This is a genomic window from Shewanella sp. AC91-MNA-CIBAN-0169 (assembly GCF_040310165.1).
In the GTDB taxonomy this organism is placed as follows: domain Bacteria; phylum Pseudomonadota; class Gammaproteobacteria; order Enterobacterales; family Shewanellaceae; genus Shewanella.
The window spans coordinates 57672-115342 of the sequence record NZ_JBEOPM010000017.1; the positions used below are offsets into that span (position 1 = coordinate 57672).

At 41.5% G+C, this 57671-nt stretch carries 45 protein-coding genes, 1 tRNA gene and 1 pseudogene (2 of these 47 cut by a window edge); 27 read left to right on the forward strand and 20 right to left on the reverse strand.

The window, feature by feature from the left end:
• Positions 1-611, forward strand: partial view of a nitroreductase family protein gene (locus AAEY98_RS14915; protein ID WP_350979453.1) — the 3' portion only. 46 nt of this gene lie to the left of the window's left edge; the window shows 611 of its 657 coding nt (coding positions 47-657); the start codon falls outside the window, past its left edge; it ends in the stop codon at positions 609-611.
• Positions 612-724: 113 nt separating this feature from the next.
• On the opposite strand, the gene AAEY98_RS14920 is transcribed toward AAEY98_RS14915, so the two are convergent.
• Positions 725-2014, reverse strand: a complete 1290-nt coding sequence (locus tag AAEY98_RS14920) for an alpha/beta fold hydrolase (RefSeq protein ID WP_101086737.1) — start codon at positions 2012-2014, stop codon at positions 725-727.
• A 276-nt stretch (positions 2015-2290) separates the two neighbouring features.
• Between AAEY98_RS14920 and AAEY98_RS14925 the strand changes: the two genes are divergently transcribed.
• From AAEY98_RS14925 to AAEY98_RS14965, 9 genes are all read left to right on the forward strand, one after another.
• Complete coding sequence (locus AAEY98_RS14925) at positions 2291-2935, forward strand: MBL fold metallo-hydrolase (protein WP_101086738.1); 645 nt, start codon at positions 2291-2293, stop codon at positions 2933-2935.
• Between the two features lie 123 nt (positions 2936-3058).
• Positions 3059-4081, forward strand: a complete 1023-nt coding sequence (locus AAEY98_RS14930; RefSeq protein WP_351017896.1) for an XdhC family protein — start codon at positions 3059-3061, stop codon at positions 4079-4081.
• A 21-nt stretch (positions 4082-4102) separates the two neighbouring features.
• Positions 4103-4711 carry a nucleotidyltransferase family protein gene (locus tag AAEY98_RS14935; RefSeq protein WP_182744982.1) on the forward strand — a complete coding sequence of 203 codons (609 nt, stop codon included), beginning with the start codon at positions 4103-4105 and terminating at the stop codon, positions 4709-4711.
• 2 nt (positions 4712-4713) lie between these two features.
• Complete coding sequence (locus tag AAEY98_RS14940; RefSeq protein WP_101086741.1) at positions 4714-5166, forward strand: (2Fe-2S)-binding protein; 453 nt, start codon at positions 4714-4716, stop codon at positions 5164-5166.
• A gap of 2 nt (positions 5167-5168) precedes the next feature.
• Positions 5169-7412, forward strand: a complete 2244-nt coding sequence (locus tag AAEY98_RS14945; protein ID WP_351017899.1) for a xanthine dehydrogenase family protein molybdopterin-binding subunit — start codon at positions 5169-5171, stop codon at positions 7410-7412.
• A 259-nt stretch (positions 7413-7671) separates the two neighbouring features.
• Positions 7672-9117, forward strand: a complete 1446-nt coding sequence (locus tag AAEY98_RS14950; protein WP_101086743.1) for a methyl-accepting chemotaxis protein — start codon at positions 7672-7674, stop codon at positions 9115-9117.
• A 257-nt stretch (positions 9118-9374) separates the two neighbouring features.
• Complete coding sequence (locus AAEY98_RS14955; RefSeq protein ID WP_351000048.1) at positions 9375-10049, forward strand: cupredoxin domain-containing protein; 675 nt, start codon at positions 9375-9377, stop codon at positions 10047-10049.
• Positions 10050-10051: 2 nt separating this feature from the next.
• Entirely contained in the window at positions 10052-12385 is a 2334-nt protein-coding gene (locus tag AAEY98_RS14960; RefSeq protein WP_351000045.1) for an EAL domain-containing protein, read from the forward strand.
• A 53-nt stretch (positions 12386-12438) separates the two neighbouring features.
• Positions 12439-13674: a hypothetical protein gene (locus AAEY98_RS14965; RefSeq protein WP_351000042.1), complete on the forward strand. Its 1236-nt coding sequence runs from the start codon at positions 12439-12441 to the stop codon at positions 13672-13674.
• A gap of 246 nt (positions 13675-13920) precedes the next feature.
• Here AAEY98_RS14965 and xthA read toward each other — a convergent pair whose 3' ends face one another.
• The 10 genes from xthA to AAEY98_RS15015 all read right to left on the reverse strand — a co-directional run bounded on the left by xthA (position 13921) and on the right by AAEY98_RS15015 (position 23432).
• Positions 13921-14727 carry an exodeoxyribonuclease III gene (gene xthA, locus AAEY98_RS14970; RefSeq protein WP_101086746.1) on the reverse strand — a complete coding sequence of 269 codons (807 nt, stop codon included), beginning with the start codon at positions 14725-14727 and terminating at the stop codon, positions 13921-13923.
• Positions 14727-15026: a YciI family protein gene (locus tag AAEY98_RS14975; RefSeq protein WP_101086747.1), complete on the reverse strand. Its 300-nt coding sequence runs from the start codon at positions 15024-15026 to the stop codon at positions 14727-14729. The genes xthA and AAEY98_RS14975 overlap by 1 nt, the downstream gene beginning before the upstream one ends.
• A gap of 35 nt (positions 15027-15061) precedes the next feature.
• Complete coding sequence (locus AAEY98_RS14980; RefSeq protein WP_162023420.1) at positions 15062-15613, reverse strand: septation protein A; 552 nt, start codon at positions 15611-15613, stop codon at positions 15062-15064.
• 120 nt (positions 15614-15733) lie between these two features.
• A complete protein-coding gene (locus AAEY98_RS14985) occupies positions 15734-16627 on the reverse strand; it encodes a substrate-binding periplasmic protein (RefSeq protein ID WP_162023419.1) in 894 nt (297 codons plus the stop codon).
• A 91-nt stretch (positions 16628-16718) separates the two neighbouring features.
• Complete coding sequence (gene trpA / locus AAEY98_RS14990) at positions 16719-17522, reverse strand: tryptophan synthase subunit alpha (protein ID WP_162023418.1); 804 nt, start codon at positions 17520-17522, stop codon at positions 16719-16721.
• Positions 17515-18726, reverse strand: coding sequence for a tryptophan synthase subunit beta (gene trpB / locus AAEY98_RS14995; protein ID WP_101086751.1), 1212 nt, complete (start codon positions 18724-18726; stop codon positions 17515-17517). The genes trpA and trpB overlap by 8 nt, the downstream gene beginning before the upstream one ends.
• Before the next feature lie 57 nt (positions 18727-18783).
• Entirely contained in the window at positions 18784-20187 is a 1404-nt protein-coding gene (trpCF, locus tag AAEY98_RS15000) for a bifunctional indole-3-glycerol-phosphate synthase TrpC/phosphoribosylanthranilate isomerase TrpF (RefSeq protein WP_351017903.1), read from the reverse strand.
• Positions 20180-21223, reverse strand: a complete 1044-nt coding sequence (gene trpD, locus AAEY98_RS15005) for an anthranilate phosphoribosyltransferase (protein ID WP_351017906.1) — start codon at positions 21221-21223, stop codon at positions 20180-20182. The genes trpCF and trpD overlap by 8 nt, the downstream gene beginning before the upstream one ends.
• A complete protein-coding gene (locus AAEY98_RS15010) occupies positions 21223-21825 on the reverse strand; it encodes an aminodeoxychorismate/anthranilate synthase component II (RefSeq protein ID WP_101087210.1) in 603 nt (200 codons plus the stop codon). Before AAEY98_RS15010 ends, trpD begins: the two co-directional genes overlap by 1 nt.
• A 29-nt stretch (positions 21826-21854) precedes the next feature.
• The gene (locus tag AAEY98_RS15015) at positions 21855-23432 is read right to left on the reverse strand and encodes an anthranilate synthase component 1 (protein WP_351017944.1); all 1578 of its coding nucleotides are present in this window, start codon (positions 23430-23432) and stop codon (positions 21855-21857) included.
• 455 nt (positions 23433-23887) lie between these two features.
• Here AAEY98_RS15015 and rnm point away from each other — a divergent pair, with 455 nt between their 5' ends.
• The 4 genes and pseudogenes from rnm to scpB all read left to right on the forward strand — a co-directional run.
• On the forward strand, positions 23888-24748 hold the full coding sequence (gene rnm / locus AAEY98_RS15020; protein WP_351010982.1) for an RNase RNM: 861 nt from the start codon (positions 23888-23890) through the stop codon (positions 24746-24748).
• Entirely contained in the window at positions 24745-25365 is a 621-nt protein-coding gene (locus AAEY98_RS15025; protein WP_101086756.1) for an L-threonylcarbamoyladenylate synthase, read from the forward strand. The genes rnm and AAEY98_RS15025 overlap by 4 nt, the downstream gene beginning before the upstream one ends.
• Before the next feature lie 39 nt (positions 25366-25404).
• The gene (locus AAEY98_RS15030; protein WP_162023413.1) at positions 25405-26193 is read left to right on the forward strand and encodes a segregation and condensation protein A; all 789 of its coding nucleotides are present in this window, start codon (positions 25405-25407) and stop codon (positions 26191-26193) included.
• Positions 26194-26215: 22 nt separating this feature from the next.
• Positions 26216-26809 (forward strand): annotated as a pseudogene (gene scpB / locus AAEY98_RS15035) (SMC-Scp complex subunit ScpB); the annotation flags it as partial.
• Between the two features lie 155 nt (positions 26810-26964).
• Here the strand turns inward: scpB and AAEY98_RS15040 are convergent.
• Positions 26965-27891, reverse strand: a complete 927-nt coding sequence (locus tag AAEY98_RS15040; RefSeq protein ID WP_351017909.1) for a LysR family transcriptional regulator — start codon at positions 27889-27891, stop codon at positions 26965-26967.
• Positions 27892-28082: 191 nt separating this feature from the next.
• Between AAEY98_RS15040 and AAEY98_RS15045 the strand changes: the two genes are divergently transcribed.
• The 5 genes from AAEY98_RS15045 to AAEY98_RS15065 all read left to right on the forward strand — a co-directional run bounded on the left by AAEY98_RS15045 (position 28083) and on the right by AAEY98_RS15065 (position 34368).
• A complete protein-coding gene (locus AAEY98_RS15045) occupies positions 28083-29162 on the forward strand; it encodes an efflux RND transporter periplasmic adaptor subunit (RefSeq protein WP_351017912.1) in 1080 nt (359 codons plus the stop codon).
• A gap of 3 nt (positions 29163-29165) precedes the next feature.
• Entirely contained in the window at positions 29166-32231 is a 3066-nt protein-coding gene (locus AAEY98_RS15050) for an efflux RND transporter permease subunit (RefSeq protein ID WP_351017947.1), read from the forward strand.
• Positions 32232-32671: 440 nt separating this feature from the next.
• Positions 32672-33544 carry a 23S rRNA pseudouridine(2605) synthase RluB gene (rluB, locus tag AAEY98_RS15055; protein ID WP_101086762.1) on the forward strand — a complete coding sequence of 291 codons (873 nt, stop codon included), beginning with the start codon at positions 32672-32674 and terminating at the stop codon, positions 33542-33544.
• A 194-nt stretch (positions 33545-33738) separates the two neighbouring features.
• Positions 33739-34068, forward strand: coding sequence for a hypothetical protein (locus tag AAEY98_RS15060; protein ID WP_101086763.1), 330 nt, complete (start codon positions 33739-33741; stop codon positions 34066-34068).
• Between the two features lie 214 nt (positions 34069-34282).
• Positions 34283-34368 (forward strand) — tRNA-Leu (locus tag AAEY98_RS15065).
• 286 nt (positions 34369-34654) lie between these two features.
• Here AAEY98_RS15065 and AAEY98_RS15070 read toward each other — a convergent pair.
• Positions 34655-34930: an HU family DNA-binding protein gene (locus AAEY98_RS15070; protein WP_101086764.1), complete on the reverse strand. Its 276-nt coding sequence runs from the start codon at positions 34928-34930 to the stop codon at positions 34655-34657.
• Positions 34931-35223: 293 nt separating this feature from the next.
• Here AAEY98_RS15070 and AAEY98_RS15075 point away from each other — a divergent pair, with 293 nt between their 5' ends.
• The 3 genes from AAEY98_RS15075 (at position 35224) to rplY (ending at position 38228) form a co-directional block, all read left to right on the forward strand.
• Entirely contained in the window at positions 35224-36645 is a 1422-nt protein-coding gene (locus AAEY98_RS15075; protein WP_351017915.1) for a L,D-transpeptidase family protein, read from the forward strand.
• Positions 36646-36898: 253 nt separating this feature from the next.
• Positions 36899-37450, forward strand: a complete 552-nt coding sequence (gene mepK, locus AAEY98_RS15080) for a peptidoglycan L,D-endopeptidase MepK (RefSeq protein ID WP_101086766.1) — start codon at positions 36899-36901, stop codon at positions 37448-37450.
• A 490-nt stretch (positions 37451-37940) separates the two neighbouring features.
• Entirely contained in the window at positions 37941-38228 is a 288-nt protein-coding gene (rplY, locus tag AAEY98_RS15085) for a 50S ribosomal protein L25 (RefSeq protein WP_011636915.1), read from the forward strand.
• Between the two features lie 127 nt (positions 38229-38355).
• Here rplY and tamB read toward each other — a convergent pair whose 3' ends face one another.
• Together tamB and AAEY98_RS15095 are read right to left on the reverse strand one after the other, a co-directional pair.
• The gene (gene tamB / locus AAEY98_RS15090; RefSeq protein WP_351017918.1) at positions 38356-42270 is read right to left on the reverse strand and encodes an autotransporter assembly complex protein TamB; all 3915 of its coding nucleotides are present in this window, start codon (positions 42268-42270) and stop codon (positions 38356-38358) included.
• Complete coding sequence (locus AAEY98_RS15095; protein WP_351017950.1) at positions 42267-44057, reverse strand: autotransporter assembly complex protein TamA; 1791 nt, start codon at positions 44055-44057, stop codon at positions 42267-42269. The genes tamB and AAEY98_RS15095 overlap by 4 nt, the downstream gene beginning before the upstream one ends.
• 188 nt (positions 44058-44245) lie before the next feature.
• On the opposite strand from AAEY98_RS15095, the gene AAEY98_RS15100 reads away from it, so the two are divergent.
• The 3 genes from AAEY98_RS15100 (at position 44246) to hrpA (ending at position 49821) form a co-directional block, all read left to right on the forward strand.
• Positions 44246-45280, forward strand: coding sequence for an isoaspartyl peptidase/L-asparaginase family protein (locus AAEY98_RS15100; RefSeq protein ID WP_351017921.1), 1035 nt, complete (start codon positions 44246-44248; stop codon positions 45278-45280).
• 171 nt (positions 45281-45451) lie between these two features.
• The gene (locus AAEY98_RS15105) at positions 45452-45868 is read left to right on the forward strand and encodes a CBS domain-containing protein (protein WP_182744032.1); all 417 of its coding nucleotides are present in this window, start codon (positions 45452-45454) and stop codon (positions 45866-45868) included.
• Between the two features lie 77 nt (positions 45869-45945).
• On the forward strand, positions 45946-49821 hold the full coding sequence (gene hrpA, locus AAEY98_RS15110; protein WP_351017924.1) for an ATP-dependent RNA helicase HrpA: 3876 nt from the start codon (positions 45946-45948) through the stop codon (positions 49819-49821).
• Positions 49822-50864: 1043 nt separating this feature from the next.
• Here the strand turns inward: hrpA and AAEY98_RS15115 are convergent.
• Together AAEY98_RS15115 and AAEY98_RS15120 are read right to left on the reverse strand one after the other, a co-directional pair.
• The gene (locus AAEY98_RS15115; RefSeq protein WP_101086772.1) at positions 50865-51317 is read right to left on the reverse strand and encodes a nuclear transport factor 2 family protein; all 453 of its coding nucleotides are present in this window, start codon (positions 51315-51317) and stop codon (positions 50865-50867) included.
• Positions 51318-51870: 553 nt separating this feature from the next.
• The gene (locus AAEY98_RS15120) at positions 51871-52650 is read right to left on the reverse strand and encodes a hypothetical protein (RefSeq protein ID WP_101086773.1); all 780 of its coding nucleotides are present in this window, start codon (positions 52648-52650) and stop codon (positions 51871-51873) included.
• Positions 52651-53039: 389 nt separating this feature from the next.
• Between AAEY98_RS15120 and cysB the strand changes: the two genes are divergently transcribed.
• A complete protein-coding gene (cysB, locus tag AAEY98_RS15125) occupies positions 53040-54017 on the forward strand; it encodes an HTH-type transcriptional regulator CysB (RefSeq protein WP_351017927.1) in 978 nt (325 codons plus the stop codon).
• A 123-nt stretch (positions 54018-54140) separates the two neighbouring features.
• Here the strand turns inward: cysB and purN are convergent, their stop codons facing one another.
• The gene (purN, locus tag AAEY98_RS15130) at positions 54141-54785 is read right to left on the reverse strand and encodes a phosphoribosylglycinamide formyltransferase (RefSeq protein ID WP_101086775.1); all 645 of its coding nucleotides are present in this window, start codon (positions 54783-54785) and stop codon (positions 54141-54143) included.
• Positions 54785-55822 (reverse strand): phosphoribosylformylglycinamidine cyclo-ligase, encoded by a 1038-nt coding sequence (gene purM / locus AAEY98_RS15135; RefSeq protein ID WP_101086776.1) that lies wholly within the window; start codon positions 55820-55822, stop codon positions 54785-54787. The genes purN and purM overlap by 1 nt, the downstream gene beginning before the upstream one ends.
• A 241-nt stretch (positions 55823-56063) precedes the next feature.
• On the opposite strand from purM, the gene upp reads away from it, so the two are divergent.
• Positions 56064-56690: a uracil phosphoribosyltransferase gene (gene upp / locus AAEY98_RS15140; RefSeq protein WP_101086777.1), complete on the forward strand. Its 627-nt coding sequence runs from the start codon at positions 56064-56066 to the stop codon at positions 56688-56690.
• Between the two features lie 132 nt (positions 56691-56822).
• Here upp and AAEY98_RS15145 read toward each other — a convergent pair whose 3' ends face one another.
• Positions 56823-57671: the 3' portion of a Na+/H+ antiporter family protein gene (locus AAEY98_RS15145; protein WP_101086778.1), read on the reverse strand. The gene runs 474 nt beyond the window's last position; 849 of the gene's 1323 nt are visible here — the last part of the coding sequence; the start codon falls outside the window, past its right edge — the gene reads right to left on this strand; it ends in the stop codon at positions 56823-56825.

Sequence of the window (57671 nt, forward strand, 5' to 3'; positions counted from 1 at the left end):
AACGCTACGATGCGACTAAACGCGTGCCAAAAGAAGATTTAGCCGTGATTTATGACGCTATGGTGTTATCGCCGTCATCAATTAACTCTCAACCATGGAAGTTTATCGTGATTGAAAGTGACGAGGCCAAGCAACGTTTACATGACTCTTATGCTAATAAGTTTCAGTTTAATCAACCGCATGCTAAAACGGCTTCACATACTATATTGTTTGCATATAACCCTAAGTATACCCGTGAAGATTATGCCAAAGTGGTAGATCAAGGCATTATTGATGGCCGTACTAAGCCTGAAGATCGCGAAGCTGCATTTGGTGGATACGCATTTGTTGACTTAAACACTGATGAAGCGGGTAACAATGCGGCTTGGACTAAGTCACAGACCTATTTAGCACTAGGTAACACTATGCATACGCTAGCGCGTCTTGGTATCGACTCTACGCCCATGGAAGGTGTTGATAGTGAAATGCTAGGCCAAATATTTGCTAAAGAGTTGGACGGTTATGTGTGTGAAGTTGCATTAGCATTTGGTTATCATCATTCAGATGAAGACTACAACGCCAAGTTACCAAAATCTCGTTTAAACATTGAGCAAGTATTACAGGTTTTATAATTGATCCGTCGCTATTTACGCGACTGATATTAATGAAAAAGGGGGCATAAGATTACTCTTATGCCCCCTTTTTTAAGTTACTGAAGCTGAACACGTTGACCAGTATTGAGTCACTAGCGCAAACAGTGGCCACGATTGAGGCTGATCAATTTATCGAGTACGCGTTCGCCGTCCATACGAATACCATTGTGCTCATATTCTGATGTGAGCCAATACTTAAGGTTCGCCACTTTTTTTGTGGTTTCTAAACTGTATTGCATTTCGACAAACATATCTTCGCTGTATATCGCGGCTGCAACCGGGACTTTATTATTCGCCAGTTTCTCTAGGTCATATAACGCAGGCCAGTCTTTTTTCGCTGCGATAAGTTCAGCTGCTTGTTGCAGTGGAATGAGTTGTTCAAATTGGGCAAACATCCACGGATAGACCATTTCGCCAGTGAACAATAATGGTTTATCAGGACGATAGTTAAATTGGCTGTATTGTGCTCGTACTCTGTGTGCGGCCCAAGTTGATGCTTGTTGCTGACAATAAATAGACTCATGCATTAATGCAAAAATAGGGTTGGTGTTATAGTCGAGAAATTGACTGAACTGATGTAAAAACAGTGGATTAATGTCGATACCATGCGGCGTTTCAATTAAGGCTTGCTCAAGCAGATAGTAAACCGCTTCAGGGCCTTGTTCCATACCGATATTAATGCCTAGCAACTGCAACATTTCAACTGTGAGTTGCTCGCCAGTGGCTAAGTAGACTTTGTTTTCGTAAAGGTATTTTGCTAAGTCATCGACTAAGGTGCGTGCATCACTAAAGCGCTTGAAAAAGTCATTGTTTTTAGCGATGACACGTTGATAAGTGGCTTGATAAACCTCTTCGGCAGGGCGGTCTAGTGAAGGAATACCACCAGTAATGTATGCCTCTTTTAGGCCTTCTGGCGCAGCAGACAAATAATGCAATACACAAAACCCACCAAAACTTTGGCCTAAAATACTCCAAGGTTGGTCTGGCGATAATTTTGCGCGAATATACTCCGCATCTCGAACAATATTGTCTGCACGAAAAAAGCTTAGGTAGTCCGCTTGGTCTGTTGAACTCATGTAGCTTAAGCTGGTGGCATTAACTGGGCTTGATAGTCCGGTGCCTCGTTGGTCGAGTAATAACACTCTATATTCAGTTAACGCACGTTTTATCCAACCGTTATTGCTGATCGGTCTGACGGCACCAAATCCTGGCCCACCTTGAAAAAACACTAAATAAGGCAACTTTTTATGTTGGTTCTCAACGCTGACAATTTCCCGAGCGAAAACTGTAATCTGTTTACTTGGACTTTGTTGATAGTCTAACGGCACAGAGAAAAAGTGCTTACGAGCAACAATGTCTGCTAAGGTGAGTTCTGTGTGCATATAATGCCTATTCAGTGTTGATTAATGGTACAGCAAATTTTTTCAAACTCTGATGTACCGGTGCTATTTTTTGGTGTTAGAGGCGCATCTATATGGTTTGACTCATACGGTGTTTGGGCACTTATTTAGGCGCGAATGGTACTATTTTATGAGCCATCTTAACGATTAACAATCGGTAACTCGATGGAAATCACATTAAATAGGTATCTAGATCAAATCTGCCTAGGTAAAATTAACTGATAATTAACCGAATGATCATAAAGAACGAGGTTGTCGATGAAGTATCAAATCATCCCCGTAACGCCTTTTCAGCAAAATTGTAGTGTTATATGGTGCGAAAAGACCTTAAAGGCTGCGGTTGTTGATCCTGGTGGCAATATTGACCGAATTTTAGCTGAGGTGGCTAAGTTAGGGTTAAGTGTTGAACAAATATTATTAACCCATGGTCATATAGATCATGTTGGTGGAGCAGCTGAATTAGCCAAAAAATTAGCTATTCCGATTATAGGCCCGCACATAGCGGATAAATTTTGGTTAGAAAATTTAGTTAAACAAAGTCAAAACTTTGGTTTTCCACGCGCTGAAGCTTTTGAGCCGAATCAGTACCTTAATGAAGGTGATGAAGTGAGTGTGGGAGAACAACATTTACAGGTGTTGCATTGTCCAGGGCATACACCCGGACACATTGTTTTTTATGATAAAATGGCTGATTTAGCTTGGGTTGGCGATGTGCTTTTTAGAGGCTCAATTGGTCGAACTGATTTTCCGCAATCTAATCATCAAGATTTACTTCACTCCATTACCACCAAATTATGGCCATTAGGGCTCAATGTCAGTTTTATTCCCGGTCATGGGCCTATGTCGACGTTCGCTGATGAGCGACAACATAACCCTTTTGTTGCCGATCAGTTATTTGATTAACAAATTGTTATGTGATCAGGTCATTGAGGTTATTTATTAATAAGTTGAAACCATTGATTCTTTGCATTGTAAACGCAGTCTGTTAGCTTAAGATAATGCGTTTACAAATGATGGACAGCCAACATGGTTCAACACCTCGTTGATTTACTCGATACCTGGTTACCTTCTTATCAAGAAGACTGGGTACTCGCCGTTCTTACCCAAGTACAAGGGTCTTCTTACCGCAAACCTGGCGCCATAATGCTATTTCATCCAATGGGTAAAAGCCTAGGGATGTTAAGTGGTGGTTGTCTTGAGGCGGATTTACGTCGTCACGCCCAACGTGCGATTCAAACTCAGCAAGTTATTCAGTTAACCTATGACGCAACCGATGAGTCTGATACCAGTTATCAGTTGGGTTGTGGTGGTATTGTTAATATCATGATGGTGTCGTTAAATAAATCGAACAATTATCTTGGTTTGGTGAGTGTCCATGACGCCTTAATGCGTGGTCATGCAGGTGTGTATCAAATTGATGTTGTTGCAGATGGCACGCCGGTCAATAAACTAAGTGGTCACTTTGTCGAACAAGGCGCCGAGCTATCAACATCTGTCACTCTCAAGAGTAAAACTCGCGCAGTAGTCGATCAAGATAATACTGTGTTGCATATTCCAGTTAGACCACCAGTACACATTGGTATTTTTGGTGGTGGCTTAGATGCACAACCTATTGCACAAATGGCGCAAACACTTGGTTGGAAAGTCAGTGTGTTTGATGAACGTACTGCTTATGCGCGTACTTATGATTTTCCTGGATGTCAGATCATCAAGAAACCAACAGCAGAAGTGTCTACAACACTTTTGGCTAGTTTAGATGCCGCCTTTGTGATGAGCCATAATTTACAAATTGATGCTAAAACATTACAGGTACTCCAAACCATACCTTTGGCTTATATTTCGTTATTGGGCCCTACCCATCGTCGTGACAAGGTGTTGAGCATGGCTGAACTCAGTGTCGATGATTTTAGTGGCTATTTTTCGGCACCTGCAGGGTTAGCATTAGGCGGCGAGCTGCCTGGTTCGGTTGGGCTCAGTATATTATCCCAATGCCATGGAGTGCTGTATCAAAGTCAGTTAACCAGCCTTGACACGGTGATGTTGTCATAAACTCTCAGAGTACATGCATTCATGAAGCCTAAAATTGTTACTGTAATCTTAGCCGCTGGCGCTAGCAGCCGTTTTAACGGTGCTAAAATTGTCGCCAAAGTGCAAGGCGAACTAAGCTTACTTGAGCATTGCCTGCAGACTCTCGATCGCGTCACCACCGCAGTGGGTATCGCCCCAGCGGTGGTAATGTTAGGTGCACATCAAACGGATGAAGTATTGGCGATCACTGCGGATCATCATCGGCTCATCAATGATAATTGGCAGTTAGGCTTATCAAGCTCGGTAAAACTTGCAGGGCGTTATGCTCAAAGCCAACAAGCAGATGCAATGTTAATCGTATTAGCCGACCAAGTGGCTTTGCAAGAGACGGAGTATTTGCAATTGATAGAAGCCTATATTCGTAATAACTTAACTACTTGCGCTTTTTACCTGCAAAATGTGGGTGTTCCAGCTATTTTTTTAGCTGAAGATATTAATGTTTTGATGTCGATTGATGGCGATAAAGGTGCTAAAAGCATTTTAAAACAACATGATAAAAATAATAGCTTGAACGTTGTTCAGATGGAACAAGCGCAATTTGATATTGATACACCAGCTGACTTAGCTCGTTGGTTAGATAATAAGGATTAATTATGACAACCCCAACACAAAAACTGATGGTAAATGGAAAGGATTTCACCCTCGATGCTGACCCTAATATGCCCGTTCTTTGGGCATTGCGTGACATATTAGGCCTAACTGGCACCAAATTTGGTTGTGGCGCAGGGCTTTGTGGGGCATGCACTATTCATGTTGACGGTAGTCCTATGCGCGGGTGTTTAACCAGTTTAAAACAAGTACAAGGCAAGCAAGTTACCACTATTGAAGGTCTTGAGGCTGAAAAGTTAAAGCAAGCTTGGTTAGAGCATAATGTACCGCAATGTGGTTATTGTCAGGCGGGGCAGTTAATGTCTGCTGCTGCGTTATTAACCTCGACGCCCAAACCTACTGAAACACAAATAGCCGATGCCATGTCAGGTAATATTTGTCGTTGTGGGACTTATCCACGGATAAAAGCCGCTATTCAATCGGCTTCGGAGGCGTGATCATGACCACATTCACAGCAGTTGAAAATATTAGTCGTCGTAACGTATTAAAGATATTTGGTGCAGTCGGTGGTGGATTAGCGTTAGGCGCAACAGGCTTAAGTTGGAGCCCAATGGCGTTAGCTCAAGACAAGCAAGCAATGATGAACTTGTTTGTGGCCATTGGTGAAGACAATAAGGTGTATTTGACTTGTCATCGCTCTGAGATGGGACAAGGGATCCGAACGGGCATACCACAAATTTTAGCTGATGAATTGGAAGCTGATTGGGATAAGGTTGTCGTGGTTCAAGGTTTAGCAGATAAACGTTACGGCAGCCAAAATACCGATGGTAGCCGCAGTATCCGTAAGCATTATCAACGTATGCGCCAAATGGGCGCAACCGCCAGAACCATGCTTGAACAAGCCGCAGCACAAATATGGCAAGTTCCAGTGACTGAAGTGTACGCTAAAGCTCATAAAGTCCATCACAAAGGCAGTAAAAAGAGTCTTACTTACGGTGAGTTAGCACTAGTTGCAGCGACATTAGCGATGCCAGAGTTAGATTCGGTTGTGCTCAAGCCCGAAAGTGAATTCACTCATATCGGTCAATCCCACACCATTGTCGACATGGATGCGATGCTAACGGGTAAAGCAATATACGGATATGATATTAAACTCGATGGAATGTTGTATGCCAGTATCACTCGTCCGCCAGTGTTAGGCAGTGATGTGGTTAGTGTTGATGATGCAAAAGCCCGTAAGATTGCTGGGGTGGTTGATATTATTACTTTGCCAGTGCCTAAAGGTGCGCCATTATTCCAAGCTCTAGGTGGGGTTGCCGTGATTGCAACAAACAGCTGGAGTGCAATTGAAGCACGTAAAGCGTTAACCATTACCTGGTCTAAATCGATTAATGATAGTCATGACTCAGAGACGTATTTGCAAGGCTTGGTTGAGCGAGTTAACCAACCGGGTAAAGTGATGCGTCAATTAGGTGAGTCTGTTACTGATTGGCCACAAGCTTCTTCGGTTAAGGCCGTTTATACCGTTCCGTATTTAACTCATGCAATGATGGAGCCGCCAGTAGCAACGGCGAATGTGACGGCTGAAGGTTGCGAGTTGTGGGCTTCGAGCCAAACACCACAAAGTACCCAGCAAAATGTGGCAGGTGCGTTAGGGCTTAAAGAAGAGCAAGTTACGGTTAATGTGACTTTGTTGGGCGGTGGTTTTGGACGTAAATCTAAGCCGGACTTTAGTGTTGAAGCCGCTATTTTATCGCAAAAACTCAATAAGCCGATCAAAGTCTGCTGGAGTCGAGAAGACGAAATTCAAAACGGTTATTACCATGCGATCAGTGCACAGATGTATCAAGTTGCATTAGACAGCAATAAGATGCCGACAGCATTGTTAGCGCGTACTGGTTTCCCTTCAATTAGTTCAACATTTGCCGAAGGTGTTGAATATCCTTCAGCTGGCGAACTTGATTTAGGTTTTAGCGATGTACCGCTAGCCCTTAAAAATATCCAACTTGAAGCCGTTAAAGCTCCTGCACACACTCGTATAGGTTGGATGCGATCAGTATGTAATATTCAACATGCTTTTGGTATTGGCAGTTTTGTCGACGAAATAGCGGTAAATGCTAACAAACCCTGTGTGCAAATGTGGCGTGATTTATTAGGTCCGTCTCGAATTGAGCCGTTTGAAAATCAAGCTTTTACTTATGGTAATTACGGTGAGGAGTTAGCGGATCATCCCGTTGATGTGGGCCGTTATCATAAGGTGTTAGATAAGTTAGAAGCGGTAATGGCAGATGCGCCTAAAGCGGCTGAAAACCAAGGTTGGGGTATGGCTGTTCATCGCAGTTTTGTTAGCTATGTTGCGGTAGCAACATTAGTTGAAGTGGTGGATAAACAGCTTAAAGTATTGAAATCCATAGCGGTGATTGACGCCGGTAGAGTGGTTAATCCTGATCGGGTTAAATCACAACTAGAAGGCGCAATCATTTTTGGGTTAAGTTTAGCCATGATGGGCGAAATCAGCTTTAAAGATGGCAAGGTTGAACAATCTAACTTCCATGATTATCCGTTATTGCGTTTACCGCAATGCCCAGATATTGAGACCTATATTATTGAGTCTACGGCAAAACCTGCCGGTGTTGGTGAGCCAGGCGTACCGCCTGTTGCACCGAGTTTAACCAATGCAATTTTTGCGGCCACGGGGATCAGATATCGCGATTTACCGCTTAATAAGTTTTTATCGATCTAGCCATTTTCGTGAGCTATAGCACTTAAGTTTTATTATCTTAAGCCGATAATAAATAAGCCAAATGCCTAAGTGTATGCGCACTTAGGCATTATTATTGTGTGCAAACAAAAAAATTTAAAAATGTTGGTTATTGAATAGTAATTGAATCTGAATAATCAGACTCTTCTATAATATTAATTGGCGTTTGTGTGGGTGTTATTCGTTTATGTCGTTTTGTTCTCACTGTTGAGATAATGGCCAATTGCCTTAGGAAGCTTATATGAAGCAAATCCAGTTTAGAAAAATTGATGCAATCTTGATTAAATTCAGCCTAAATGGAAAATTTTGGGTGGTGTGTTCACTTGTGGCATTGATCACCAGTGTTGTAGCGCTAATGAATTACCAACAAACAAACGACTTAATTGAACAAACATCGTTACAACGTGTTAAAGCAAGTATTGAAAGTTATGCTTCGGTTGCTAATAATCAAGGTTTAGCAAATGATGCCCTCAAGCAATTTGCCCAAGAAAATCAATTGCAGCTATCTGGGCGCGACAATACGTTACGCAGCGGCGATGTAGTGACGGCATCGGCGAGTGTGGGCAACCAATTTTTAACGATGAGTCAAAATGTACAACCGTCGGAACAAGAGCCGTTAAGCCAAACTAGTTTTATGTTAATAATCGCATTGGTGGGTTTATTACCCTTATTTCAGTTGAGTTACTGGATCTCAACCTCATTAGGGGGAGGTTTATGGGAAATGTACATGGCAATCAAGCGTCTAGCTGACGGTGATTTAACCATGAGGTTAAATTTTTTTGGTACAGACGACTTCAGTTTAATCGCCAAAGATATTGATCGTTGCGCCGATAATATGAGTGAAATGGTCAGTGCTATCCGCAGTAATGCTGAAACCTTGGCTGTTGCCGCTAACGAGTTTAATCATCAAGCCAGTACCAACGACGAGCTGATTGATCAGCAACATCACTTTTTAGACTCAGTGGCACACGCCATGGATCAAATGACGGCCGCCATAGCCGATGTGTCACATCACGCGAGTGATACATCATTAAATACTAAGCAAAATGCAACGCAAATGGATCAAAGCCAAAGTAAGATTAACGATGCCGTCAAACGTATTAGCTATTTGTCTGAGCGTATCGCTGAAGCGTTTTCATCTGTCGAGCAGCTCTCCCGCGATGCCACCCAAATTAATGATGCTGTTACTACCATTGATAGTATTTCTGAACAAACCAATTTATTGGCATTAAATGCTGCCATTGAAGCGGCGCGTGCCGGGGAGCAAGGTCGTGGTTTTGCTGTGGTGGCGGACGAAGTGCGAACCCTTGCGGGGCGTACCCAAAAAGCCACCGTAGAAATTCAAAACATGATTGAAGGGTTGCAACAAGGTTCTAAAAAACTGACCAGTATTACCAATGTGATTGTTGCTGAAGCAGACCAAGGGAGTGCGAGCATTAAGGCGGTCGGTGATGATATTACTCATATGGCTGAGTCTATTAATGCGGTGTTCGATATGAGCAGCCAAATAGCCGCATCCGCGGAACAACAAAGCATGTCTGCGAGGGATATCGCCTCACAACTTAATCAAATTCGTCATCAATCGGAAACGATTCGCAGTACTTCCAAACAAGCTGGTGTATTAGCTAAAGATTTGAATCAATCGTCTAAAGGTTTAGCTGCGATTTTAAGTCAATATAAAATCTAGCGCTTACAGCCTTATCATTAAAGAGGAGATCGTTGATATATTTTTGATTAGCTTGAAATAAAGTACTAAGGTATCTGGTCTGTTACTAAGTTGTTAAGTGGTGGTTTAAGTGTATTGACTCTAATTTAGTCGTCGAACACCACTTGAGTTAGTCGCATTATACTATTAGATATCTGTGAATAGCATGGTGTATGTGTCATCGCCACCTTATTGCGGCGCTTTATTGTGTTATTCGGCAAACATCATTAGGAGTATCAATGATTATTATCTCTACGCGCGTTGTTATCGCGCTGACCTTAAGCTGTGTATTATTGAGTACCTCTGCCGCGATCGCAGCACCGCAGAGTATTGCGGTGTTAAATGCCCAAGGCCAACCAGCACAAAACATGGTGGTGTATTTACTCCCCAGCGACCCTGCCAATATTGTTACCACCGTTGCTCCGCCAAAAGCTGAAGTTCATCAAAAAGATAAGCAGTTTTCTCCCTATATTACTGTTGTACAAAAAGGCAATGATGTGGCTTTTGTCAATGAAGATGATATTACTCATCATATTTTTTCTGCATTAGGGCCGAAGCGTTTTTCATTCAAACTTCGTCATCAGCAACAACAGCAAATATTGAGATTTGAGCAAACAGGGCATGTGTCTATGGGCTGCAATGTTCATGACTGGATGTCTGGACATTTATTGGTGGTCGACACCCCGTATTATGCTGTGACCAATTTAGAAGGGATAGTAACATTTGCGGATTTACCTGCTGATGACTTCAAGCTGGTTGTGTGGCATCCACAGCTAAAAATGCCTGATAATCAGCAAGTGAAAACTGTTCATTTCCCTAGAGATAACGCTTTGACTATCACCTTACAGGCAGAATTTGATAATATTCCCAGCCAGCAAAGTTTAGATGAATTTGAATTTTTAGAAGGATACTAGTATTGCTATTTTTTAATCGGTTGCAAACTCGGATTTTTGCTTTTTTTGTATTGCTAATCATTGCCGTACTGAGTTTGTCTTTTTGGTTAACGTATCAATCTAATCAAAGGTTAGAGCAACAGTATGTGGCCAATCAACTTGAAGTAGCGAGTTTAGTTTTCGAGTCGCAATATGATAACCGAAATTATTATTTGGCTGCATTTGCCGCGACGGCCGCAAAGGATTTTGGTTTAAAAGATATCTTTATTGATGGCGATAATCGTAGTTTTCTAGTGGCGTTAAATAATCATCGCAGTCGGATTAATGCATCTTTAGCAATGGCGGTGTCTGCTGAAGGTAAAGTTATTGGCCAGCTGGTGGCTTCACAAGGTGAATTAGGTCGTGAAGCCGTTGCTCTGGGCTCGGAGCAGAACGAGGTGTTTCGATACAAGTTAGGTTCTGAATTTGAAACACTAAGTCCATTCTATTTATTAGATAATAAACTGTATCAAATTAAGTTTTCACCACTCACTAGTGGCGGTAATAGCGTTATCGGTTGGGTGGGTTTTGGGTTTCTTATCGATGATACCTTAGCTAATTCGTTGCAGAAGCTCACCGGCTTAAACAGCGGTTTTATGTTAACAACTGAAAGTAAAGTCATTGAAATTGGTCATTCAGGTCTGTCGTTGCCTGAAGATGAAAGCTCATTATTATCGCGTTATATCATTGAAGAGAAAACCAACCACGATTATATTCTCTGGAAGCAATCTTTAGGTGAAGTCGATGGTCAGTCTCTACATGCCTATATGTATAAATCCCGCTCTGATTTATTGGCATCAATAGAGTCTCAGTGGTTACAACAAGTTGCGGTGTTAGTCATGATGTTACCGGTGTCCTTACTGTTGGCGTTTTGGATATCGGGCAGTATCACTCGACCTATTACACAGTTAATTGCCCAGGCACGTTTTATCGCACAAGGTAATTATGATTCTAATGTGAGTGTCGATTCCAGTATTGAGCTACAGCAATTAGCCAATGAATTTACCTCGATGCAGCAAGCTATTCTACAACGAGAAAAAGCCATTGCTCATCAAGCCTATCATGACCCATTAACCAATTTAGGCAATCGTAATGAATTACAGCGCATGATTGAACCTTGGTTAGTATCGGGGTCAACCATGGGGCTGTGTTTAATTAATATTCGCCGTATGACTGAAATTAATGTCACCTTAGGTCACGCTGTAGGTGATGAAGTAATTAAAGAAGTGGCTAAACGTTTATGTGAGGTTAATCCCGATGCCTTAGCTTATCGATTGTCGGGTGATGAGTTTGTTTTAGCATTTAAGCATTGTGAACATCAATCGTTTGATGTGCTTCTCAAAAAGCTCCAAGATCAGATTGGCCAAGATTATCACTATCAAGATGTAATGTTACATTTGCAGTTTACTGCTGGTGTCAGTTTTTATCAGCCAAACGTAGATATTGTTACCCTGCTAAGACAAGCTGACACGGCTTTGCAGCACGCTAAAATAAATAAGCGTGATTATCAAATCTACGATGCCAATATCGATAAAAATAGCATTGAACGTTTTCAACTCATTAACGAGCTTAAAGTGGCGATTGAGCAAAATCAGTTAGTGCTTTATTACCAACCAAAATTAAACTTAGCCAAACAAAAAATTACCCATGTTGAAGCGTTAGTTCGTTGGGATCATCCCGCTAGAGGCATTATTCCACCGGATACGTTTATTCCTATCGCTGAAAAAACCATGCAAATGGATGCATTGACCCGCTGGGTGATTACCGAAGCGATGGCTCAATATCATCGTTGGCAATTACTGGGCCTTGATATGTGTATAGCAGTAAATATTTCGGCTGAAAATTTAAAAGACGAGCAGTTTTGCCACTGGGTCATTAATGCCCTCGCTGAGCATAATGTACCTGTTACCGCGATGACGTTAGAAATAACTGAAGATGCGGTGGTATCTGATCCCGAGCTGGCAATAAAACAGCTCACGTTATTGCGTCAAAATGGACTCACGTTATCAATAGATGACTATGGCACTGGCTATTCTTCATTGGCACAATTGAAACAGCTGCCGGTCGATGAACTTAAAATTGATAAGTCGTTTGTGCAAAAGTTACTTGAAAATGAAGCAGACCAAATCATTGTGCAATCGACGTTACAATTAGCTCATAATTTAGGCCTTAAAGTGGTTGCCGAAGGCATTGAAGATAAGGCTACTTTAGAATGGTTAACCAATCTAAACTGCGAAATGGGCCAAGGCTTTTATTTGTCGCGACCATTGCCTGAACAGCAGTTTAATGACTGGTTAGGGCAATCTGATTACCTGTAGGAGAATTGATTATTTGCGGCTTACGTACAAGGATAGTGTGTTGCTTACTGTGTGTGAGTAGCAGTATTTATGCCGAACCATTGGATAATGACGTGATTGGTCATGCAGATGTTGAGCATGATTTCAGTGGCGTGATAGATGTCCGTGTTGGTTATGCCGATAGCATCGATTCTTATTTGGATGGTGGATTGGGCAAGTTTGGCGTTAATAATGGCGCGCACTTAGCCTTATCACAACTGGGGTTAAGTTATCACAGCCAATGGGGCGATGCCTGGTCGAGTCGTATTGTGGCGAATGGATATGTTGATGGTATCAATAATGGGTTAGGTATCACTGAAGCCATTTTACGTTATCGGGATATTCCGAGTGAGCAAGGTATTCGGTTTGATGTTCAGTTTGGCTTGATGTATCCGCAAATATCGTTAGAAAATGTTGCTACCGCATGGGCATCACCTTTCACCTTAAACTATTCAACCATGAATAGTTGGCTGGCCGAAGAGGTTAGGCATATTGGCCTGTCGACAACGGTTGAATCATTAGGGAAATATCGGCAATCAGAGCATGATTTTTCGTTAACTGCAGAAGCCTTTATGTTTAACGATACCACCGGCGCGATGCTGGCTTGGCACGGTTGGACTCAAACCTCAAGACAAACATTAGTGCAAGAAACCATTCCCATCGCTGCCATTCCTGCAATGGAAGAGGGGGGTATGTTAGAGGCCCAAGCCGCTAACTCAGACCCTTTTACTGAACTTGACGACCGTATCGGTGGGCATGTACTCGCAAAGTGGACTTGGCGTAATAAAGGCAGTATTCAAGCGGGTTACTATGATAATAACGCCAATACGCATATTGTTAAGCAAGGTCAATATGTGTGGTTGACCCAGTTTGGTCATGTTGGCGCAAAATGGCGTTTGCCTTTTGGTGTCAGTTTAATCAGTCAATTTATGCAAGGAACCACCTTAATGACCAACACTGATGGTTATCCTGTGGTCGATAATGATTTTCAATCGGGTTACGTGTTATTGAGTAAACGTTGGGACAAGCACAGATTAAGTTTAAGAGTTGAAGACTTTTCTGTTACCGATAATGATCTTACTCCTGAAGATAATAATAATGAAGATGGCCAATCATTGACCCTTGCGTATCAATATCAACTCGATAGACCGTGGTTTATCCAATTTGAATACAATGCTGTTGATTCAACTCGTCCTGCTAGAGCGTATCTTAATGAATCGGTCGAACTGCTTGAGCAACAATGGCAAGTGTCTAGCCGTTACTTTTTTTAGTTAAGCCTACTGCAAGTTAATTCAATAAAGTTAGCAAGACAAAGTTAGCAAGATAGGGAGCAGTTTGAAAGGTGTTTATTATTCCAAGTTTAGGTTAGTTAACGGCTAATATGGGTTAACTACAAGCATGGGCTAATGGCTAATGCAGAGTCAACAATCATAAAAAAACGCTATGCTGTTAGGCATAGCGTTTTTTGTTCAAGCATCATGTCGTTTAATCTAAGGGTCAGTTAACATCCACTTAGATTAACTAAATGTGCTCCAAATTGGCGCATGGTCTGATGGTTTATCAATACCACGTAATTCGTAATCTACATCTGACTCAACTAAACGTGGCAACATTGACTCTGTGACCAGAATGACGTCAATTCGAAGTCCACGGTTATCATCAAAACCTTTACTACGATAATCAAACCATGAATAACGTTCAGTGCGAGTAGGGTGTAATTGACGGAAACTGTCGATAAAGCCCCATTGCTGTAAACGTGCTAACCATTCACGTTCTTCTGGTTGGAAACTACATTTACCGGTTTTTAACCAACGTTTGGCGTTAACCTCACCAATACCGATGTCTAAATCGGTTGGCGAAATATTAATGTCGCCAATAATCGCGATGTCTTCACTTGGATTGTGATGTTTATCTAAATGCAGCATTAAGTCTTGATAAAACTTGCGCTTAGCTGGATATTTCGTTTCGTGATGGATACTTTCACCTTGTGGGAAGTAACCATTGAAAACCGTTAATATACGGCCATTATCTTGTGTGAACTGACCAATAATAAGACGGCGTTGCGCGTCTTCATCATCGGTTTCATACCCTTTAATGATTTCAAGAGGTTCTGCTTTTGACAGCATAGCGACACCGTAATGTGCTTTGCCACCATGATAATGGACTTTGTACCCCATAGCCTCAACGTCAGCAACAGGAAAAGCTTCGTCATGTACTTTGGTTTCTTGTAAGCCAATTATATCGGGTGAATGACTGTCGATGAGAGCTTGCAGTTGATGCAAACGAGCACGAATACCATTGATATTAAAAGAAACTATTTTCATTAAGGAAGCACTCGTTTAAATGGCTTAACGATAACGCTTTTGTACACGCCAGCACCAATATAAGGATCCACATCTGCCCAAGCTTGTGCATCTTCTAATGAAGGGAAATCAGCAACCACTAATGACCCTGTGAAACCCGCTTCACCAGGATTTTCATTATCAATAGCAGGATGTGGTCCAGCGGTTAATAAACGGCCTTCATCGGCTAAAACTTGTAAACGGGCTAAATGTTCAGCACGAACAGATAAACGTTTTTCTAAACTGTTTTCAATATCTTGAGATGAAATCATATACCACATATAGCTGCTTCCTTTATTTGATTTTACATAAACAATTATTGGTTATCAGTAGGTTGCGAGTTGTCATCTTGCATATTTTTATACAGATAAACTACCGTTATCACTGTGTTAATTAAGGTAAGGGCGGTTAAGCCAAATACTTTGAAGTTAACCCAGGTTTCTAAAGGTAAATTAAACGCAATATAAATATTGGCGAAACTACATAATACAAAAAATCCAACCCAATACCATGTGACTTGAGTCCATATTCTATCGTCTACTTTCATTTCTTTGCCTAACATGCTCTTAAGCGCTGATTTTCCCATGATTTGTGAGGCAATTAACCCTATAGCAAACAAGGCATAAACAATACTGACTTTCCATTTGATAAAAGCATCATCGTGGAAAAATAGGGTGAGCGAACCAAATACAGTCACCATGGCGAAGGTGGCTAAATGCATTTTTTCAATATGTTTATAAATCAGATATGTAATGACGAGTTGAATAGCCGTGGCAGCAATCAATACTCCTGTTGCGGCGTAGATATCATAGAATTTGTAAACGGCAAAAAAAATGACCAGTGGTAAAAAGTCTAACAGTTGTTTCATAAAAATCTCTTGCAGAAAAAGGACAACAAACCGCTGTCACTACGACAATATACGCCGATTGTAACATGATGAGATAGTGTTTATGAACCATAAGCAGTTGTGCAATTGCAACCTTAGTGATCATTGTTGTTTTAAGGTGAGCCATAACTGAGTTTCACTTAGTAGATCAGCACTTTTTTTAGATAAAAAGGGATTATGCAGCACAAATTCGGTGCGGTTATCTAATTCGGATTTACTGAGCATACCTTGAGTGATTGGGTGGTTATAGAATAAGTCATCGAAGCTACCGTCATCGATAGCTTTTCTGAGGCCGTATTCGATGCGCTGAGCTAAGGATGTGTTGTCTTTACTGACAAAAAAATAAATGGGCGCGGGATACTTTAATAAGATTTTTTGTTCAAGTGCTAGGTCTGGATAACGGTCCAAGTCTCGCCATGGTTCGTGTATTGAGCGGGGATAGTAGTCAAAGCGACCTTTCAGTAACATGGCTATTAAACGACTATCACTGCCAGATGTGACGGTAAAACCATTACTGTGCAAAATAGGTACATCTGGCCAATCAGCGCCTTGGCCAATTAAGGTCTTTTTGATGTCTTCTATGGCGTTTATGTTGTCAAATTTAGCTTGATCATTTTTACGGATCAGCCCAATTCGGTAACCCATTAGTCCTTTAAGTAATGGCACATAAATAGCTTGTAATTGATCTTCTCGTTCAATGCTGGTCATGGTCCAGACAACATCAATAATCGTGTTATCAGCCACCATTTTAAGTGCTCGACCCTGCGGCATTTGGATCATGGCGGCATTCATTTGAAAGTCGCCATATTTATCGCGACTTTTCTCTAACGCAAGTTCAAGTAACGACACAAAATAAGCCTGTTTTGGGTCAGTGCCTTGAATTGCAGCATTATAAGTGACAATAATTTTAGGTTGTTCAGACGTCGCCACAGTTTTAAAACTGCAGATAACAGATAGAATGGCAATCGTTAAAATCCCTATTAACGAACTTTTCATATAATACCGAATTGGTTGATATTTATCCTAGTATAACGGACATAAAAAAAGGAGCAATAAAATCGCTCCTTTTTCAACCTGAAAGTGGTCGTTATGTAGCCGCTTTCATTGCTGCGGTAAATTCGGCGAGTTTGGCCAATAATGTCACTTCATCATGTTGATGCGCTTCAATGATTTTAACCACGGCAGAACCTGAAATAGCACCCGCTGCTCCAGCCTTGATGGCGGCGCGTACTTGCTCCGGTTCAGCAATACCAAAACCTAATAGTGGCGGTGGGGCATTAAATTCGACCAGTTGCGCCAGAATATTCTCAATTGGCTCACCCGCTTTGGATTCTGTGCCCGTTACGCCGGCACGAGATAATAGGTAGGTATAACCTTCACCTTGTTCACTAACCAGTTTTAAGGTGTCAGCATCAGCATTAGGCGGTGCAATAAAGATAGGCGCGATACCATGTGCTTTTGCAGCCAAACTAAAGGGTTTTGATTCTTCTACAGGCACATCGGCAATCAATACTGAATCAACACCAGCAGCTTGTGCTTTGGCATAAAATGAATCGATACCATTAGCAAATACTAAGTTGGCATATAGCAATAATCCGATAGGCAGCTCAGGATATTGCGCACGTATTTTAGCGATAATGTCAAAGCAATCACTTTGTTTAGTACCTGCCGCTAATGAGCGCAGGTTAGCACCTTGTATCACCGGACCATCGGCTAATGGATCTGAAAAAGGAAAACCTAATTCAAGTGCATCAGCGCCATTATCAACTAAGGTCTGAATGATTTTCATCGATAATTCAGGACTTGGATCGCCAATGGTCACAAAGGGAACAAATGCGCCTTGATGTTGTGCTTTCAGTGCAGCAAATTTTGCTTGATAACGGTTACTCATTGCCGCTCTCCTGTTGTTTTTGTTTGGCCTCTAAAATATCTGCCACTGTGAAAATATCTTTGTCACCACGACCTGATAAATTAACCACTAAAATGGTTTCTTTAGTGGCTTCCTTTGCCATGCGAACGGCGTAAGCAAGTGCGTGGGCTGATTCTAATGCAGGAATAATGCCTTCACAACGAGCGAGTGTTTGGAACATTTCAAGTGCTTCATCATCGGTTGCCGACTCATAACGAGCACGACCAATAGCGTTTAAATGTGCATGTTGTGGGCCTACCGATGGAAAATCAAGTCCGGCAGAAACTGAATACGATTCTTCAATTTGTCCGTCACTGTTTTGCATTAACGGTGATTTCATGCCAAAGAATATACCTGTTTTACCGTGTTTAAGCGGCGCGCCGTGCATTGCCGTATCAAGGCCTTTACCTGCAGGTTCAACGCCAATCAACTCAACCGATGCTTCGTCAATAAAGTCAGCAAACATACCAATAGCATTTGAGCCTCCGCCAACACAGGCAATAACGGCGTCGGGTAAACGGCCTTCTTTTTCAAGAATTTGTTTTTTAGTTTCTTCACCAATAATGCGCTGAAACTCGCGCACAATTGTCGGGAATGGGTGCGGTCCAGCTGCGGTGCCTAATAAGTAATGCGCTTTATCATAGCTGCCCGACCAGTCGCGCATGGCTTCGTTACACGCATCTTTTAGGGTTGATGAACCTGAGGTAACCGGTATAACTTCAGCGCCCATTAATTTCATGCGGAACACATTTGGCGATTGACGTTCAATGTCTTTAGCGCCCATGTAGACTCTACATTTTAAGCCTAAAAGCGCACAGGCTAGAGCAGTAGCTACGCCGTGTTGACCAGCACCGGTTTCAGCGATGATTTCTTTTTTACCCATGCGTCTGGCTAACAACGCTTGTCCCAATACCTGGTTGGTTTTATGGGCGCCGCCATGAAGTAAGTCTTCACGTTTTAGGTAAATTTTTACCAACGGATTTGGACTTAAATTACGGGTCAGTGTTAGCGCTGTTGGGCGGCCAGCATAGTTCTTTAGCAGGTCGGTAAATTCAGCGATAAAGCTTTCATCTTGTTGTGCTTCAACAAAGGCCGTTTCGAGTTGTTTTAATGCAGGCACTAAAATCTGCGGTACGTACATCCCACCGTATTCGCCGAAATAAGGGTTAAGCTTGAGCTCGGTCATAAATATTCCCTTCGAGTAATCATGTTTTTAACTAAAAATGGTGTCGTAAATAGAAAATTAATTACGGCGTAATTGAGTAAATGCAGCAATCAGTTTTTGATGGTCTTTATGGCCAGGGGTAGATTCTACTCCTGAATTTAAGTCGACCCCATAAAATCCTTGTTGGCTTGCTAGATAAACATTGCCAGGGGTTAATCCACCGGCCAACATCGCATCTTGTTTATCATTAATATTGGCTTGCCAGTTGAATGTTTTTCCGGTGCCGCCAAATTGTTGTGCTGATTTGCTGTCGTATAAATAACGATCGGCGCCAGCAGGTTGTTGACTCACTTCGTCGCTGTTGCTGTCAATTGCAACGGCTTTCCAAATCTCGGTTTTTAGCTGCTGTTGATTCAATAACGCTTTTAATTCGGTGATTTCAAGTTCAGTTTCATTGCCGTGTAATTGCACTGCAAAAAGATTCAGTGTTTGGGCCAATGAAGCGATATCTGCAACGGGGTGATTAACAAACACACCCACCATATTTAAGCCAATATTACGTTGCTGCATTTGGGCGACTAATTCACTTGCTTGTGCTGGTGTTACGGCTCTAGGTGATTTGGGATAAAAAATTAACCCACCAAATACCGCCCCTGCTGTTGCTACTGCCTCAATATCGTCAATTCGAGTCAAACCACAGACTTTATTATTACCAAAAATAAGTTGTCTGCACGCTAAATCAATATCGTCTTGCGCCATAATTGAACTGCCAACAAGATAACCGTCAACCAATGGATTTAGGCGGCAAACTTGTTGATGGTTATAAATACCTGATTCGCTAATAACGACTCTGTCTGCGGGGATCTGTGGCGCTAATAACTCAGTTGTCGCCAAATTAGTACTTAAGTCGCGTAAATTACGATTGTTAATACCAATTATTGGGGCAAGGAGATCAATCGCTCGGATCAATTCTTCTTGGTTACTTACTTCAGTTAAGGTATCTAATTGATACTTAGCCGCTTCGCTGGCTAATAAACGATATTGCTCATCATCAAGCACTGACAACATGAGTAAAATAGCATCAGCACCTTGATGGGCCGCCAATTTCACTTGATACGGGTCGACAAAAAAGTCTTTACAGATAATGGGCTGAGTCACTCTGGCGCGGACTTTTGGAATGTAGTCCATGTCACCTTGGAAAAATTGTTCATCGGTGAGTACAGAGATGCCTGCAGCGTAATTGACATAAATATCTGCGATGGCTTCAACATCAAATACAGGGCGAATAAGCCCTTTAGAAGGACTGGCCTTTTTACATTCAAAAATAAACTGAGCATTAGGTGCTTTCAGGGCATCGTATAAGCTACGGTCAGATATTTTAGGCTGTAGACTGGCTTCAGGGAAACGCAGTTTTAGCGCGGCGATATGTGCCACTTTAGTATCAACGATACGGGTTAATACATTACTTTCTGGCTTACTCATGGTGTTCTCCAGCTTGGCTCACGGCAGCTAAATCGGTTAATAAGGTAAAAGCTGTACCGCTGGCGAGTGTCGTGAGCGCTAGCTGAGTACCGGCTTGAACTGAGTCGCAAATACCACTGATATACAAAGCACAACCTGCATTAATCGCCACCGCATCTCTATGTGCTGGTAGACCTTTACCTTGTAAAATGGCTTGGGTGATTAAGGCATTATCAGCTGGTTCTCCACCCGTTAACTGCGATATGTCTGCACGGTTAACGCCGAGATCTTCAGGGCTCAGTTGGTAAGTACGCACCACACCGTCTTTTAGTTCTGCCACATGAGTATTATCATGAAGCGCCACTTCATCTAAGCCACTGCCATACACCACCATTGCGCGTTTAACGCCTAGGGCATGTAACACTTGTGCAATAGGTTCGATGAGTTCAAGTGTATATACGCCCAATAGCATAAATTCTGGGCTTGCTGGGTTAATTAATGGGCCTAACACATTAAAAATAGTACGGGTTTTTAACGCTTGCCTTACAGGCACAGCATGTTTCACCCCGCCATGGTAATGCGGCGCAAATAGAAAACATAAACCAAGCTTATCTAAACACTGGCTTGCTGCATCAGGCGCCATGGTGAGCGCGATACCGCAATGTGACAGTAAGTCAGAAGAGCCAGACTTGCTTGAGACGCTGCGGTTACCGTGTTTAGCTACTTTTGCACCTGCTGCTGCTGCAACAAACGCGGCAGTAGTAGAAATGTTGATGGTGTTATGGCCATCGCCGCCAGTACCGACAATATCAACAATGCCAGTTTGCTTTGAGGCATCACTTCGTGGAAAGGGTTTAGCTGCTTGGCGCAATGCGTCAGCCGCTCCGGCTATTTCATCAATGGTTTCGCCGCGCATTTTTAGCGCCACTAACATACCCGCCATGGTTGCAGGTTGCATATCACCTTGAATAATAGCGCTAAACACTTGTGCCATTTGTTCACGAGTTAATGGCTTACCTTGATACAGATGGTCGAATAACGTTTGCAGATTATCCATTATTCTCCTCCAGTAAAGGCATGGTCTTGGGTTAAATACGCTAATGTCTGCGTGAGTAACTGGCTGCCTAGGGTGGTTAAAATTGATTCTGGATGAAATTGAAAGCCCATAGCTTGATGTTGTGGATGTAATATTGCCATCGGCATGTCATCTGTGGTGGCAATAACGTCTAAGCAGTCAGGTACCTTAGTCGCAACTAAGCTGTGATAACGGGCCACCGGTAATGGTGAGGGTAAGTTTGCAAATACGCCTTGACCATTATGGAAGGTCGGGCTGGCTTTACCGTGGACAACAAACGGCGCTCGCTCTACTTTGCCGCCATAATATTCAACCATGGCTTGATGACCTAAACAAATGCCAAGCATCGGGACTTTACCAGCCACTTTGCCAATGAGTTCCATCATGCAGCCAGCCTCGTGAGGAGCTCCAGGTCCGGGTGATAGCACTAATGCCTTTTTACCCGTTTCATTCATGAGTTTTTCAGCAACATAATCGGCACTGACATCATTACGATAAATGACAACTTCACAGCCAAGGCTGCGGAATTGATCGACTAGATTGTAAGTAAACGAATCGAAGTTATCGAGTAAGTATATTTTCATCCGTTGATCACTTTGTGTGGTTACGGTGCTCATAGCCCACCTCCCATTTTTATCGCAGAAATGACCGCTTGGGCTTTTTGACGTGTTTCATCTGCTTCGGCTTGTGGATCTGAGTCAAACACCACTCCAGCACCTGCTTGTATATGAGCAACATCATTTTTAACAAACGCGGAACGGATAACAATGCAGGTATCCATGTCGCCGAGACCATTGAGGTAACCCACTGCGCCACCATAACTGCCGCGACGAGCTTGCTCCGCTTGGCGAACTAATTGCGATGCACGCACTTTTGGCGCACCCACTAAGGTTCCCATGTTCATGCAAGCTTGATAAGCGTGCAGGGCATCTAAATCTAAACGTAATTGACCAGTGACGCGACTGACTAAATGCATCACGTGCGAGTAACGATCAACTTTTAGCAGTTCGGCCACTTTACGGCTACCGCTTTGGCTGATGCGAGCAATGTCGTTACGTGCTAAATCGACCAGCATTAAATGTTCTGACAATTCTTTCTTATCTAAACGCAGCTCGAGCTCTATACGGCTGTCTAGGTCAAAATCAATCTCACCTTGAGCATTTTTACCGCGCTTACGCGTGCCAGCAATGGGATACACTTCAACTTGGTTACTGGCCGCATCGTATTTCAGGGCACTTTCTGGCGACGCACCAAATAAGGTGAAATCAGGACCTCTAAAATAGAACATATACGGACTTGGATTAGTTAAACGCAAAGCCCGATAAGCCCCGAGTGTATTTGGGCAAGGTAAGCTGAAACAACGAGATGGCACTACTTGGAAAATATCGCCGGCGACAATGTGTTCTTTTAAATCAATCACGGTTTGCTTAAATTGCTCGTCGGTGATGTTAACTTCTTCGTCGGTTGTCACTGGTGTTAATTGAGCAATGTCACCTAGATCGGCACATTGTTCGATAACGTGTTGCAGTTGCTGAACTAATTGTTTTGCAATCATTTCATCTTGACCGAATTGGTGGCTAACAATCTCGGCTTGCTGAGTTTGATGGTCAATTAAAATAAGTGTTTCAGCAAGATAGAATAAATAATCTGGGCAATCATTGTGAGCGTTGGGCGCTGCAGGGAGTGGCTCGACAGTATCAATTAAGTCATAGGCTAATACACCACCTAAAAATAAATCTTCAAATTTAAGCGGATTATTGGTTTGAATGTGTTTAATAAACATTCTTAAGCCATCAAGAGGAGATGTTGACTTTAACCGTGCATCTTCATCTTGTAACTCGGTGGCCTTTTGCAGCGTCACGATGAGAGTATTATTATCTCGTTGTTGCTGTGCATCGCTGAAGAAGTTGGCTATTGGCGTTAATAACGCTGCACCATTTTGAGTTAATGCGCTGAAGCTGAGCTGATAACCGTCGCAACGTATCATCATTGCCGCATGAGTGAGTACGATGCTTTTTAAATGGTCTTTACTTTCGACCTCTGCTGATTCTAACAGCATGGTATGAGGCGCATTATTAGTCACTTGCTGATACAGTTTTAGTGGATCAGTATGGTAGGTTAATGCCTGCTTTTGCGTGCTAACCTGAGCGAGTTGGTTTGGTGTGCTCACTGTTGTCGTCACTGTTGTCATCACTATGTCGCCGCTCCTTGTATCCTGTTTGTTTATCATCTGTTGGCCTTTAATATTATGTAACCCGAGTGACTAAAGTGAGTGGGCCAAATAACAAGAAAGCCCACATCTCTGCGGGCTTTTTGGTAAAATCTTGTCTCTTAAAAATGAGCACAACGCTTCACACCACCCGTTAATTTGGGAAGTGCCACCACCAAGTAATGTGTAATGAAGCTAAAGAGTGTGTCATTGTTAATCGCTATGTTGTGTCTGTGTTTAATGCCTATAGGAAAACCCAGCTGGAGATTAATGTCAATTGAATATTTCTCAAAAGCTAACAAAAAATGGCAATATGGACAAATCTAGTCTACTTATTGAGCCCTCTAACTAACTTATGCATAAATAATTCATCAATTGCCATCATTTATTCATAAATCCAAGCAGTATTTTAATCGCCACTCTAGTACAATAACCACATGATTACAGAGACTCTCTTGGCCGATCTTCACAGCCACACGACCGCATCAGACGGTCAATTAACACCGACAGAATTATTAACTCGCGCTATTGAAAAAGGCGTTGAGATGTTTGCTATTACTGACCATGACACTGTTGGAGGGTTAGCGGAAGCGCATCTTGCTAATCAAAACCATGCCACGCCATTAGTATTAATTAATGGTTGTGAGATTTCGACTCGTTGGAACAGTTTTGATATTCATATCGTCGGATTAAACTTGGATATCGCTCACACGGGATTATTGGATTTTTTAACTCATCAACGTGAGTTGCGTGAAGTCCGAGCCCAAGAAATTGGTGAACGTTTAGCTAAAGCGGGGATAGAAGGTGCCTATGATGGTGCTAAAGCTATTGCCGGCGATGCAGCGCTGAGTCGTGGCCATTATGCTAGATGGTTAGCCGATAATGGTCATGCGACAGATATGCCTAGTGTGTTTAAACGCTTTTTAGCTCGTGGCAAAACAGGTTATGTTCCCAATAATTGGGGCGATATGGCCAATGCGATAGCGCATATTCATCAAGCCGGTGGTGTTGCTGTATTAGCTCACCCTAGCGGTTATAAATTATCGGCCAAATGGCTTAAGCGCTTAGTGCGTGAATTTGCAGAGGCCGGTGGCGATGCGATTGAAGTTATTTTAGGCCAGCAAACATTAGACGACCGTAATAACCTTATCGCATTAAGTAAGCAAAATAACCTACTTGCTTCTGTGGGGAGCGATTTTCACTTCCCGAGTAATTGGATCGAGTTAGGTAAAAACTTATTCCAACCACAAGGTGTGGAATGGGTTTGGCAATCACAACATTGGACGAAAAGAGCATGAGTCAATTTTGGTATATTCATGATGAGAACCCACAGGCACGATTAATTAACCAAGCTGTGGCGATTCTTAAACAAGGTGGAGTCATTGTTTATCCCACTGACTCAGGTTATGCATTGGGTTGTATGATTGGCGAAAAAAATGCCATGACGCGTATGGCGCGCATTCGCCAGATTGAAAATGACACTAATTTTTCATTAATGTGTCGTGATCTCTCTGAGCTGGCCAATTTTGCCCGCGTTGATAACCAAGCATATCGTTTATTAAAAAGCTGTATGCCTGGTCCATATACGTTTATTTTCAAAGCCACTAAAGAAGTGCCACGTCGTTTACAGTGTGACAAAAAGCGCACCATTGGCATTCGCGTGCCTAATAATGTCATTGCACTCGCGTTACTTGAAGCATTGGGTGAACCAATGATGACCACCAGTTTAGTGATGCCAAATGAGCAATTTGCTGAATCTGACCCTGAACATATTCGCGATATACTCGATAACTTGGTAGACGGTATTATTCACGGTGGTTATTTACCTGAAAATCAAACGACAGTGATTGATATGTCTGAAGATGAGATGGTGATATTACGTCATGGTGCTGGCGATACCAGTGCATTTGAATAAACCAACGTGATACCCGCAGACGAATCATCTAAGATAAACATGCCAGGCAGTCAGCAAAGCCTGCCATTAGCAATGGTTCGTGGCCAAGCGCTTAATAGCATGCCCCTAGACTTGTTTATTCCGCCTGAGGCCTTAGAAGTGTTTCTTGAAACCTTTGAAGGCCCATTAGATTTATTATTATATTTAATCCGCAAACAAAAATTAGATGTGGTTGATTTGCCTATTCAACAAATCACCCAACAATATTTACTCTATATTGAAATTCTCACTGAAGCGCGCATTGAACTGGCTGCCGACTACCTTGTGATGGCGGCAACATTAGCGGAGATTAAATCCCGATTATTGTTACCTAAAATGGCCAGTGAAGATGATGAGGAAGAAGATCCTCGCGTGGTGCTTATACGGCAATTAAAAGCCTATGAAGTGATCAAACAAGCTGCTGTGGATATTGATACGTTACCGCGGATTGAACGAGATGTGTTTCAAGCATCTGTTAGCGCAGCCCCAGACATTAAACCGGTGACGGTACCACCAGATGTTTCGCTGGTGGATATAGCTCGTGCGTTTGGCGAAGTGCTAAAACGCATTGATGCCAACGAAGATCATCATGTAAAGCGTGAACATTTATCTACCCGTGAACGCATGAGCCAAATTTTAGCTAAATTATCCAGTACAGAATACATTGGTTTTGAGTGTTTGTTTGATGTCAGTGAAGGTCGAGCCGGTGTAGTGGTGAGTTTTTTGGCACTCATGGAGCTGGTTAAAGAGTTACTCGTTGAGTTAGTGCAAAATGAACCGTTTTCACCCATCTATGTAAAAGCGTATTAATTAACGATATTCGAAGAGATCCATGAAGCCCATTAATCCTATTCAGTTAAAACAGCTTATTGAAGCCAGTTTGTTTGTCTTAGCTAAGCCGTTGTCGGTAAAAGCCATTAAAGAAACGGTGCTAGCTGACTTTAGTGTATCGCGCACGCGCATTCAGGAAACGCTTGATGAATTACAGCAAGATTATCAAGAGCGGGGCGTACAGCTAGTTAAAGTCGCTAGTGGTTATCGTTTTCAAACTCAAGAAATACTCAGCCCTTATTTACAACCTCTGTGGCAAGACAAATCCCCTAAGTACTCTCGTGCAACGCTTGAAACGTTGGCGGTGATTGCATATCGGCAACCAGTAACGCGTGGTGATATTGAATATATTAGAGGCGTGGCGATTAGCAGTAATATCATAAAAAGCTTAGCGGATCGGCAGTGGATTAAAGTGGTTGGCCATAAGGAAGTACCTGGTAAACCAGCATTGTATGCGACCACCCCTGCATTTCTGGATTATTTTAATTTAACAAAACTTGCCGATTTACCTGCATTAACCGATGCAGCATCACTGCAAGGGTTATTTGATAAAGTGCAAGTTGCTCTTGATGAGCCTACAGATGATGCCAGTAATATTGATGACCAAGACGATGATCACCAAGACGATGATCAACAAGTTAATGACGAGCAAAACGATAGCGAAAACAGCAGTGATACAACCACAAATGAACTTGATGATGTAGACGACGAAGCCGTCGATGTTGTAAAAAACAGCCAAAATCTAACCCATTAAATCCACACTTTAGTATTGTTTGCCGCCCCTTTGTCGCTAGTTTGAACAGGGAGCTGGGCGAGCATGTAATCGAGTAAGCGCTGACCCGTTAGGCTTAAAAATCGTCTTGACGGATACACTAGAAATACCACGCCAGTATAAGGCGCTAAATCATTAAATAAACGCACTAACGCCCCTTGCTCTACGTCATCCTGACATAATTTTTTGGGTAAATAACCAATCCCTCGGCCTAATTTTGTAGCTTCATAAGCCAGTTGAATGCTATTGGTGCATAAATTGCCTTTTACGGCCTGCATAGCGTCATTGGCGAGTGGCACTTCACTGAAGGTTTTACCATTTGGGAAGCGAAATAAAATTGAGTTGTGTTGTTCAATATCACTCAAGGTGACAGGCATGCCAGCTTTGGCTAAGTATTGTGGGCTGGCAAAGAAACACATATCTTCACTGATAACCGGTTTGGCCACCATGTCGAGCTCACTAAACGTTTCATTCACCATAAATGCGATATCAATATTGTTACGCACCATGTCTAAGGGCTCGGTACTGGTAATGATCTCAAGCGAAAACTTAGGATTTTCATCCATAAAGGCAAATATTTTACTCACGATATCCATTATCTGCGGGATAGGAAATATCAAAATCCGTAAGTGGCCAGTCAACTCTGCTTTGTTGTCGGTAATATCTGCAAGAGTTCGATCTAAGTCAGCTAACATCACCAAGGTTTTTTCGTAGAAATGACTGCCTGCAGAGGTCAGTGTTATTGCGCGACTTTGACGATGAAACAACTTTAAATTTAATGACTCTTCTAACGATTGTAAGCGTCTGCTGACCGTCGATTTAGGTAAATTCAACAAATTAGCGGCTTCAAGTATGCTGCCGGTTTCGACAATTCGATGAAATAATGCAATGTCTTCGGTTTTCATGTGGATTGCTCTGATTATGGCAAATAAGTCAAACTCAAATAATGGGATTGATGTTCCCAAATAAACCCATTTATTGCAACTATAATTCAGGGTATTGTTCGGCCCAATTGTGAATTAACTGTTATCCCTGAAAAGGGAAATATTGTTGTCACCACGTCTTTTTAACGCTTAGTTCCCAAGGATCATAGTCGATGAAATATCACTCAACGTTGCCGTTGGCATTGCTTATTTCTCTTATTTTAGTCGGTTGTACGCCTGTTGAAAGCGCCGTACAAGATGTACTGGTGCGCCCAGTAAAATTGTTTGATGTGACACAGTCATCAGGCAATACCATTCGTCAGTTTCCTGCAAGAGTCGAAGCAAATAGCCGTGCAGAATTATCATTTAGGATTTCAGGCCAACTTGTTAGACTGGATCTTGTTGAAGGCCAACATGTTAAACAAGGTTTTTTACTGGCTCAATTAGACGATCGCGATGCGCATAATAATTTAATGACTCGTGAGGCCGAGTATGACTTGTTGCTCGCAGACTTTAGCCGTAATCAAACCTTATTAGAACGTAAATTAATTTCGCAAGCGCTATTTGACAGCAGTAAAGCCCAACTTAAATCGGCCAAAGCAGCGTTAGCTGCTGCCAATGATCAAGTCAGTTATACCCGTTTAGAAGCGCCATTTAGCGGCACCATTGCAAAACGTTTGGTAGATAACCACCAAATTGTTCAAGCAAACCAAGGTGTGATGACCTTGCAAAATAATCAGTTACTTGATGTCAGCATTCAGGTACCTGAAGCAATGGCGGCAGTATTAACTCAAGATATTGCCAATGGTTTAGCTGCAAAAGTTCGTTTTAGCGCATTAGATGACATGGTGTTTGATGCAAAATTTAAAGAATACTCAACTCAAGTGACGCCAGGCACACAAGCTTACGAGGTAGTGTTTTCATTACCACAACCTGACAATGTACAACTATTGCCAGGCATGAGTGCCGAATTAACTTTAGCGACGCTAAATGACTCCCCAAAAGGCTTTAGTACCATAGTGCCTATTTCAGCCGTAGACAAACAAGACCAAAATGGTGATGTAACCGTGTGGCGTTATCAGCCAGATAGTGGAGATGTTAGCCCGGTAAAAGTGACTCTCGGGCGGGTGAGTACTGACGGTGTCGAAGTGTTAACTGGGCTCCAAAAAGGCGATGCTATTGTTGCAGCAGGATTATCGCAATTATCTGAAGGCATGAAAGTGAAGCCTCTACGCTGGCAACGAGGAGTGTAATTGATGAATGTTGCTGAGTATTCCATTCATCACAAAGTCATTAGCTGGATGTTTGCGTTTTTACTGCTTATTGGCGGCAGTGTGGCGTTTACTGGTTTAGGACAATTAGAATTCCCCGAATTTACCATTAAGCAAGCCTTGGTGATCACCGCTTATCCTGGCGCGTCGCCTGAACAAGTAGAAGAAGAGGTGACATTACCGCTTGAAGACGCTTTACAGCAGCTTGATGGTATTAAACATATCACCTCTATCAATAGTGCTGGATTATCACAAATTCAGGTTGAGATTAAAGACAGTTATGACAAACATCGATTGCCACAAGTGTGGGATGAGGTGCGTCGAAAAGTTAATGACACTACAGGGCGTTTACCACCCGGTACCGCAAAGCCACAAGTGATTGATGATTTTGGTGATGTATACGGTATTTTACTTAACTTGTCAGGTAACGATTTTAGTAACCGAGAACTGAGCAACTATTCAGATTATTTACGCCGCGAACTGGTGCTTGTTCCCGGGGTAAAAAAAGTCTCTGTGGTGGGTGATGTGACAGAGCAAGTGGTGATTGAGATTTCACAACAAAAATTGTCAGCGCTAGGCTTAGATCAAAATTACATCTATGGATTAGTCAACAATCAGAACGTGGTGTCTAATGCTGGCAGTATTGTCATTGGTGATAATCGTATCCGTTTACATCCTACCGGTGAGTTTAGTTCGGTAGAGGAATTGTCTCGTTTAGTGGTGAGCTCACCTGGCAGCACTGAGCTTATTTATCTCGGGGATATTGCCAACATTGAAAAAGACTATGACGACACTCCCAATGTGCTTTATCACAATAGTGGTGAGGCGGCGTTATCGTTAGGTATTGCGTTTTCTGGCGGTGTAAACGTAGTCGATGTGGGTCAACGTGTTAGTGAACGCTTAGTTGAGCTTGAATCACAACGACCGTTAGGGATGAGCCTTGATACCGTTTATAACCAAAGCTCTGCTGTCGATAATACCGTAAAAGGTTTTTTGATTAACCTTTTAGAGTCGATTGCGATTGTTATCGCGGTATTATTATTGTTTATGGGCCTTCGTTCTGGATTATTGATGGGCCTAATTCTGCTACTCACTATTCTAGGTACTTTCATTGTGATGAAAGTATTAGACATTGAATTACAGCTTATTTCTCTGGGCGCGCTGATCATTGCCTTAGGCATGTTGGTCGACAACGCCATTGTGGTGACCGAAGGTATTTTGATTGGCTTACAACGCGGTAAAACCCGTCTTGAAGCGGCCAAGCAAGTGGTATCGCAAACGCAGTGGCCATTGTTAGGTGCCACTGTGATTGCCATTATTGCTTTTGCACCCATTGGTTTGTCACAAAATGCTGCCGGTGAATTTTGTCGTTCATTGTTCCAAGTGTTAATGATTTCATTGTTTATCAGTTGGATAACGGCAATCACCTTAACACCGTTTTTCTGTAATTTGCTATTCAAAGAGACCTCGCCACAAGCTGAGCAGGTAGACCCTTATAAAGGCTGGTTATTTACCACTTATCGCAGTTTTCTGTACTTTGTATTGCGCTTTCGCCTCGTTACATTGTCAGTGGTGTTGGCGATGTTAGTCACAGCAGTGATAGGCTTTGGTCATATTAAAAACGTATTTTTCCCCGCATCTAATACGCCAATATTTTTTGTTGATGTATGGATGCCAGAAGGGACAGACATTAAAGCAACTGAACGTTTTACCGGCGAAATAGAGAAAAAGCTACTGCAAGAAAGTGAGCTTAATGACACAGGTTTAGTGCACCTGACATCTGTCATCGGCCAGGGTGCCCAGCGTTTTGTATTGCCTTATCAGCCTGAAAAAGGTTATCCAGCTTTTGCTCAGCTTATCGTCGAAATGCGTGATTTAGCAGCCGTTAAGGCTTATATGCCGCAAGTTGAACAGCTGTTAAATAGCCATTTCCCCCAAGCACAATATCGCTTAAAAAATATGGAAAATGGTCCGTCTCCAGCGGCTAAAATTGAAGCCCGTTTTTATGGCGAAGATCCTCAAGTGCTGCGCAATTTAGCCGCACAAGCTGAAATCGTTTTTAGAAATGAGTCGACAATGGATGGTGTTCGCCATAATTGGCGCAATCAAGTGCCACTCATTCGCCCGCAACTGCAAAATGCTCAAGCTCGTGAAACAGGCATCAGTAAGCAAGATTTAGATAATGCCTTGCTGGTTAATTTTAGCGGTAAACAAATTGGTTTGTATCGTGAAACTAGCCATCTGTTACCGATAGTTGCTCGTGCACCTGCAGCCGAACGTCTTCAAGCTGATAGCTTGTGGAAAATGCAAATATGGAGCACAGAGAACAATATATTTGTACCCGCAACACAAGTTGTTAGTGAGTTCAGCACTGAATGGGAAAATCCTCTCGTGATGCGCCGTGACCGGATTCGTATGTTGGCAGTATTGGGCGATCCCAAATTGGGATCTAATGAAACCGCAGACTCGGTACATAAAAAAGTTAGAAGTAAAGTGGAGGCCATTCAGCTGCCGGCAGGTTATCGCTTAGAGTGGGGCGGGGAGTTTGAATCAGCAGGAGAAGCTCAAACCGCTGTCTTTAGCTCTATTCCGATGGGTTATTTAGCCATGTTTTTAATTACGGTATTTCTGTTCAATTCAGTTAGGCAACCTTTAGTCATTTGGTTTACGGTACCCTTAGCGTTGATCGGTGTTTCAGCGGGTTTATTATTATTCGATGCCCCATTCAGCTTTATGGCGCTACTTGGGTTGTTGAGTCTTTCTGGAATGGTGATCAAAAATGGCATTGTATTAGTGGACCAAATCAATCTCGAACTTGAAGAAGGTAAAGAACCTGGATTCGCACTGGTTGATTCGTGTGTGAGCCGTGTTCGCCCGGTGATGATGGCGGCCATTACTACTATGTTAGGCATGATCCCATTAATTAGTGATGCTTTCTTTGGTTCTATGGCCATCACCATCATTTTTGGTTTGGGCTTTGCTTCACTATTAACCTTAGTGGTGTTGCCGGTAATGTATAGTCTTGTGTTTAACCTTAACGTGACTCGCTAAGCGCTACGTTTTATATTTAATCGTAATATCGAGTTGTTTATTAAGTGATTAAGGCTGCTGACGGATAACGTTAGCAGCTTTTTTTATGGGCTGAATAAATCTATTGGCTTGAGTTAGGCAGGTTGATAAAAGTATTAAGCAATCGTAACTCGATGTATGGACTCCACCACTCTACGGTCGTAGATTGGTGGAGTCTAAAACAAAAGGAGTGCATACATCGAGTTCAGGTTAAACAGACTGATTTCTAAGCGTTTATGGCATCTGTTATCCTGAGTTAAGCTTAGTGATGGTATTTTTTGCTCACAAGCCCCATTCAGCGTATAATCTACGCACTTTTCTAATTGTATGCGCCATCGGCGGGTACAATCCTAAAAAGACAATAAAGCAAGAGTAATTAACCTTTTGTTTTTTTATAAAATTTCTTTAAAGAGTCCCCGCTAATGAGTGAAAAATTGCAGAAAGTCTTGGCCCGTGCAGGCCATGGCTCCCGTCGTGAGATGGAGGCATGGATTGCTGCAGGCCGAGTTAGTGTTGACGGTGAAATTTCTGGTTTAGGTGATCGTGTAGAGGTTGACGCCAAAATACGTATTGATGGCCGTGCTATTTCATTAAAATCAGCTGACGATATTATTTGTCGTGTACTGGCATACCATAAACCTGAAGGTGAGATTTGCTCGCGCAAAGATCCTGAAGGCCGTACTACCGTGTTTGAACGTTTACCTAAAGTGCGCGATGCTCGCTGGGTTGCGGTAGGGCGTTTAGATATTAATACTTCAGGGTTGCTGTTATTTACCTGTGATGGTGAATTAGCTAACCGTTTAATGCATCCTTCAAATGAAGTAGAGCGTGAATATGCTGTGCGTACATTTGGTGAAGTGCCAGAAGCAGCTGTACAGCGTTTACGTACCGGCGTGACTTTAGAAGATGGTCCAGCACAGTTTGATACCATTAAAGCTGCTGGTGGCGAAGGCATAAACCAGTGGTGGCATGTCACTCTTCGCGAAGGACGTAATCGTGAAGTTCGTCGTTTGTGGGAATCACAAGACGTGCAGGTCAGCCGTTTAATCCGCGTACGTTATGGCAAAGTTGAGTTACCAAAAACATTACCGCGTGGTGGTTGGATTGAGTTGCCAATGGACCAAGTTAACTATTTACGCCAACTTGCTGGTTTAGAAGCTGAAACACGATCTGTTTTAGGTTCGGATAAACACAGTGTTGCTCGTTCTAAAGTTAAAAGTGCTAAAATCCGCCGTGCAGTTCATAAGCATAAAGTGGTTGGTAATCACGGTAAACCAACTCGTCAGCGTAGCTAATATTGATATTTAGGTTACTTTATAGAAGGTCGCGGATGCGGCCTTTTTTGTTAGTTTTTTTCGATGAAAATTAATTATTGCTCACCTACTTGTCAAAAGTTTTTTCTCAGATATGATTCTCAAAATTTACGACTTATTGTGCTGTTTTTCGACGATTTATGCGCCGCAGCATTTACATTGGTTATTAGGACTGTATGAAAAAATTATTGTTAGGTTTGTTAGTATCGTTATTGGTAGCATGCGCGTCAGCTCCTAGCTGGCAAGGAATGTCTGAACGTGAGATCAGCCAATGGAAAGCAATAGGCTTTGATTCAACCCAAGCGCAAAATTGGCGCGTAAGAGGTTTTGGCCCTACAGAATCTGATGGTTGGATAAAAGCCAACTTCAATTTAGATACTGCGACCATTTGGGCTAAAGAATCGTTTAATGTTGAAGAAGCACAAGTGTGGAGCGAAGCAGGTTTTGAAATTGAGGAAGCTGTCACCAATCGCAGTAAAGGGTTAACCCCTGTTAGAGCTAATTAATCATTTTTGTGCTAAGCATCTTGTTTTGTTGGATTTTACATCGGATTGACGTTTTTTGAAGCGTTCAGTTCGATGTGATGAATATTTTAGTTGCTTGGCCAAAAAAAAACAGTAAAGTGTCACCAAGTTAAGCGGGACGCGAAAGTAACCCTGTTTATCTTATGCAAATATGAATTAAGTGATTTGATGTTTGTTATCAAGACACGCTCAGTTTGCCCGAGTGGTGGAATCGGTAGACACAAGGGATTTAAAATCCCTCGCTGAATAAGCGTGCCAGTTCAAGTCTGGCCTCGGGTACCATTATAATCTCTAGCAATAGAGAGTGGTGTAAAAAAGCCTCAACTTATGTTGGGGCTTTTTTACGTCTGAAATTTGGTTGTGAACGGTAACAAACGCTAAAAAAGGTGAGAGCGATAAGAGCGAACGAGCCTAGATGCTAGGGCGGACTTCGTCCTACTAGTTCGCTACGCGGCTATAAGAGCGTGTGATGCCTGAATACTACATAGTTAGCCTAGCTACTGCAGTTATAGCCTCTAGCCGCGAAGCGTTCTAGTACCTAGGCTTATAAGGTTTCTACCACTTTGGCTTAAGCGTTAATCAATGCTTTTAATGCGGGTGATACTTTAAAGCTGGGTTGATTAAATCCGTCAATTTCTATGGTTTCACCGGTTTGTGGATTACGACCTAGTTTTGGTAAGTAAAAACGTAATTCAAATGTACCAAATTGGGGGATGTAAATTTTTTCACCTTCTGCTAAACCTTGATGAATAACCGCTAGGATTTGTTCAAGTTGTTGCTTAGCTTGAACTTGAGGAATGTCCATTTTGTTGGCCATGGTTTGAGTGAGTTGTTTTTTATTCATGTGATTCTCTATTGCTTCAGTACTTCTTATTCACCTTATAACAATTCAGCATGGCCCTTCCTAGTTGTGTATTCATAAATTAATGTTAACTGGTTACTTTTCATCTAGATGATTAATTTTCACTGACTTAGGTAAGGCTTAGGTAGCTAATAGGTAACGCTTTGGTATTCACTTTTGTTGATTAATTGTTTCTTGCACCTAAGCACATTTATTATTAATCATAATGGCTATATTCATTTCACTTACGTGAAAAAACATGACAATATCATTGTGTGGGGCCAATGGGGAATAGCATGTTCAGCAAACTGAAACTGTCTGTAAACGTTAGCATAATGGGTATATTGCTTTTGTGTGTGTCGCCATTTGTGTTGGCTAACACTGAAGAGCAATACGGCAATTTGACTCAACATCTGCAATTACAGTATTTGGCTGAGCCCACAGTACAGCGGGCACAATATTTAGCGATATTACAGACAGGGTCCGCTGCTGAACAATTAGAATATATCGACAACATTCAACAGAGTGTGGCCGCTTTTTGGCATAATAAACAAGTACCCCTGCCATTTGATTCAATAGCTAACACCACTTCGTTACGTGATAAAAACATTGCACTGGAGCCTGCTGCAGATGATTACCTTGGGGTAATAAATGATCTGCGTAAGTTAATGTGGTTATCGCAAACGCAAGATTGGCCAACCATCACGCTTGAAGGGCTGTTGCGCCCTGGAGATAGTCACCCAAGCATTAAGCAAATTAATCAACGTTTGTGGTTGTTAGGTGATGCGTACGCATACCTTGCGGATGAAGATAAATATCAACCGGCTTTGGAGCAAAGTGTTAAACGCTTTCAGTCTCGGCATGGGTTAAAGGCCGACGCGGTTATTGGTCCTAAAACCTTATTCTGGTTAAATCAAACTCCACAACAACGAGCCTCTTTATTAGCAAAAAGCTTTGTCGAAAAAACGACCTATTTAAGCCAGCTCCCTCAGTCTTATCTGTTGATTAATATTCCGGCTTTTCAAATGGTATTAGTCTATCAAAATAAAGTGGTGTTGACGTCGAAAGTGATTGTGGGTAAGCCATATCGACAGACTCCGGTGATGACGGGGCAAATTTCTAATATAGTTATCAATCCCACCTGGACAGTACCTCGACAACTTTTACGTAAGGATATTTTACCGCAAGTTAGATTAAATGGTGCTTACTTTACCGATAGACATTTTGATGTGTTTGATTATGAAGGTCATCGTGTCGATAAAACACCTCAACAGTGGCAACAGGCTGCAAAAGGGACATTCCCGTACAGAGTGGTTCAGCGCCCCGGTAACGGTAATGCATTAGGCCGTTATAAATTCCACTTTAACAATGATCAGAGCGTGTATTTACATGATACGCCAACACCTGAAATGTTTGCACATGTGGAGCGGGATGTATCATCAGGTTGTGTGCGAATTGAAAAAGTACAACAGTTAGCCGACTGGTTTGCCAACCATTTAGTTATTGATAAGCGTACTTGGGCTCATTTGCAGTCTAATCACACTCAAACTCAATGGTTTGCCTTATCATCAACCTTGCCTGTTCACATGGTATATTGGCGCGCTTGGGTCGATGAACAGCATGTTGCGCAATACCGAGATGACATTTATCAATTAACCCCAGTAGAGTCGATGAAGTTATTAAGCCATAAAGTCACCAGTAAAGATATTGTGCAATAATCACAATTGATGAAACAAAGTTAATGAGGTTTTACTTCATCCCTAAGTACTTGAGCTATATCACACTCTTATGTAAGTTAGTGTGTTTAATGCACATCTCAACATAGGCATACTTGCATTTATCAGCATTAATGGTTAATTTAATCGCCAGTTGGATAAAAAAGCAACAACGCAATGAAAAGCGCTGTGAAGATGAAATCGTGCTTTTAAAGCCGATAAGTATCGTAATTTAGATAATTTAAGTGGTGTATAAATGACAATAGAGTGCCTAACTCGTCGGCAGTTATTATTAGGCTTAAGCGGTGCCGCAGTGGTAACTCTGTTACCGAATACCGCGCAAGCAAGTCGTTCTACTCTTGGTGTTAAAGATTTACGTTTTTATAATTTGCATACTGGTGAAAGAAGCCAAGGAAGTTTTTGGGTTGATGGTCAATATCAATCAGAAACGTTGACTGAATTTAATCAAGTATTACGGGATCATCGCCAAAATTTAGCCGCACCGATTGATAAAAGATTATTTGAATATTTGTATAAATTACAGGTTACATTAGATAATCAAGATGAAATCCATGTTATTTCAGCTTATCGTTCACCCAAAACAAATCAAATGCTCGCATCGCGTAGCAATGGGGTTGCCAAGAAAAGTTATCACATGAAAGGCATGGCGATGGATATTGCTTTACCCGGAGTGAAAACTAAACACTTACGCGATGCTGCTGAGTCGCTTAAGTTAGGTGGTGTAGGATTTTATCCTCGAGATGGGTTTGTGCATATTGATTGTGGGCCAGTGAGGCGTTGGGGTTAATTAATACCAATCTCATTAAATATCTGGTCAGTTCAGAGTCTGTCAGGTTTTTCATTTCAAGGCGCATTGATGTAGAAATGGTTGTTCCCTTTTAAATCGATGCAACACAGAAGTGGCATACCTGAGAGACTATATTCTGGCGGGTTTAAAAGTACTTTATGCTTCATTAGATGCTTTCAAAATACGACTGCATGGTCTATTTCCATAAAAATAAGACATTCCCACTATTCATGGCGGTCAGATGCTAGCGGTTAGATGCTATAGGTAGAGTAACGCATGAGCTTGTTACCGATCATCACTATTCGTTTCAATCATCTGCCTTGCCTACAGCACTTTGAACTCCCGCTGAAATATCACATATTTAATAGGATTGGTATATCTTCTTGTGGGTTGATAATGGCTGTGGTAATATCCGCGCGCTTTATTTGAGTCATCGTTGGTCGAGAATGATGACGCCTTCATACTTTATTAATTATTAAGTGAGTGACTAATGTCTTACACAATCAACGCAGTAACCCGCACAGAAATCGGGAAAGGTTCGAGCCGCCGCCTACGTCATGCCGGTAAAGTTCCTGCAGTAATTTATGGTCCAGGTAAAGAGCCTGTATCAATCAAGTTTGAACACAAAGACATCATTAACATCCAGTTAAATGATGACTTTTACACAACTGACTTAACCGTTTCTATTGAAGGTAAAGAAGTTAAAGTTCGTGTAAAAGCTATCCAACGTCACGCATTCAAGCAATTGGTTGAACACATTGACTTTATGTTTGCTTAATCGCAAATGTGAAAAAAAAGCGCCTTAGGGCGCTTTTTTTATGACTGAATGTTTATCGCTAAATTTATTCTTATAATGCCAAATGCCAAATGCCAAATGCCAAATGCCAAATGCCAAATGCCAAATGCTAATCGATTTCGAAGCTATAGTAGATATCCAGTGATTGACTTAAGGTGCTAGACACACTCTCTAAATATAATTGTGAAAACAAATAATATCGTACGGTCATTTCATAACCGGGGTTAAATACTCCCACGCCATACTTAATCATTAAGTCTTCACCTATATACCCACTCACAGCCACTTTACCGTCATCATTAGTATCAAGTTGTACATTCGAAAATCCAAACTTTTCAATCAGTCCTGTCGCAGTACTGCCAATGCTATTCATTGCTCCACCATCAAATTGTGAACCTAAACTGAGCGCGGCTCCCATCATTAGTGAGTTACTTTGTTGGTTGGTTGTACTGGTAAAACCTTTACCCGTCAAAATATAAGAAAGCACCTCGGCTTGCTCTTTTGCTGGATTAGAGAATAAGGTGACCACTGGGCGCATTGGGGTACCAGTGACTCGAACACCGGCGGTGATATCGCTCTCTTTAATGTCTCTAGTTGCTTCTATATTTAGGTTTGGCAATTCTGTTGGACCAATAAATTGGACTTCACCAGTATTAATACTTAAGGTTTGCCCCATAAACTTATAAGTCCCTTTGTTGACTTTAATATCACCAAATAACATGGGCGGCTTAAAAGCTTGCTGTTTTAGTACCAGATCGCCTTCTAGCCTTCCCTTAAGACCCATACCATCAATAGTAAGGCGTTTACCGACACTGATATTCAAATCGGCTGTAACGGCGTAAGGACTGGTTTTAACGGTTTGTTCAGACACTGAATCGTTAAATACCACATCGTTCGATACCGCAACGCCTCCTTCAGCTAACTGAGTAATTTTTATTTGTCCTGATGGCACGTCAACTTTGCCTTTTATCGCAAACAGTTGCTCATCAAAGGTCATATTAATATCTGGAGAGACATTTAATATTGCCATTGGTGGTTGAATTACCGCTAAATTTTCACCCTTAATATCAATGTCACCACTAAATTTCCCTTGAGGCCAAGCAAGGGTACCTGTCGTGCTCACTTGCCCGTCACCCATATGCCATTGGCCATTGAGTTGTCCTTGCTGACCTTCTAGAGCCAGTGACAAATACAGTTTATCGATTAATGTCGGGTTGGTGGATAAGGCAAATGCACCGTCACTGAGTTTGATATTACCCGAAACATTAGGGTCCATAAGGGTGCCGGATAAATTTAATCGACTGGATAACATGCCTTCTAAGGTTTCTAGCCTTGGAAAGAACTCTCCAAAAGGCGCGAGATTAAGTTCATTAACATTAATGGTACCTTGTAAGGTCCGATCGGGCGTGATATTGACACTCAGCTGACTTTGCCAACTTGCTATGCCGGACGAATCAAAACTCAATGAGCTAGTAATTTGTTTCTCATCAAGCGATGCTTGTAATAGTAACTGCTGGTAGTCGATGCTGATGGTGTTGTTTTTGGCGCGGCTTAGCTTAATATTGCCCGGTAAAAGCGTAAACTGAAAATTGGCAGTGGGCTTTTTACCTTTAGCCCAATTAACTTGACTGGTTAGCGCTGCTTCACCGCTCCAAGAGATTTTTTTAGACAACACAGGTGCCAATGATTTTCCGGGATTACCGGTAAAGGTGATATTGGCCTGGCCGGTGTGACCTAGATTAACATCATTGATTAAGCACAATTTATTGTGGGGATGCACTAAGCAAAAACGGCTCACACTGCCACTATGATTGAGCTGATCCCAGCTGAAGGTAATGTGTTTATCTTGTTGCCATTGCCCAAGAGCATTACTGATATTGAATTCTGTTAATGTGGCATTGATCTGTTGTTTATCAATATTACTACTACTGGCCATTTGAGTATTGATGACCACATCACCTTGAGTATTAAGTGTGCTTTGTTGTTGATGTTGATTGCCGTCACTGATGAATGCGATATCTGTCAGCTTATAGCTGTCCCATACAAGATTATTATTATGCAGTTCTATCCGATATTGATGCTGCGAATAAGGGCGATAATTAGCCAGTAAATCAAGGCTGTCAATTTTACTTCCTTGGTAACTGAATTGACTGATTTGCGCGTTAATATCCACAATTGGGTCGGCACTATTACCCGTAACATCAACTTTTGCAAAAATATTGCCGCGGCCGCCTTTTAGCCACTGACTGACATCGGGAACGCTAAGTTCGGCATCGATGTCCCATGTTTTGTCTGCTTGGCCATTGATGATTAATTGAGCGCCAAGGGCATTGGCCTGCAGGTTTGTCGCGTTAATCGCAAAATCTTGATTTAATGAAATATCGCCTTGCAAGTTCAACGGGTATCCATTTAATCGACCGGTTAAATCGGCGTCTTGAATGGCCATTTGCCACTGCTTATCGGCAATGCTGCCCGTGCTATTAAAATGGCCACTGAATTTACTTTTGATCGGATTTTGCTGATTAATATAATCAATATATTGCAACTGAATGTCGTTGGTAAGCACATTGGCTTGCCAGGTTATGTCATCTTTATATGATAGCTGTCCAGTTAGATCTAGGTTGCCAGCGATTGACTGTAAATTGAGTGTATTGATGGTCAACTTTTGATTGTTGTTAACAACATCTGCAATAACCGTCAAAGTAGGGTGGTAAGGTGTTGTCAGTTGCCCTTCAAACTGTGCCACTTGGTCTTTTATATTACCTTTACTGGTAAAGTGACTAATATTACTGGTGTATAGCGGATTTTTTAACGGCCATTGCAAAGCGGCATCGGTCAGTGTTACTTGGTATTCAAGCGCCGGCGTGGTGAGATTAATGTCTGCTGCAAGATTGAAATGGCTATCGCCTTTAGCGATGGCGTTGATATTTAATTGGCTTAAGTCTTGGGTAAGATCAACACGGAGTTGTTGCTGTTGAAGCCCTGGCAACTCAGGCAGGTTTTCGACATTGGCTAGTAGTTTTAATGTCAGTGGATAATGATCGTGTAAGCTAATATCACCGATAACACTCACATCACCGTCATCATGTTGAATGTCTAGTTGGGTTATCCCAAGCTGAAATTGACGAAAACTGGCAGCTAATGCGATATGGCTAAAATGGTCGTTGCGCTGGCCGATAATGAGCTGACTGTCGGTGGCATTAAACTGTCTCACATTGACAGGAAAAGGCATAAACACCTGTGGTAAGTTAGCCAATGGCCATGAAGTTTCATTGGGCGCGGCGGTTTGGTTTGTTGCTTTATTATTTGGCTGAGAACGTGTTTGGCTTGTTGATGTTGCATCTGGGATGTTGACGATTAGCCCTTGGCTGGTGAGTGATTCAACCACAAGGCCAGCGTTATTCCAGATAGCTTGAGTCGTTAAATTGTCGGCATAAAAAGTCATACCATTCACATCTACATTAATATTGGCCAATTGGGCGTGGCTGAGATTAATACTAATCGGTAATTTAAGCTCGGTAAAGGGATCGACGATATCCCCCGTTTCAACGGTATTTTTGGTTACAGGAATATCATCACTGATAATGTTCACATCAATACTTGATGCCAGCAGATTTGTGACACAAAGCTGTTTGTTAATCAGACATGTTGGCACCCATTCTAAAGTTAAATCATCAGCTTCGACGCTAATCCCTGGCATTGACCATGACAAGTGATGCAACGTGATATCATCATTTAAGGTGCCTGAAGCATATTCAACATCGATATCACTGACAAATTGATTAACGAACATCACCCCCATTTTACTGCCAAATGGGGTGCCCATGATGATGGCAAACAGCATCAATAATACCAAAGGGACATAAATCAGTATTCGGGTAGATAGCTTAATACTGCGCCAAATTTTTGCAGATAGACGGGTTGATTTAGGTGCTTTTTTATTACTTGGCTTGAGTGATTCTTCTGACTGAGCGTTTTGCTCATTATGTTGCAAAGTACTTTGTTCAGTATGTTTATCTATCATAAGTCAGTTCCCATGGTTAAATGGAAACGATATGAACGTGCAACTGTCTCGGTTTCTTTTAAGCCAAAACCTAGGTCCATTCGAATCGGGCCAATAGGTGATATCCAGTGTAATCCTCCACCAACCGATACTACCGGTTCAAACTGTTGTGTATCAAAAGCATTACCAGCATCGACAAAGGTGGCAACTCGCCATGTCGGGGTTAGATAATATTGATATTCAATACTGCCAATCGCTAAGTAGCGCCCACCGACAACCTGTCGAGATAAGCCGCCTTCACTGTTGGTGTAGTCAATGTAGGGACCTAATTCTTGGTAACTGTAACCTCGTATGCTTTGATCGCCACCGGCAAAATATCGTAACGATGGCGGTATATTAGCCATATCGTTTTTGTCAGCAATATTAGCTCCTAAATCGACTCGAGCAACAAAACGATGTTTATCGAATATAGTATCTACCCATTTAAATCGGGCTTGTAAACGTGCTAGGCGGATGGTGGAGCCTAAGGACGGGTCGGCGTATTCAACACTGTAAGTTTGACGATACCCAGATTTGGGATCGAGCGTGTTGTCACCACGAACTGTTTTGGTGAGATTGAAACCCAACAAATAAAAACGTGGATCGTAATCTGTATCGAGTTGATTATAAAACTCTCTAACGGATTCAATTGAATATCCATGTAACCAATTACTTTTAGATCGCCTTTGACGCGTTAAGCCAACGAGATACTTTTTAGACTCTAATTGCCCGGTATTATTAAATTGGCGTTTATCAGCGTCGTAATCTTGGGTGACACCATAGGTGTCGCGTAATAATCCGAGTTTTATTTTCAGTTGATCATCTAAGGGGTGAGTTAACGGAATAGTATAAGTGGTTAAAATCTTAGGTCGCTCAGGTGACCATTCAGCACTGGTTTCTTGATAATGGCCATAGCGATTGATTTGCGGCGTGCGCCAGGTGACTCGCACACGAGGATCAACACTGTTTTCTGTACTATTACCTATATCAGCACCTAAACCCACTTCAATAAGATGGCTAGGTCGAGGGCTTAGCTCAACTTTAATCGGAACTACCCCAGTATCTATTTTGTTTAGCTGTGGCAATACTTTGATATTACTAAAATAACCAGTATCTAATAAATTACGATTAAACTCAGTTAATAGCTGTGTGGCGTAAGGCGCATCAGCATCAAAAGGAATCAATGATTCAACAACGTCATCATTGAGAGTACTGCCTTCAAAGTGAACATCACCAAATAAATAGCGTTTACCAGAATTAAACTGTAGGTTAATTTGGGCGGTATTTAAGTCACGATTAATGTTGATTTCTGATTTGGTGTATTGACCATCAAAATATCCTCTTGCCAGCGCTAACGTGATTAACTGTGATTTTATCGAATCATATACACCGTGGTTTAAGGTATCACCAGGTTTTATTTTCAAGCTATTAAGCCACAGCGAAAAAGTATTATCTTGGAGCATGTCACCTTGAAAATTAATATCCACCCATTGAATAATGACCGGTTCGCCTGGGGTTATATTGAGGCTTAACTCCCAAGGGCCTTTATCATTCTCTTTAACATCAATATCTAAAATTGCATGGTAATAGCCCATGGATTCAAGGGCATCATGGGTGTTATCGTCAACGGTAAATAAAAATGCTCGGCGCTGAACATCGTTATCTGGCAATGTGCCTAAATGAGCAAAAATGTTCTTTTCAATTTTTTTCGGCACGCCGGTAACGTTAATCGTTAACCAATTTTCGTCGGCCAGCACCAAGCCTGACATCAGTAATGTCAACGAAAGCAATAGGAATTGGCTAATTTTAAGGCGTTTTGTCGACAAGTTAAGCTAACTTTTCCAAAATTGATGATGATGACCATTGTCGCTACAAAGTATAAAAGTCGCAAGGATATGATTGAAATTACAAACAGAAATGGTTACAAAGATAAACCACCTTCAAGGATTTTTCTAACATGAATAAATTATATTTAACGATTACGCTATGTTTAAGCTTAACGTCCAATAGCAGTTTTGCTAAAGACGATACACCTTTTACTATAGCAATCCATGGTGGCGCCGGCACTATTTCAGCAGCCAGTCTAAGCCCTGAGCAAGAGAAAGCCATTCGCGACAAACTTAAACAGGCAGTTGATGCCGGATATAAAGTGTTAGATAAAGGCGGCGACAGCCTCGATGCGGTTCAATCTGCGATAAATGTGTTAGAAAATAGCCCATTATTTAATGCAGGGGTTGGCGCTGTTTATACTTTTGATGGTGGCCATGAACTTGATGCCTCAGTTATGGATGGTAACACTATGAATGCAGGTGCCGTCGCTGGGGTTAAACATATTAAAAACCCGATTGATTTAGCAAGAAAGGTGATGGAAAAATCACCCCATGTGATGCTTTATGGACAAGGGGCGGAAGAATTTGCGCTAACCCAACAATTTAGTTTAGTGCCTAACAGTCATTTTGATACCCCACATCGTTATGCACAGTTGCTTGATGCTAAGGCGAGTATCATTGAAGCCGAGCAAAATAATGGCGGAGATTATCAGGCGTCAGTAGAACAGTTAAAAGCCAATTATAAATACGGCACCGTGGGTGCTGTTGCACTTGATAAGCAAGGTAACCTTGCTGCAGGGACATCAACTGGCGGCATGACAGCAAAACGTTTTGGCCGTATTGGTGATTCTCCGGTCATTGGCGCCGGAACGTATGCTGAAAATGGTGTCTGTGCGGTATCTGCAACAGGGCACGGTGAGTATTTTATCCGTTATCAAGTGGCGGGTGACATATGCGCTAGAGTTAAATACCAACAAGTATCGATTATTCAAGCGGCTGATGAAGTCATTAATCAATGTTTAATATCAGCTGGTGGAACTGGAGGCGTGATAGCAATTGATCAGCGTGGCAATATCGCAACGCCATTTAATACCGAAGGTATGTATCGTGCAACTCGAAGCAAAGGCCAAGCTGCCACAGTCATGATCTGGCGTGACAAGTAAGTCCTAGCTGTGATGAATAAGACCGATTAAAACAATCGGTTTTATTTTCTATCCACTGAGCCATTATTGACTAAACTTAAATTAAGTCAGTACTTGAATGTTGATTCATTTTGAATTGATTGACGAGATTTATTAAGCACGTAGTCAATTAGCGTGCATTTAGGGGGCAATATGGATTCAATCAAAATTAAAGATCACATGGATAGACGTCCGATACTGTTAACCGCAGATATGTCACTGGCAATAGCGGTTGAGAAACTACTCGAAAGTAATAAGAGCGGCGCGCCAGTTGTGGATAGTGTTGGAAAGTTAGTGGGGTTCTTATCCCAACAAGATTGCTTGTCAGTGATGTTAAAAAGTAGCTACCACTGTGATATGACCAGCACAGTGGCAGATTGTATGAAAAGCCCTGTATTATCAGTTACTCCCGATGAAAGTATATTGGAATTAGCTGAACAAATGTTAGGCTCTAAACCAAAAATTTATCCTGTATTGAGTGCCGGAAAAGTCATTGGAACCATTAATCGGACCAATGTGCTTAAGGCGATGAATATTTATATGCAACAGTGTTACTTATCTCCAGCTTAACAATCGTTAAAATCAATACCATTCTGCTGTTTTCCTTGCTAGGATCGCTTTTTTTGATGTAAGCAAGGGAATCAGATTTGAATTCGGACCTTCACCCGCTATCTAAGGCGTATCTCAATCTTTGTTATCAAACCGATGCTGCTAAAATTCGTCGTCGTTTGTATCGTGTCAATAAAGAAGCCGAGTCTGAAAAAAAATCCCAAACGTTAGCGCAGTTAACGGAAGCTGCGCAGCAAGCCTATCAAAAAGCGCAGCAGCGCTTGCAGTCTAGACCTATTATTAGTTATCCAGATGAACTTCCTGTGTCGCAAAAACGTGACGATATTGCTTCTGCTATTGCCAATAATCAAGTGGTGATTGTGGCGGGGGAGACAGGATCTGGTAAAACAACCCAGTTACCTAAAATCTGTCTTGAATTGGGGTTAGGAACTCGAGGCTTAATTGGCCATACCCAACCTCGTCGTCTTGCTGCACGAAGTGTCGCGAATCGTATTGCTGATGAACTTAACAGCCCATTAGGTGAAGTTGTTGGCTTTAAAGTTCGTTTTGCTGATGCCATGAGTGACAACAGTTATATTAAACTGATGACCGATGGCATTTTGCTCGCCGAACTCACCTCGGACCGATTTTTAAACCAGTACGATGCGATTATTATTGATGAAGCGCATGAACGCAGCTTAAACATTGATTTTATATTGGGATATCTGAAGCAGGTACTAAAAAAACGTCCTGACTTAAAAGTCATTATTACTTCGGCTACCATAGATGTAGATCGTTTTTCAAAACACTTTAATAATGCACCTGTTATTGAAGTGTCTGGGCGTACTTTTGAAGTTGAAACGCGTTATCGTCCTTTAGTGCGCGACACTGATGCTGATTTAGATGTCAGTGATGGCATTTTTGCCGCCGTAGAAGAGTTAATGGCCGCGGGTCCTGGCGACATATTGATATTTATGAATGGTGAGCGTGAAATTCGCGATACCGCTGATTTACTCAATAAACAGCAATATCGCGATACTGAAGTTTTACCACTATATGCGCGCCTTTCTTACGGTGAACAATCTAAAGTCTTTAAAAGCCACATTGGCCGCCGTATCGTATTAGCCACCAACGTTGCCGAAACGTCATTAACCGTGCCTGGGATCCGTTATGTTATCGACCCTGGTACCGCACGCATAAGCCGTTATAGTTACCGTACGAAAGTACAACGTTTACCGATAGAACCCATATCGCAAGCCAGCGCCAATCAACGTCAAGGACGTTGTGGTCGTGTAGGCCCAGGTATTTGTATTCGACTTTACGATGAAATGGATTTTATTCAGCGCCCTGAATTTACTGATCCTGAAATATTACGAACCAATCTTGCTTCAGTGATTTTGCACATGTTGGCGATTGGATTAGGTGACATTGGCGGATTTCCATTTATTCAACCACCGGATCAAAAACACATTCGAGACGGTTTTTTATTGCTTGAAGAATTACAAGCGGTTAAAAAGTCTGGTAATGACCTAGTGTTAACGCCATTAGGCAAAGATTTAGCTAAAATCCCACTCGATCCGCGTTTAGCCCGAATGGTCATTGAAGCGAACAAATTGGGTTGTTTACACGAAGCATTAGTGATTACTGCAGGTTTGTCGATTCAAGATCCGCGTGAACGTCCCGCAGAAAAGAAACAAGCAGCAGACGAGTGTCATCGCCGTTATGCTGATAAAGATTCAGACTTTGCCAGTTGGGTGAAGTTATGGGATCACGTAAAAGATCAAAAGCATGAGCTATCAGCCAGTCAGTTTAGAAAACAATGTCGTGACGAATATCTCGCCTATTTACGCGTACGTGAATGGCAAGATTTATACACTCAAGTGAAACAAGCTGTTCATGAATTGAAATGGCGTATCAATGACAGTGCAGCCAGTTATGAACAGTTACATCGAGCATTATTATCAGGTTTGTTAAGCCATGTTGGTTTTAAAGGCGAGAACAACGAGTATCTAGGGGCGCGTAACCGTAAATTCTTTGTGTTTCCAGGATCGCCTTTAGCGAAAAAAGGTCCTAAGTGGATAATGGCTGCTGAGCTGACTGAAACCTCACGTTTATTTGCGCGTTGTTGTGCCAAAATAGACCCTGAATGGTTAGAATCACTCGCCTCACATTTAGTGAAAAAGAATTATCTAGAACCGCATTTTGAAGCCAAAGCGGCAAGCGTTATAGCACTTGAGAACCAAGTTCTTTATGGCTTGACCATAGTCAATCGCCGTCGAGTACAATATGGGCCGATTGACCCTATAGAAGCTCGAGAGATTTTTGTGCGTAGTGCTTTAGCCGAAGGGCAGTTACAGACGAAAGAAACGTTTTTTGTTAATAATCAAAAATTGCTTAATGACATAGAGTCGCTAGAACATAAATCTCGCCGGCGAGATATTTTGGTCGATGAGCAAGTGTTGGTGGATTTTTACGAACCACTAATACCCGTTGGCATTTATAATGGGCCACTATTTTTTGCCTGGTGGAAAAAAGCGCGTCAACAAACGCCAGACTTGCTCGATTACAGCCAAGCCTTATTAATGCAGCGTAGTGCCGACCATATATCTGCGCTCGATTTTCCAGAAATATGGCATAAAGGTAATCTCGGCTTGACTGTCAGTTATCATTTTGAACCGGGTAGTATTGATGACGGCGTGTCAGTGCATATTCCTGTTGCACTGATTAATCAAATTGATGACAGTGACTTTGATTGGCTAGTGCCTGGGTTACGACAAGAAAAGTTGATTGCACTGATTAAATCTTTGCCTAAAAATTTGCGTCGTAATTTTGTTCCCGCCCCAGATTATGCTCGGGCATGTTATCAAGCGATGAAGCCGTTTGAGTTATCGATGCTTGATACCATGTGTAAACAGTTACTGCGCATGAGCGGTGTACGCATTTCTGCTGACGACTTTGATGTAACTCAACTGACAGAACATCTTAAGATGAACTTTAAGATTGAGGATGACCATGGTCGTTTAGTTGCCCAAGGTCGTGATTTAGAGCTATTAAAAGGCCAACTGCAAGGTGTTGTGGCTAAAGCAATACGTAAAGTAGCTGACAAAGGCATTGAGCAAGAGGCAATAACCACATGGTCATTTGGTGATTTACCCGCTCAATATCAGCAGCGCAAAGGTAATTACGAAGTTAAAGCATATCCGGCATTGATTGATAATAAAACCGATGTGGCGATTAAGTTATTTGATGATGAACATGAAGCAAAGCGTCATCATCGAGTAGGCTTACGCCGATTACTGTTGATAAACATTCCTTCGCCAGTGAAACATTTGCAACAAGCTTTGCCTAATAAAGCAAAGCTAGCAATGTACTTTAATCCATTTGGACAAGTGCAGATATTAATCGAAGATATTATTAATGCAGCGGTACAGCAGTTGTTAGATCAAAAGCAACTAGACATTCGCAATGAGCAGCAGTTCGAGCAAGCAAAAGAGTGGGTTCGCCAAGAGCTTAACCCAACAGCAGAGAGCATTGCGCTCAATGTAGAGCAAATTTTGACAATTTATCAACGTATTAAAAAACGTCTAAAGGGCAAAATTAGCTTAGATATTGCATTTGCAATGAGTGATATTCAAACTCAGCTTGATAGCCTTGTGTATAAAGGATTTGTCGAAGACTGTGGCTGGCAACGATTAACGGATGTTGTTCGTTATTTAAAAGCCATTGAAAATAGACTCGATAAGCTACCTGTTGACCCAACACGTGATCGATTACACATGCACAGTATTGCAAAAGTACAAGAGGCGTTAACGGCTCAATTAGCCAAAGTGCCACGTTCACAACCGGTCCCAGAGGCACTCATTGAAGCTCGCTGGATGATAGAAGAGTACCGGGTATCTTGTTTTGCTCAGGTATTAGGTACCGCTTATCCTATTTCAGAAAAGCGAGTATTGAATTCCATCAGTCAAGTGTAACCTTGATGCGTTGCTCCATCGCATGACGATGCGAATAAAACCGATATCACTTAGGTGATGTCGGTTTTTTATTATCCCAAATTGATTCAATTTCTAGTGATGCCTGTAAGACCTGTCATTTCCTGGCAACTAATCCGCTTTAACGATTAATTCTAAACCAAAAGCTTAGCCATATTCGTTAAATGCTTTGATAGTGCAGGCTGAGTGCAGGGCGTTATTTTTGAGTGAGGCACTCCAGTATTTCATTATGTTGTGGCCTCATCTTTAAAGGGCATTATTCTTTCAATAAATAATCAGAACTATAGAGTTTGAGTTGCCGTTATAGGGGCATAGTAATAGGTATTTAGCCTTAACAGCAGCAATGGAACCGTCGACTTGTATCGCAATGCGCTAGTATGTTGTCACGTCGATTACGTCTCAATTTCTGAAAGACTTTCTGTTTTTTTAGTGCAAAATCTCAATTTTAAGTCACATTTAGACTATCCGCAAAACAGAACTGAAAGTTTTTCGTAATTGTGGTTTGAAAGTGATCTGACTATTGATATACTCAGCGCCAAGAAGAAAGTGATTGGTACTCTTCTCTCTGTAAGGCAAATGTCATCCCCCCAGCATTAACACGATGTCGTCAGTATTAAGGATTCAATATCGTGTTGTTGTTTATAAAAAGACAGGCCTACACCTACAAAACGACCTAAAAGATTGGAGTTATTATGGAAGTTCATGAATACGAAAACGCTTACTATCAAGTGAAAGATGACGTGTTAGAGTCTTTACCTTCTAACGAAGAATAAGACGATTGAACGAGCTTATTAATGCTTTGGCAACTCAGTTGATGCATTAAATACTCCGACAAAAAATAAAAATAGCAGCCTAGGCTGCTATTTTTATTGGTTATTGCTCATTGTTTATTTTATCAATTATTTATAATGCTTAAACATATCGCATAGTGGTGAGTATCTGAAATGAACGATAATTGTTTTTGATCTCCCATCATGATTAAACACTAAAATTAGCTAATTTTGGTAATCTGTTTTGACTCAATACTAACCTTCAATACGACCTTTTTCGGGTAGTATCTCAACAATAATCCAGGTATTGCCTTGTTTATGCAGACGAATGGTTCGATCATCAATCCATTGTCTTCCACCTTTTAATCCTTGCATTTTAACGATTACAGTCACGTCATCGGTAAATTTTCGGAAAAAATCGATATCAATTTCATCAATAGACATCGTCACTTGCTTCATGGATAAGCCTAATACGTGTCGTTGCACCGCTGATGCTATATGATAATGATCCATAACATCCTGTATATCAGGTGCCACAAACTTTTTAGCTTTCTCTACATCACGATCGACATAAATAGCTTCGAAGAAACCCAAAGAAACTTGTTCTGGTGTGAGTTGAGGTTGACCAAATTCATCTGATTGTCCGCAAGCAGTGAGAATGAACAGTAGAAATACAGAGAATATTTTAATGGAAGTCATTTTTAACATAAGGCTTTTTTACTGCTGATATTATAATTTTTATCTAGTATCTCGATTTATGCTATAGCTTACAAGGATAGGCTCGATTTAAATAATATCATTATCAATAATTGTAGCGTAAAGCCTTATATGCTCATATTTTGTAATATATTGAAAGTATCAATGGTTCATTTCAGTTTACTGATAAGCTATTATTTGTTCGATTAACTACAAATGAGGATACTTTTGTAGTTAATGGCTTGACGCAATCAAAATGACATGTCATAAGTTAATTGTATCAACGCACAAGACTTGTATAGAAATAACGATAGAGAGTGGTTTGTTCATACCGATTTATTATTGCTAATAAACATAGTGATAAGGAATGTCTCACACAGTTATCCACAGATTCTGTGGACAACTGTGTTGACGAACGTAAGTTATTTTACTAACTCACTGTATTACTACATTTTTTATGTGTGGTTAAAAAATAACGTAGTTTTTATATTAAATAGATTTTGCGTATAAAAAAACCAAGCCTCCTAAGGAGACCTGGTTTTTTAGTTAGCGAAGATAAAGATAATTACCATTTCTTTTTCGGTTGAAACAGCATATCAAGATCATCGCCTTCTTTTTTCGGTTTTGGAGCACTCGGTTCACTGTGTTTTTGAGCGCCCATTATTTCATCGAGTAACTGCTTAGCTTCATCGACTTTACGAGCAATAAAAGGATCATTTGGCGTTTGCGCTTTAATAGTGTGCAACGTGTTTAATGCTTTTGTGACCATTTGTTTACTGGAACCGTACTGCTTCATAAAGCATGCTGCACGAGCGCGGCTAATCATAGAATCAACATTAATCCTTAATTGCAGATTGTCGATACGCATTTCTTCTTCAGCAAAAATAGACGGATCAACTTTTCCCTTATTATGTTCTGCACGTAAAATAGCTTTAAGTTTCTTCAGTGTTTTTACTAATTCTAAAACTTGTCTATCATTATCAGGTAAACGAAAATTCTCAATTGCAGGGACTTGGCTTGGTGAATTCGATACTGTGGCTATTTGCATTTTAATGTCAGCTAGGCGACGCTCATAATCCGATTTTAATTGGCCTGATGCATGGATAACAGATTGTTCTAAAGCATCTTGAATGCGGCGATAGAGTACTAACATAATGTGGCTAGAAGACGGGGTCATACCTGTGTTGGATAATACTGCATCGGTTTCATCTATAATGGCGCGTTGGCGAGATACTTCTACTCGACGTTCAGCTTCAGCACGCTCTTTTTGTTGTTGGACAATACTAAAGCCGATAATCAGCAATAAGAGTGCACCAATAAGAATTAATACCAAAATTAAGGACATAAAGGTTCCATTTTATCTTTCATATCTCATGGTAAATATAGCCAAACGACAATGGCTAAAAGTTATTTTGATGCTGGAATAAATTGTTGCAATAAAACTGCATCAAAATGATTCTATATCTTAGCGTATGTTACCGCGGCTGTCGTTGAATAATAAGTCGTTTTGTTGATAAATCATTAAACATTTGAGTAAGGATGTTTATCAAAAGCTAAGTCAATTAAATTGCAGGTGATTTTTACTTGCTCGTTATTCCTATTTGTATTACATTTCAATTGTCATATAACGTTTTATTATAGTTGAACAACTGTTCTTGCCATGTGAAACATAGATCGATTTGTTCTTATTTGCATATTTTGCTGATGAGTGCTGGTTAAATAAAGGATAAAACCATGAAGCTGCAACAACTTAGATATATTGCAGAGGTTGTTAAACATAACCTAAATGTGTCATCAACGGCTGAGAACCTCTATACCTCACAACCCGGCATTAGTAAGCAAGTTAGAATGCTAGAAGATGAATTAGGTATTCAAATATTTGGTCGAAGTGGTAAGCACTTGACTCACGTGACTCCAGCTGGTCAGCAAGTTATTGATATTGCAAATGATATACTTGGCAAGGTCGATAGCATTAAAAAGGTATCTGAAGAATATACTCAGCCTAATCAGGGTGATTTAAATATTACCACCACTGATACTCAGGCTCGATATGCTCTGCCACAAATTATTAAAGAGTTTATTAAACGATATCCGAAAGTGAATTTGCATATGCATCAAGGTACGCCATCACAAATTAGTGAACAAGCGGCTAGAGGTGATGCTGATTTTGCCATTGCTACTGAAGCAATGCACTTGTATACCGATTTAATTATGCTGCCTTGTTATCATTGGAATCGATCAATTGTTGTGACTCGTGACCATCCATTCGCGACTCAATCGACAAAAATTAGTATTGAAGATTTAGCCAAATTTCCGCTGGTGACTTATGTGTTTGGTTTTGATAAAGCCTCTGAAATTGAAAAGTCTTTTAAGCATGCGGATCTTGATCCTCGGGTGGTGTTTAGTGCAACCAGTGCTGATGTACTTAAAACATACGTACGTTTAGGGTTAGGGGTAGGGGTTATTGCTTCAATGGCTATCGATCCAGCAGTAGATAAAGATCTAGTCGCGATTGATGCGAGTCATTTGTTTGCTCATAGTACAACCAAAATTGGTTTTAGACGTGGTAGCTTTTTACGCAGTTACATGTATGACTTTATGCGACATTTTGCACCGCATTTAACCCGAGATGTGGTAGAAAAAGCGGTCGCGCTTCGTGATCAACAACTGATTGATGAAATGTTTGCAGACATGACATTACCGGTACGTTAGCACTGTATATCGACAATGTTTATAGCATAAAAAAACCTCGCGAATTAGCGAGGTTTTTTGTTTTTAACATAAAGACTGAGTAACTTAGTAACTTAGTAACTTAGTAATCGATATTAATCGATATTAATCTGGTGCGTAACCAGATGGACCAATTAACTCGCCATCTAAGTAAGCTTTACCATCAGCCATCGCTAAACGACCTAAGCTGAACCATTTTACTACAAGAGGATAAATGGCATGTTCTTGTTCATGAACACGCTCAGCTAATACTTCAGCATTATCTTCAGGGTAAATAGGGACTTTAGCTTGTAATATTACCGGTCCGGCATCGAGCTCTGGAATAACAAAATGCACACTAGCGCCATGCTTTTTATCGCCGGCATCAATAGCCCGTTGATGCGTGTGAAGCCCGGTATACTTAGGTAATAATGATGGATGAATATTAATCATCTTTCCAAGGAAGTGACTTACAAAATCATCTGTCAAAATACGCATAAAACCTGCAAGAATAATCAGATCCGGTTGGTATTTTTCAATTGATTTCAATAAACGCGCATCATAATCACTGCGTACTTCATTGGTATAAGGAATAACGCAACTGGTATCAATCTCGCTTTGATGAGCGCGAATTAACCCATAAGCATCCGGCTTGTTACTAATCACACCAACAATGTCAGCTTTTAGGTTATCGTCACAGCCATCAATGATAGCTTGAAGATTACTGCCATTACCGGAAATCAGTACCACAACACGACAGCTTTGGCTCATTAGATGATCTCCACTTGCTCTTCGTCACCTTGACGCGTAGCAATTTCACCTATCAACCAAGCATTTTCGCCTTCTGCTGTTAATAATGCCAATGCAGCATCGACTTTGTCTGTTGGCAGCGCAATAACCATACCCACACCACAGTTAAATGTTAGGAACATTTCGTGTTGTGCTATGTTACCGTTTGTCATTATCCAATCGAACACCACTGGCCATTGCCAAGAGTCACCCTTGATTACAGCTTTACAATCATCGGGAAGCACTCGTGGGATATTTTCCCAGAATCCACCACCGGTAATGTGCGCCATAGCGTGAATGTCTGACTGTTCAATCAGCTTCAACAAAGGCTTAACATAAATTCTGGTAGGCTCTAATAAATGGTCAATTAATGGCTTACCAGCAAGATCTTGCTGAGGGTCTGCTTTGCTGACTTCTAATACCTTGCGGATTAGTGAGTAACCATTTGAATGAGGACCACTTGAACCAAGCGCTATCAGCGAGTCACCCGCTTTGACTTTGGTACCATCAATGATGTCTGCTTTTTCAACAACACCAACACAAAATCCGGCAAGATCGTAATCTTCGCCTTCGTACATGCCAGGCATTTCTGCCGTTTCGCCACCGATTAATGCGCAACCAGATTGGAAACAACCTTCTGCAATGCCGCTAACAACTGAGGTTGCCGTTTCAACGTCAAGCTTACCAGTCGCGTAGTAATCGAGGAAGAAAAGCGGTTCAGCGCCAGAAACAATCAGGTCATTAACACACATAGCAACTAAATCAACACCGACGGTGTCATGCTTTTTGTAATCAATGGCTAATCTTAATTTAGTGCCAACACCATCAGTGCCCGAAACAAGCACTGGATGTTTGTATTTAGTTGGTAATTCGCATAATGCGCCAAAACCACCTAAATTGCCCATAACTTCTGGACGGCGAGTGCGTTTTACCGCAGATTTAATGTTGTTTACTAACGCATTACCTGCATCGATATCAACGCCGGCGTCTTTGTAACTTAGGGGGGTAGGAGTGGTCACGGAGGATCCTCTAGGGTACATCGTTTTATGGAATTTTATGCGGCAATATTCTACCAGTTTGTGCTGCTAGTCGGAAGCCATGTTTTTACTTTATCCTATAAAGAAAACGATGAATTGCCTATTTTTTATTGGTTTAGGTCACGATTTACTGCAATTTTGAAACTTTATGTTTTATAGAGAGGATAAATCGACTAACATTTGTCAAATTTGCCTGAAATAGTCAGAAATCTAGGAGAAAGAAATGAAAGTCGTTGAAGTAAAGCATCCACTGGTACGTCATAAAGTCGGTTTGATGCGTGAAGCTGATATCAGCACCAAACGATTTCGTGAACTTGCCACTGAAGTTGGCAGTTTATTAACCTACGAAGCTACCGCTGATTTTGAAACTGAAACGGTGACAATTGAAGGTTGGAATGGCCCTGTTACTATTGAGCAACTTAAAGGTAAGAAAGTGACCGTAGTGCCTATTCTTCGTGCGGGTTTAGGTATGATGGATGGCGTTCTTGAGCATCTTCCTAGTGCGCGTATTTCTGTAGTGGGTATTTATCGTGATGAAGAAACACTACAACCTATACCTTACTTTGAAAAGATAGTCAGTAATGTTGAAGAGCGTATTGCTTTAGTGGTTGACCCAATGTTAGCGACTGGCGGTTCAATGATTGCGACTATCGACCTGCTGAAAAAACGTGGTTGTACTTCAATTAAAGCGTTGGTTTTGGTTGCTGCACCAGAAGGTATTAAAGCACTTGAACTCGCGCATCCTGATATTGAATTGTATACCGCTGCGATTGATGATTGCTTAAACGAGCAAGGTTATATCTTGCCAGGTTTAGGTGATGCGGGCGATAAGATATTCGGTACCAAATAGTTCGTTATCCGAGATTATACATACCCAGGCTCGATATGATTAATATCATGTACGAGACCATAAAAACGGGAGCCTTTAGTGAGGCTCCCGTTTTTATTTTTATCTTGATAAGCCGTAGCTATCTGTTGAATGTTAAAGCACCATCGCAGCAATCCAACCAAAAACAAGCAGTGGAATATTATAGTGAATAAACGTTGGGATCACGCTGTCGCGAATATGATCATGTTGCCCATCGGCATTAAGACCCGCTGTGGGACCTAGTGTCGAATCTGATGCTGGCGAACCCGCGTCACCAAGCGCTGCAGCGGTACCCACTAACGCAATTGTTGCTGCGACAGAAAAACCAAAACTGAGCGCTAAAGGCACGTAAATAGTGGCGATAATGGGAATGGTTGAGAACGAAGAGCCAATTCCCATGGTGATCAATAATCCAACAATAAGCATCAGTAATGCGGCTAACGCTTTGTTGTCACCAATGATGTCACCTAGAGAGGTCACTAGTGTGCCAACTTCCCCGGTAGATTTAACTACTGCAGCAAAGCCTGCTGCTGCAATCATAATAAAGCCGATGCTGGCCATCATGTGCACACCTTGATTAAACAGGTCTTTGCTTACTTCGTGTTTAATGATTCCAGAAAAACGAAAGATAATAAATCCACTTAATGCACCAAATATCATCGAATCAGTTTGTAATTGAACGATTAAAGTGACCACTATTGCTGAGAGTGATATCACTAGGCTTTTTCGACTTATCGTGGTTTCAATATTGTCGCTTACCACTGGTTCTTCAATCATATATTGTCTAGGTTTGCGGTAACTAATAAATATTGCGGTGAGTAAACCTACAACCATGCCCATAGCAGGTAATAGCATTGCGTTAGGAATTTGTTCACGGATTGCATTTAGCCCATTTGTATTTAAATTTGCCAACAGGATATCATTGAGGAAAATACCGCCAAAACCGATGGGTAGAATCATGTA

Coding starts and splice junctions, on each gene's coding strand:
- AAEY98_RS14920 (WP_101086737.1), bottom strand. CDS start 2,014: ATGCACACAGAACTCACCTTAGCAGACATTGTTGCTCGTAAGCACTTT.
- AAEY98_RS14925 (WP_101086738.1), top strand. CDS start 2,291: ATGAAGTATCAAATCATCCCCGTAACGCCTTTTCAGCAAAATTGTAGT.
- AAEY98_RS14930 (WP_351017896.1), top strand. CDS start 3,059: ATGGTTCAACACCTCGTTGATTTACTCGATACCTGGTTACCTTCTTAT.
- AAEY98_RS14935 (WP_182744982.1), top strand. CDS start 4,103: ATGAAGCCTAAAATTGTTACTGTAATCTTAGCCGCTGGCGCTAGCAGC.
- AAEY98_RS14940 (WP_101086741.1), top strand. CDS start 4,714: ATGACAACCCCAACACAAAAACTGATGGTAAATGGAAAGGATTTCACC.
- AAEY98_RS14945 (WP_351017899.1), top strand. CDS start 5,169: ATGACCACATTCACAGCAGTTGAAAATATTAGTCGTCGTAACGTATTA.
- AAEY98_RS14950 (WP_101086743.1), top strand. CDS start 7,672: ATGAAGCAAATCCAGTTTAGAAAAATTGATGCAATCTTGATTAAATTC.
- AAEY98_RS14955 (WP_351000048.1), top strand. CDS start 9,375: ATGATTATTATCTCTACGCGCGTTGTTATCGCGCTGACCTTAAGCTGT.
- xthA (WP_101086746.1), bottom strand. CDS start 14,727: ATGAAAATAGTTTCTTTTAATATCAATGGTATTCGTGCTCGTTTGCAT.
- AAEY98_RS14975 (WP_101086747.1), bottom strand. CDS start 15,026: ATGTGGTATATGATTTCATCTCAAGATATTGAAAACAGTTTAGAAAAA.
- AAEY98_RS14980 (WP_162023420.1), bottom strand. CDS start 15,613: ATGAAACAACTGTTAGACTTTTTACCACTGGTCATTTTTTTTGCCGTT.
- AAEY98_RS14985 (WP_162023419.1), bottom strand. CDS start 16,627: ATGAAAAGTTCGTTAATAGGGATTTTAACGATTGCCATTCTATCTGTT.
- trpA (WP_162023418.1), bottom strand. CDS start 17,522: ATGAGTAACCGTTATCAAGCAAAATTTGCTGCACTGAAAGCACAACAT.
- trpB (WP_101086751.1), bottom strand. CDS start 18,726: ATGACCGAGCTCAAGCTTAACCCTTATTTCGGCGAATACGGTGGGATG.
- trpCF (WP_351017903.1), bottom strand. CDS start 20,187: ATGAGTAAGCCAGAAAGTAATGTATTAACCCGTATCGTTGATACTAAA.
- trpD (WP_351017906.1), bottom strand. CDS start 21,223: ATGGATAATCTGCAAACGTTATTCGACCATCTGTATCAAGGTAAGCCA.
- AAEY98_RS15010 (WP_101087210.1), bottom strand. CDS start 21,825: ATGAAAATATACTTACTCGATAACTTCGATTCGTTTACTTACAATCTA.
- AAEY98_RS15015 (WP_351017944.1), bottom strand. CDS start 23,432: ATGACAACAGTGACGACAACAGTGAGCACACCAAACCAACTCGCTCAG.
- rnm (WP_351010982.1), top strand. CDS start 23,888: ATGATTACAGAGACTCTCTTGGCCGATCTTCACAGCCACACGACCGCA.
- AAEY98_RS15025 (WP_101086756.1), top strand. CDS start 24,745: ATGAGTCAATTTTGGTATATTCATGATGAGAACCCACAGGCACGATTA.
- AAEY98_RS15030 (WP_162023413.1), top strand. CDS start 25,405: ATGCCAGGCAGTCAGCAAAGCCTGCCATTAGCAATGGTTCGTGGCCAA.
- AAEY98_RS15040 (WP_351017909.1), bottom strand. CDS start 27,891: ATGAAAACCGAAGACATTGCATTATTTCATCGAATTGTCGAAACCGGC.
- AAEY98_RS15045 (WP_351017912.1), top strand. CDS start 28,083: ATGAAATATCACTCAACGTTGCCGTTGGCATTGCTTATTTCTCTTATT.
- AAEY98_RS15050 (WP_351017947.1), top strand. CDS start 29,166: ATGAATGTTGCTGAGTATTCCATTCATCACAAAGTCATTAGCTGGATG.
- rluB (WP_101086762.1), top strand. CDS start 32,672: ATGAGTGAAAAATTGCAGAAAGTCTTGGCCCGTGCAGGCCATGGCTCC.
- AAEY98_RS15060 (WP_101086763.1), top strand. CDS start 33,739: ATGAAAAAATTATTGTTAGGTTTGTTAGTATCGTTATTGGTAGCATGC.
- AAEY98_RS15070 (WP_101086764.1), bottom strand. CDS start 34,930: ATGAATAAAAAACAACTCACTCAAACCATGGCCAACAAAATGGACATT.
- AAEY98_RS15075 (WP_351017915.1), top strand. CDS start 35,224: ATGTTCAGCAAACTGAAACTGTCTGTAAACGTTAGCATAATGGGTATA.
- mepK (WP_101086766.1), top strand. CDS start 36,899: ATGACAATAGAGTGCCTAACTCGTCGGCAGTTATTATTAGGCTTAAGC.
- rplY (WP_011636915.1), top strand. CDS start 37,941: ATGTCTTACACAATCAACGCAGTAACCCGCACAGAAATCGGGAAAGGT.
- tamB (WP_351017918.1), bottom strand. CDS start 42,270: ATGATAGATAAACATACTGAACAAAGTACTTTGCAACATAATGAGCAA.
- AAEY98_RS15095 (WP_351017950.1), bottom strand. CDS start 44,057: ATGTCAGGCTTGGTGCTGGCCGACGAAAATTGGTTAACGATTAACGTT.
- AAEY98_RS15100 (WP_351017921.1), top strand. CDS start 44,246: ATGAATAAATTATATTTAACGATTACGCTATGTTTAAGCTTAACGTCC.
- AAEY98_RS15105 (WP_182744032.1), top strand. CDS start 45,452: ATGGATTCAATCAAAATTAAAGATCACATGGATAGACGTCCGATACTG.
- AAEY98_RS15115 (WP_101086772.1), bottom strand. CDS start 51,317: ATGTTAAAAATGACTTCCATTAAAATATTCTCTGTATTTCTACTGTTC.
- AAEY98_RS15120 (WP_101086773.1), bottom strand. CDS start 52,650: ATGTCCTTAATTTTGGTATTAATTCTTATTGGTGCACTCTTATTGCTG.
- cysB (WP_351017927.1), top strand. CDS start 53,040: ATGAAGCTGCAACAACTTAGATATATTGCAGAGGTTGTTAAACATAAC.
- purN (WP_101086775.1), bottom strand. CDS start 54,785: ATGAGCCAAAGCTGTCGTGTTGTGGTACTGATTTCCGGTAATGGCAGT.
- upp (WP_101086777.1), top strand. CDS start 56,064: ATGAAAGTCGTTGAAGTAAAGCATCCACTGGTACGTCATAAAGTCGGT.